General features: G+C 58.6%; 46 protein-coding genes and 1 pseudogene (2 of these 47 running past the window's edge). 26 read left to right on the top strand and 21 right to left on the bottom strand.

All coding sequences use genetic code 11. The features are described from left to right. Nucleotides 1-735, bottom strand: partial view of a hypothetical protein gene (locus ACZ5C3_RS19160; protein ID WP_464044217.1) — the 5' portion only. It extends 264 nt beyond the left edge of the window; only the first 735 of its 999 coding nucleotides appear in the window; it begins with the start codon at nucleotides 733-735; the stop codon falls past the left edge of the window. Between the two features lie 326 nt (nucleotides 736-1,061). Here ACZ5C3_RS19160 and ACZ5C3_RS19165 point away from each other — a divergent pair, with 326 nt between their 5' ends. Both ACZ5C3_RS19165 and ACZ5C3_RS19170 read left to right on the top strand, forming a co-directional pair. Then, the gene (locus ACZ5C3_RS19165) at nucleotides 1,062-2,711 is read left to right on the top strand and encodes a glycosyltransferase family 39 protein (RefSeq protein WP_464044218.1); all 1,650 of its coding nucleotides are present in this window, start codon (nucleotides 1,062-1,064) and stop codon (nucleotides 2,709-2,711) included. A gap of 124 nt (nucleotides 2,712-2,835) precedes the next feature. Then, entirely contained in the window at nucleotides 2,836-3,618 is a 783-nt protein-coding gene (locus tag ACZ5C3_RS19170) for a class II aldolase/adducin family protein (protein ID WP_464032154.1), read from the top strand. Between the two features lie 77 nt (nucleotides 3,619-3,695). Here ACZ5C3_RS19170 and ACZ5C3_RS19175 read toward each other — a convergent pair whose 3' ends face one another. After that, nucleotides 3,696-5,096, bottom strand: a complete 1,401-nt coding sequence (locus ACZ5C3_RS19175) for a M20/M25/M40 family metallo-hydrolase (RefSeq protein WP_464032156.1) — start codon at nucleotides 5,094-5,096, stop codon at nucleotides 3,696-3,698. A gap of 27 nt (nucleotides 5,097-5,123) precedes the next feature. Continuing rightward, entirely contained in the window at nucleotides 5,124-6,755 is a 1,632-nt protein-coding gene (locus tag ACZ5C3_RS19180; protein WP_464032157.1) for a helicase HerA-like C-terminal domain-containing protein, read from the bottom strand. Between the two features lie 473 nt (nucleotides 6,756-7,228). On the opposite strand from ACZ5C3_RS19180, the gene ACZ5C3_RS19185 reads away from it, so the two are divergent. From ACZ5C3_RS19185 to ACZ5C3_RS19245, 13 genes are all read left to right on the top strand, one after another. Continuing rightward, entirely contained in the window at nucleotides 7,229-7,408 is a 180-nt protein-coding gene (locus ACZ5C3_RS19185) for a hypothetical protein (protein WP_464032159.1), read from the top strand. A 21-nt stretch (nucleotides 7,409-7,429) separates the two neighbouring features. Next, a complete protein-coding gene (locus ACZ5C3_RS19190; RefSeq protein WP_464032161.1) occupies nucleotides 7,430-7,837 on the top strand; it encodes a DUF4332 domain-containing protein in 408 nt (135 codons plus the stop codon). A gap of 82 nt (nucleotides 7,838-7,919) precedes the next feature. Next, complete coding sequence (gene folP / locus ACZ5C3_RS19195) at nucleotides 7,920-8,777, top strand: dihydropteroate synthase (protein ID WP_464032162.1); 858 nt, start codon at nucleotides 7,920-7,922, stop codon at nucleotides 8,775-8,777. Continuing rightward, entirely contained in the window at nucleotides 8,774-9,139 is a 366-nt protein-coding gene (gene folB / locus ACZ5C3_RS19200) for a dihydroneopterin aldolase (RefSeq protein WP_464032163.1), read from the top strand. Before folP ends, folB begins: the two co-directional genes overlap by 4 nt. 6 nt (nucleotides 9,140-9,145) lie before the next feature. Continuing rightward, nucleotides 9,146-9,637 (top strand): 2-amino-4-hydroxy-6-hydroxymethyldihydropteridine diphosphokinase, encoded by a 492-nt coding sequence (gene folK / locus ACZ5C3_RS19205; RefSeq protein ID WP_464032164.1) that lies wholly within the window; start codon nucleotides 9,146-9,148, stop codon nucleotides 9,635-9,637. 87 nt (nucleotides 9,638-9,724) lie between these two features. Next, complete coding sequence (locus ACZ5C3_RS19210; RefSeq protein WP_464044219.1) at nucleotides 9,725-11,602, top strand: methylmalonyl-CoA mutase family protein; 1,878 nt, start codon at nucleotides 9,725-9,727, stop codon at nucleotides 11,600-11,602. Between the two features lie 10 nt (nucleotides 11,603-11,612). Then, nucleotides 11,613-12,053, top strand: coding sequence for a hypothetical protein (locus ACZ5C3_RS19215; protein WP_464032165.1), 441 nt, complete (start codon nucleotides 11,613-11,615; stop codon nucleotides 12,051-12,053). Beyond that, a complete protein-coding gene (scpA, locus tag ACZ5C3_RS19220) occupies nucleotides 12,053-14,206 on the top strand; it encodes a methylmalonyl-CoA mutase (RefSeq protein ID WP_464032166.1) in 2,154 nt (717 codons plus the stop codon). Before ACZ5C3_RS19215 ends, scpA begins: the two co-directional genes overlap by 1 nt. Before the next feature lie 108 nt (nucleotides 14,207-14,314). Then, a complete protein-coding gene (locus tag ACZ5C3_RS19225; protein ID WP_464032167.1) occupies nucleotides 14,315-15,076 on the top strand; it encodes a DUF3298 and DUF4163 domain-containing protein in 762 nt (253 codons plus the stop codon). Next, nucleotides 15,073-16,056 (top strand): methylmalonyl Co-A mutase-associated GTPase MeaB, encoded by a 984-nt coding sequence (gene meaB / locus ACZ5C3_RS19230; protein WP_464032169.1) that lies wholly within the window; start codon nucleotides 15,073-15,075, stop codon nucleotides 16,054-16,056. Before ACZ5C3_RS19225 ends, meaB begins: the two co-directional genes overlap by 4 nt. After that, entirely contained in the window at nucleotides 16,056-16,715 is a 660-nt protein-coding gene (locus ACZ5C3_RS19235) for a pyroglutamyl-peptidase I (protein ID WP_464032170.1), read from the top strand. Before meaB ends, ACZ5C3_RS19235 begins: the two co-directional genes overlap by 1 nt. Before the next feature lie 109 nt (nucleotides 16,716-16,824). Beyond that, nucleotides 16,825-18,072 (top strand): multidrug effflux MFS transporter, encoded by a 1,248-nt coding sequence (locus ACZ5C3_RS19240; RefSeq protein WP_464032171.1) that lies wholly within the window; start codon nucleotides 16,825-16,827, stop codon nucleotides 18,070-18,072. Nucleotides 18,073-18,193: 121 nt separating this feature from the next. Next, nucleotides 18,194-19,567, top strand: coding sequence for a TIGR03808 family TAT-translocated repetitive protein (locus tag ACZ5C3_RS19245; protein WP_464032172.1), 1,374 nt, complete (start codon nucleotides 18,194-18,196; stop codon nucleotides 19,565-19,567). Here the strand turns inward: ACZ5C3_RS19245 and ACZ5C3_RS19250 are convergent. The 6 genes from ACZ5C3_RS19250 to ACZ5C3_RS19275 form a co-directional block, all read right to left on the bottom strand. Continuing rightward, nucleotides 19,544-19,969, bottom strand: a complete 426-nt coding sequence (locus ACZ5C3_RS19250) for a TIGR03809 family protein (RefSeq protein WP_464032173.1) — start codon at nucleotides 19,967-19,969, stop codon at nucleotides 19,544-19,546. The two genes, ACZ5C3_RS19245 and ACZ5C3_RS19250, sit on opposite strands and share 24 nt — an antisense overlap. Nucleotides 19,970-20,167: 198 nt before the next feature. Further along, nucleotides 20,168-22,471, bottom strand: coding sequence for a DUF4384 domain-containing protein (locus ACZ5C3_RS19255; protein WP_464032174.1), 2,304 nt, complete (start codon nucleotides 22,469-22,471; stop codon nucleotides 20,168-20,170). A gap of 83 nt (nucleotides 22,472-22,554) precedes the next feature. Continuing rightward, on the bottom strand, nucleotides 22,555-23,202 hold the full coding sequence (locus ACZ5C3_RS19260) for an OmpA family protein (RefSeq protein WP_464032175.1): 648 nt from the start codon (nucleotides 23,200-23,202) through the stop codon (nucleotides 22,555-22,557). Between the two features lie 348 nt (nucleotides 23,203-23,550). Further along, the gene (locus tag ACZ5C3_RS19265; protein WP_464044220.1) at nucleotides 23,551-25,038 is read right to left on the bottom strand and encodes a S8 family serine peptidase; all 1,488 of its coding nucleotides are present in this window, start codon (nucleotides 25,036-25,038) and stop codon (nucleotides 23,551-23,553) included. Between the two features lie 65 nt (nucleotides 25,039-25,103). Beyond that, on the bottom strand, nucleotides 25,104-25,778 hold the full coding sequence (locus tag ACZ5C3_RS19270; RefSeq protein ID WP_464032177.1) for a hypothetical protein: 675 nt from the start codon (nucleotides 25,776-25,778) through the stop codon (nucleotides 25,104-25,106). Next, nucleotides 25,775-26,344, bottom strand: a complete 570-nt coding sequence (locus ACZ5C3_RS19275) for a sigma-70 family RNA polymerase sigma factor (protein ID WP_464032178.1) — start codon at nucleotides 26,342-26,344, stop codon at nucleotides 25,775-25,777. The genes ACZ5C3_RS19270 and ACZ5C3_RS19275 overlap by 4 nt, the downstream gene beginning before the upstream one ends. Nucleotides 26,345-26,885: 541 nt before the next feature. On the opposite strand from ACZ5C3_RS19275, the gene ACZ5C3_RS19280 reads away from it, so the two are divergent. Continuing rightward, on the top strand, nucleotides 26,886-28,046 hold the full coding sequence (locus ACZ5C3_RS19280) for a sensor domain-containing diguanylate cyclase (RefSeq protein ID WP_464032180.1): 1,161 nt from the start codon (nucleotides 26,886-26,888) through the stop codon (nucleotides 28,044-28,046). Between the two features lie 59 nt (nucleotides 28,047-28,105). Beyond that, nucleotides 28,106-29,221, top strand: a complete 1,116-nt coding sequence (locus tag ACZ5C3_RS19285; RefSeq protein WP_464032181.1) for a DUF2336 domain-containing protein — start codon at nucleotides 28,106-28,108, stop codon at nucleotides 29,219-29,221. Between the two features lie 19 nt (nucleotides 29,222-29,240). Here the strand turns inward: ACZ5C3_RS19285 and ACZ5C3_RS19290 are convergent, their stop codons facing one another. Both ACZ5C3_RS19290 and ACZ5C3_RS19295 read right to left on the bottom strand, forming a co-directional pair. Beyond that, nucleotides 29,241-29,879 carry an NrsF family protein gene (locus tag ACZ5C3_RS19290; RefSeq protein ID WP_464044221.1) on the bottom strand — a complete coding sequence of 213 codons (639 nt, stop codon included), beginning with the start codon at nucleotides 29,877-29,879 and terminating at the stop codon, nucleotides 29,241-29,243. 5 nt (nucleotides 29,880-29,884) lie between these two features. Further along, nucleotides 29,885-30,428: pseudogene (locus tag ACZ5C3_RS19295) on the bottom strand (sigma-70 family RNA polymerase sigma factor). Nucleotides 30,429-30,634: 206 nt separating this feature from the next. Here ACZ5C3_RS19295 and ACZ5C3_RS19300 point away from each other — a divergent pair. Together ACZ5C3_RS19300 and ACZ5C3_RS19305 are read left to right on the top strand one after the other, a co-directional pair. Further along, nucleotides 30,635-31,297 (top strand): hypothetical protein, encoded by a 663-nt coding sequence (locus tag ACZ5C3_RS19300; RefSeq protein ID WP_464032183.1) that lies wholly within the window; start codon nucleotides 30,635-30,637, stop codon nucleotides 31,295-31,297. A gap of 177 nt (nucleotides 31,298-31,474) precedes the next feature. Then, entirely contained in the window at nucleotides 31,475-32,254 is a 780-nt protein-coding gene (locus ACZ5C3_RS19305) for an enoyl-CoA hydratase (RefSeq protein ID WP_464038379.1), read from the top strand. On the opposite strand, the gene ACZ5C3_RS19310 is transcribed toward ACZ5C3_RS19305, so the two are convergent. Then, entirely contained in the window at nucleotides 32,241-34,106 is a 1,866-nt protein-coding gene (locus tag ACZ5C3_RS19310) for an acetyl-CoA hydrolase/transferase C-terminal domain-containing protein (RefSeq protein WP_464032185.1), read from the bottom strand. The two genes, ACZ5C3_RS19305 and ACZ5C3_RS19310, sit on opposite strands and share 14 nt — an antisense overlap. Nucleotides 34,107-34,368: 262 nt before the next feature. Here ACZ5C3_RS19310 and ACZ5C3_RS19315 point away from each other — a divergent pair, with 262 nt between their 5' ends. Beyond that, a complete protein-coding gene (locus ACZ5C3_RS19315; RefSeq protein ID WP_464032187.1) occupies nucleotides 34,369-35,772 on the top strand; it encodes a TolC family outer membrane protein in 1,404 nt (467 codons plus the stop codon). Between the two features lie 5 nt (nucleotides 35,773-35,777). On the opposite strand, the gene ACZ5C3_RS19320 is transcribed toward ACZ5C3_RS19315, so the two are convergent. The 6 genes from ACZ5C3_RS19320 to ACZ5C3_RS19345 all read right to left on the bottom strand — a co-directional run bounded on the left by ACZ5C3_RS19320 (nucleotide 35,778) and on the right by ACZ5C3_RS19345 (nucleotide 47,403). Then, nucleotides 35,778-38,897 carry an efflux RND transporter permease subunit gene (locus tag ACZ5C3_RS19320; protein WP_464044223.1) on the bottom strand — a complete coding sequence of 1,040 codons (3,120 nt, stop codon included), beginning with the start codon at nucleotides 38,895-38,897 and terminating at the stop codon, nucleotides 35,778-35,780. Nucleotides 38,898-38,952: 55 nt separating this feature from the next. Beyond that, nucleotides 38,953-40,218, bottom strand: coding sequence for an efflux RND transporter periplasmic adaptor subunit (locus ACZ5C3_RS19325; protein WP_464032189.1), 1,266 nt, complete (start codon nucleotides 40,216-40,218; stop codon nucleotides 38,953-38,955). 96 nt (nucleotides 40,219-40,314) lie between these two features. Further along, nucleotides 40,315-41,718 carry a CoA transferase gene (locus tag ACZ5C3_RS19330; protein WP_464032190.1) on the bottom strand — a complete coding sequence of 468 codons (1,404 nt, stop codon included), beginning with the start codon at nucleotides 41,716-41,718 and terminating at the stop codon, nucleotides 40,315-40,317. A 60-nt stretch (nucleotides 41,719-41,778) separates the two neighbouring features. Next, the gene (locus tag ACZ5C3_RS19335) at nucleotides 41,779-45,117 is read right to left on the bottom strand and encodes an error-prone DNA polymerase (RefSeq protein WP_464032192.1); all 3,339 of its coding nucleotides are present in this window, start codon (nucleotides 45,115-45,117) and stop codon (nucleotides 41,779-41,781) included. Continuing rightward, the gene (locus ACZ5C3_RS19340) at nucleotides 45,114-46,727 is read right to left on the bottom strand and encodes a DUF6504 family protein (protein WP_464032194.1); all 1,614 of its coding nucleotides are present in this window, start codon (nucleotides 46,725-46,727) and stop codon (nucleotides 45,114-45,116) included. Before ACZ5C3_RS19340 ends, ACZ5C3_RS19335 begins: the two co-directional genes overlap by 4 nt. Further along, nucleotides 46,627-47,403: an ImuA family protein gene (locus ACZ5C3_RS19345; protein WP_464032195.1), complete on the bottom strand. Its 777-nt coding sequence runs from the start codon at nucleotides 47,401-47,403 to the stop codon at nucleotides 46,627-46,629. Before ACZ5C3_RS19345 ends, ACZ5C3_RS19340 begins: the two co-directional genes overlap by 101 nt. A 144-nt stretch (nucleotides 47,404-47,547) precedes the next feature. On the opposite strand from ACZ5C3_RS19345, the gene ACZ5C3_RS19350 reads away from it, so the two are divergent. Both ACZ5C3_RS19350 and ACZ5C3_RS19355 read left to right on the top strand, forming a co-directional pair. Next, nucleotides 47,548-48,780 carry a putative DNA modification/repair radical SAM protein gene (locus ACZ5C3_RS19350; protein WP_464032197.1) on the top strand — a complete coding sequence of 411 codons (1,233 nt, stop codon included), beginning with the start codon at nucleotides 47,548-47,550 and terminating at the stop codon, nucleotides 48,778-48,780. A gap of 2 nt (nucleotides 48,781-48,782) precedes the next feature. Continuing rightward, complete coding sequence (locus ACZ5C3_RS19355; RefSeq protein ID WP_464032199.1) at nucleotides 48,783-50,216, top strand: UdgX family uracil-DNA binding protein; 1,434 nt, start codon at nucleotides 48,783-48,785, stop codon at nucleotides 50,214-50,216. Nucleotides 50,217-50,279: 63 nt separating this feature from the next. On the opposite strand, the gene ACZ5C3_RS19360 is transcribed toward ACZ5C3_RS19355, so the two are convergent. Then, complete coding sequence (locus tag ACZ5C3_RS19360) at nucleotides 50,280-50,783, bottom strand: YciE/YciF ferroxidase family protein (protein ID WP_464032201.1); 504 nt, start codon at nucleotides 50,781-50,783, stop codon at nucleotides 50,280-50,282. Between the two features lie 109 nt (nucleotides 50,784-50,892). Next, nucleotides 50,893-52,065 carry a M20 aminoacylase family protein gene (locus ACZ5C3_RS19365; protein WP_464032202.1) on the bottom strand — a complete coding sequence of 391 codons (1,173 nt, stop codon included), beginning with the start codon at nucleotides 52,063-52,065 and terminating at the stop codon, nucleotides 50,893-50,895. Nucleotides 52,066-52,224: 159 nt separating this feature from the next. Here ACZ5C3_RS19365 and ACZ5C3_RS19370 point away from each other — a divergent pair, with 159 nt between their 5' ends. After that, nucleotides 52,225-53,847: a GMC family oxidoreductase gene (locus tag ACZ5C3_RS19370; RefSeq protein ID WP_464032204.1), complete on the top strand. Its 1,623-nt coding sequence runs from the start codon at nucleotides 52,225-52,227 to the stop codon at nucleotides 53,845-53,847. A gap of 2 nt (nucleotides 53,848-53,849) precedes the next feature. Here the strand turns inward: ACZ5C3_RS19370 and ACZ5C3_RS19375 are convergent, their stop codons facing one another. After that, complete coding sequence (locus ACZ5C3_RS19375) at nucleotides 53,850-55,406, bottom strand: acyl-CoA carboxylase subunit beta (RefSeq protein WP_464032206.1); 1,557 nt, start codon at nucleotides 55,404-55,406, stop codon at nucleotides 53,850-53,852. Between the two features lie 155 nt (nucleotides 55,407-55,561). On the opposite strand from ACZ5C3_RS19375, the gene ACZ5C3_RS19380 reads away from it, so the two are divergent. The 3 genes from ACZ5C3_RS19380 to ACZ5C3_RS19390 all read left to right on the top strand — a co-directional run. Then, nucleotides 55,562-55,780: an acyl-CoA carboxylase biotin carboxyl carrier protein subunit gene (locus tag ACZ5C3_RS19380; protein WP_464032208.1), complete on the top strand. Its 219-nt coding sequence runs from the start codon at nucleotides 55,562-55,564 to the stop codon at nucleotides 55,778-55,780. 155 nt (nucleotides 55,781-55,935) lie between these two features. Then, nucleotides 55,936-57,096 (top strand): TAXI family TRAP transporter solute-binding subunit, encoded by a 1,161-nt coding sequence (locus ACZ5C3_RS19385; protein ID WP_464032209.1) that lies wholly within the window; start codon nucleotides 55,936-55,938, stop codon nucleotides 57,094-57,096. A gap of 57 nt (nucleotides 57,097-57,153) precedes the next feature. After that, nucleotides 57,154-57,671 carry the beginning of a TRAP transporter permease gene (locus ACZ5C3_RS19390; protein WP_464044225.1) on the top strand. Its footprint extends 1,714 nt past the window's final position, so 518 of the gene's 2,232 nt are visible here — the first part of the coding sequence; it begins with the start codon at nucleotides 57,154-57,156; its stop codon lies beyond the right edge, outside the window.

The raw sequence follows: 57,671 nt of genomic DNA on the forward strand, positions 1-57,671 counted from the left end.
CGGCCGCTCGCGCTGTGGCCAGGCGGTCTCAAACAGGTTTCCTGGCTCAGGATTGGTGTGTTGCGAACCAGCTTCTTGCCCTGACGAGTCCTCGGCTGATTCCTGATGGGTGGAGGCCTCTTCGGCAAACGATTCCTCTCGGACCTCCACTTCGCGCGGGGTCTGCTCCCGTCGTTTGGACGAAAACAACAGGTTGCGGCGCTGTCGTTGTGCGGAAGATGAACCAGCTTCGGATGTTTCCGCCGCAGCGGCTGAACTGCGTGAGCGATTCTGATCGTCCTGCCACGGTGCTGCGGTATCGCCCGCGGGCTCGGATTCCGCCGAGCGTGACGCCTGCAACGGCTCCTGAGACAAACGATCTGCGAAGTCTGGGGCATTTCGAGACCGATCCCGAGAAAACAGCATATCGTCCCGGTTTGCGCGTCCAGTCGGCACAGGCGGCACTGCCTCCGGAGTATTTCTCCCAGACCGGATGACATCCACCAGGTCTGTGGCCTCACGGCTTCCCGCCAAGGGCGAAGCAGCCGGAATGCCACTCTCGAGCCGCCGGGTGAGTGCTTTCAGCTCCCGGCCCACGAAATAGAGCCCGATCAACAGCAGACCTGTGCAAGACGTAACCGTTCCGGCAACGATCATGGTGTTGCCGAAGCTGAATTCTTTGATCGGAACTCCGAAGAGGATCGTCAGAAGGCCAATACATAGAACGACCGTTCCGCCGATCAACAGCGCAATCATTACAAACTCCCAAAGCTGCGGGAACTCGCGCCGCAGTGCATTATAATACTTTCATATTATTCCGATTACCAATTGGTAACTTTATGCCCCTCCGCGGATAATTCCTCGCGGCGCTCAGATGTGTCAAAAAAAGCCCGGCAACCGTCTGGTTCAACGGTACGATCTACAGGTCATGGAAAAGATTTTACCTTGCCGTAAATGCTGCATCGCATCAGGAAAAAATGCGCCACAATTGGCAATTACTTCAACATCTATCTGAGATACATTGTTCCCGGGGAATGGCCTTTGGTCAACAAGGCACGGGACACCGGGTTTACTAACTGATCATGTCATCCATCACGACATCAGCGTTCGATACGCCTGCGCGGCGCTCGATCGAACAGGTATGTGACGATCTCGCCATTGCCGTTCTGGCCGTGGTTAGCATTGTTGCAGGCCTGACGTTCCGTGACTACGGCCTCGGCTGGGACGATTATACTCACGCAGAGTACGCCGATCTGCTGCTGAAAATGTTCAGCAGCGGTTTCACGGACACCAGCGCGCTGTCGTTCGCCAACCTGTACATGTATGGCGGCGGCTTCGACATGGTCGCGGCCTTGCTTCACAAGGTCATTCCGCTCGAACTCTTCGAAACCCGGCGACTGCTCGGTGCAATCGTAGGCGTCATTGGCCTTGGCGTCACATGGCGATTGGCGCGGCGGATCAGCGGACCGATCGCTGGTCTCGCGGCATTGGTGCTGCTCGCGCTTTGCCCAATCTTTTACGGGCACATGTTCATGAACCCGAAGGATGCGCCGTTCGCTGTCGCGATGGTGATCCTGATGCTCGGTCTTGTCAGGCTGGCACAGGAATATCCAGCACCATCGCCGCATACGGTCCTGATCATCGGACTGGGCGCCGGTCTCTCTATCGGCTCGCGTATTTTGGGCGGCCTGGCTCTGGTTTACGCCGTGGCAGGATTCCTGCCGATCTGGATTTCCGATATCCGCGAACAGGGCGTGCGTGAAGCGGCACACAGGCTTGGACATGTTCTGTACGTGCTGCTGCCGGCTGTCTTGCTTGGCTATCTGATCATGGGGCTCATCTGGCCATGGTCAATTATCGAGCCGGCCAATCCGTTTCGCGCGTTGACCTATTTCTCTCACTTCTTTGAGAAGCCATGGAAGGAATTGTTCGACGGCGCGATTGTTTCTGTGCCGGACATGCCGTGGTCGTATCTGCCGACGCTATTCGCGCTGCAGCTCCCTGAGGTCATGCTCGCCCTGCTCGGGGCCGGAGTGGTCGGTACGCTTGTGTCGCTCACGCGCGGCAATGTCGATGCCAAGCGCAAAGCCATTCTTTCGATGCTGACGCTCGCCGCGATGCTTCCTCTGCTTATCGCGATGGTGAAGCGCCCCGCCCTTTACAACGGCATTCGCCACTTCATCTTCGTTATTCCGCCAATGGCGGTTTTGGGGGGCGTGGCGTTCGCCACCGTTTTCGACTGGCTGCGAGAGCGAGGCTGGAAAGTTCAGGCTGCTTTTATCGCGGTTTTTATTTTCGGCTTGGGGCTGCCGTTCAATGAGATGATCCGCCTGCACCCCTATCAATACACACACTTCAACCAGATCGCTGGAACGGTTCGCGAAGCAGACAGCCGTTATATGCTCGACTACTGGGGACTTGCGCTCAAGCAAGCATCGGAAGGCCTGCGACAGGAGATCATCGACCGGCAGGAAGTTCCGCCGCGCAATCGCAAATGGCGGGTCGCGGTCTGTGGACCTCAGCGCCCTGCGCAGGTGGCACTCGGCCCCGACTTCACCATCGGGTGGGATAGCCATGCGGCCGATTTCGCCATGACGCTCGGGGAGTTCTACTGCAAGGGATTGAATGCTCCCGTGGTCGTCGAGATTAAGCGCGACGACGTAGTTTTCGCCCGCGTCTACGATATCCGCGGCAAGAGCATCGCAAGCTTGCTGGCTATTCCCGCACCTTAGTCGCGATCAGTCTCGGCATAGCCGCCGTGCAACGAGCGCGTGTTGCTGGGACGACCTCCCGGCGCTAGCCTGCATCAAAGCTCATGACAATCTGGGCTCAATCAAACTGCGGGAGAAACGTTCCATGTCGCCAGCCGAAGCCGCTCGCCTGAAAGAAGTCCAATCCACGATGTCTGAGGCCGAGTGGTCCCAGCGCGTCAACTTGGCTGCCGCCTATCGGTTGGTTGCGCTGTATGGATGGGACGATCTGGTCGACACTCATATCTCGGCGCGAGTCCCGGGCCCCGAGCATCATTTCCTGATCAACCCATACGGCCTGATGTTTGATGAGATCACCGCATCAAGCCTCGTGAAGGTTGACCTCGACGGCAACCAGCTGACGCCGAGCGAGTACAAGATCAATCCTGCAGGCTTTACAATTCATTCCGCGATCCATGAAGTTCGTGAAGACGCGGGCTGCGTGATGCATCTGCACACCCCGGACGGCACTGCTGTTGCAAGCTGCATGGAAGGCCTGTTGCCGCTCAACCAGACCGCTCAGCTCGTCACCGGCGACCTCGCCTACCATGACTATGAAGGCATCGCGCTCGATCACGACGAGCGCCCACGCATTCAGAAAGACCTCGGCGAAAAGAACATCCTGTTGCTGCGCAATCACGGCACGCTGACCGTCGGCCGCTCGGTCGCATCGGCATTCGAACGCATGTATCACCTGGAACGCGCATGCACGATGCAGGTTCGCACCCGCATGCTGGGACCAACGGCCTATCCGGTCGACAAATTGGTGATCGAAAAGAATGAGGCGCTGGTGAGCGATCCAGATCGTTCCGACCTGCGTTCAACGAAGCTTGTCTGGCCCCCGCTGCTGCGCAAGCTTGACAGGATCGATCCCAGCTACAAGAATTAATTCGTCAGCCTCTACACTGACCGGACTGCGAACGCCGCCCAATTCCGGGCGGCGTTTTTACTTTTGCAAGTCAAAGGTCAGCTACGGGCGTCTGCGAAGGCAGCCAGAATGCGCGCCCACGAACGGATGCCCTTGTGGAAGCTCTGGAGGTCGTACTTCTCGTTCGGCGAGTGGATGTTGTCATCCTCAAGCCCGAACCCGATCAGTACGGTGTCGAGGCCAAGCGTACGCTTGAAGTCAGCGACGATTGGAATGGATGCGCCGGAGCCAATCAGCAGCGCCTCCTTACCCCATTCATCAGTCAGAGCGCGCTTCGCCGCCGCGAGCGGCTTCATCCCCCAATCGAGAGCGATGGCCGGCGCGCCCGCATGATCGATAAATTCAGCAGAGCAATCCCCAGGCAATCGAGCCGTGACAAAATCGCGGAAGGCCTTGCGGATCTTCTCGGGGTCCTGTCCCTCCACGAGGCGGAATGACACCTTGGCTGAAGCTTCCGCCGGAATAACGGTCTTCGACCCCTCACCTGTGTAGCCACCCACGATCCCGTTGATGTCACATGTTGGCCGGGACGATATCTGTTCGATCAGCAGACGATCCTTCTCACCGGCTGGGACGGAAAGACCGATGGGCTTGAGGAAGGATTCGGACGTGAGATTCAATGCCTTCCACTGCGCCAAAATGTCCGGCGGCAAATCCTTTACGCCATCATAGAAGCCGGGAATGGTGATGCGTCCATTCTCGTCGAACAGGCCACCGAGTATCCGCGTCAGCACGCGGATCGGATTCTGCGCTCCGCCACCGAAAATGCCGGAATGAAGATCGCGGTTTGCCGCCTTGATCTTGACCTCGTCGTACACGAGGCCACGCAGCGACGTGGTGATCGCCGGCGTGTTGGGATCCCACATGCCGGTGTCGCACACCAGCACGAAGTCAGCGGCAAAGTCTTTCTTGTGCTTGTCGAGAAACGGCCCGAAGTTCTTCGATCCAATTTCTTCCTCGCCTTCAATCAGGATCGTCACGTCCAGCGGCAAAGACCCAGTGACATTCTTCCAGGCGCGGCAAGCTTCGACAAATGTCATGAGCTGACCTTTGTCATCCTCAGCACCGCGCGCCACGATGATCTTGCGGCCATCCTTATGATTGGTCACCACCGGCTCAAACGGCGGACGATGCCAGAGATCCAGCGGATCGACCGGCTGCACATCGTAATGTCCATAGAATAGCACGTGAGCACCACCTGCGCCGTTGCTTGTCCCCACGATCGCCGGATGACCTGCGGTTGGGCGAACCTCGGTCGAAAAACCGATGCTGGCAATATCAGCCGCAAGATGATCCGCCGCCTTGCGGCAGTCCTCGGCGAAGGCAGGGTCGGCTGAAATCGACTTAATCCGCAACAGCGCGAACAAACGTTCAAGGCTCTTGTCGAAATCAGCATCGATGCGCGCAAGCACATCGGGAAGCGCGGCAGTCTTTGTCATCATCGGACTCCAGATTCTAGAAAGAGATTATCGGCGCAGCAGTCCGCCAAGCGCGCCACGCACCAGGGCGCGGCCGACCGACCCGCCAAGTGAGCCGCCCACGGACTTGCCGAGATCGGACACCACGCCCCCGAGCACTTTGTTGGTCACGGTGCGCGTCACGTCCCGGGCGATGACTTGCGTCGTCGATAGCCTTTTACCGCGCGGGGTATCGGTGCCGAAGATCGATCCGACAATCGAACCGAGCTGCCCGAGCACCCCGCCCTCCGAAGCTTCTGTTGTCGCTGCGCGACCTGCAACGCGCTTCTGAAGCACCTCATAGGCAGATTCGGAATCGACGGTGGTGTCGTATTTCCCCTTCACGGGGCTCGCAGCCATGATCGTCTTGCGCTCGTCCGGGGTGATCGGCCCGATCCGAGCGGTCGGCGGGCGAACCATCACACGCTCAACCATAGCGGGTGTGCCGTTCCCCTCAAGGAAAGACACAAGTGCCTCGCCCTTGCCGAGCTCGGTAATGACCTGGGCCGTATCGAGTGCCGGGTTGGGCCTGAAGGTATCGGCAGCAGCCTGAACCGCCTTCTGATCACGCGGCGTGAAGGCACGCAGAGCATGCTGAACACGGTTGCCAAGCTGGGCAAGGACTTTATCGGGCACGTCGATGGGGTTTTGCGTCACGAAATAGACGCCGACGCCCTTGGAGCGGATCAGGCGCACCACCTGCTCGATCTTATCCATCAGGGCTTTTGGCGCATCATTGAATAACAGGTGCGCCTCATCAAAGAAGAAGACGAGCTTCGGCAGCGGCACGTCGCCGACTTCGGGAAGCTCCTCAAACAATTCCGACAACATCCAGAGCAAGAACGTCGCATAGAGCTTCGGATTCTGCATCAGCTTGTCTGCGACAAGGATGTTCACCATCCCCCGGCGATTGGAGTCGGTCCGCATGAAATCCTTCAGTTGCAACGCCGGCTCGCCGAAGAACTTGTCAGCCCCCTGGTTCTCAAGCACAAGCAACTGACGCTGGATGGTACCAACCGTCTGTTTGGAGACGTTGCCGTACTGCGTGGTCAATTCGTCAGCATGCTCGGCAACGAAGGCGAGGATTGCGCGCAAGTCCTTCATATCAAGCAGCAGCAAGCTTTGTTCATCTGCCACACGAAACGCAATGTTGAGGACGCCCTCCTGAACATCGTTAAGGTCCATCATCCGCGACAGCAAAAGCGGTCCCATTTCAGAAACTGTCGCTCGAACAGGATGGCCCTGCTCGCCAAACACATCCCAGAAGACCGTCGAGAATTGGTCGGGCTGAAAGGCAAGCCCCATTTCCTTGGCACGGCTTAAGATAAAGTCCTTGGCCTCTCCCATCTCGGAGATACCGGACAGATCGCCCTTGATGTCGGCGGCAAAGACCGGCACCCCGGCACGCGCAAAGCCTTCCGCCATGACCTGAAGAGTAACCGTTTTGCCGGTCCCTGTCGCACCGGTCACAAGGCCGTGCCGATTGGCAAGCGCCAGTGTCAGGAAGGCAGGCTGCTCACCTTTGCCGATGAACATCATCGTGTCGGTATCGGCCGATACCGCACTCGTAGCGGCAGCAGGCGGCGTGGTCGCTGTCGCGGATTTCGACGTTGAAGCGGTCTTGGAGGTTTTCTTTGCCATTGCCTTGTCTCTCGCAGGCCATCGATACCATCGGTCAGGCCGACGCATCATAACGCGTTGGAACTCATCTTGCAGGCGGCAATTGAGCGGTCAACCCGCGACGATGGAATGACCAAGCATAAAGTATTATCGCTTCTGCACGTTATTCAGTTCCGGATCAGCCAATAATACAATCCGATAGCGCCTTCCTCGTCGCCAAATCGCGTGCTGTTGGTTGCGACACACCATTTTTTGAAACGATCGCATCCGCTTCGCGTACCTTGATGCATTTCTAAATCGGAAATGCAGGCATCGAAGCCTGAGAAATGCAACAAATCGGCAGGCACTCTTGCATCGCGGCAACACTCCACGGGCGATCGAACTCAAATAAGCGAGTCAAGCGCAGGCATTGCTTGATATTCATATCGCAGGCGCTCAAGATAAAATCATAAGCAAAACATCCGGACACGTAACCGGAACCGACGGGGCATCTGATGGACGGGCTGACTGATCAGCTGGCTGGTAAAGCTGGCCTGCATGGCTATGTGTCGATACGGAACGTCGATATCGGCGATCTTCAGAACTTATCCTTCAATCTCCACACCAATCGGCAGGGTCATTCCGGAAGAAGCCTGAGCGCTGCCGGAGCGCGGCATCTTTTTCATTTTGCTTGAAATCATTTTCAGTACGAGTCCATGACATATTCCATTTCAAAGATCGACGGACTGGGCCCTCAGGCCCAGGCCAAACTCAAAGCGGAAGGCATCCGCACAACGGCTGCCCTGCTCGAGCAGGCGAGTACTGTAAAGGCTCGCAAAGCTCTTTCCGCAAAAACCGGCATCGGCGAGCAGCAACTGCTGGCTTGGGCCAACATCGCGGACTGCATGCGCATCAAGGGCATGGGCAAGGCCAAGGCGGAGTTACTTCGTGCCGCCGGCGTCAATACCGTCCGCGAGTTTGCACTCCGCAATCCCGAGCGCCTCGCTCAGGCGATGAAAGACGCCAACGACAAGCGTAAACTTGTCCGGGTGCTGCCCTCGGAGAAATCCGTCGCACGACTGATCCAGACTGCACGCAAACTGCCTCTGAAAATCAGCTATTGAGGTCACGGGATCGTAATTCCCGCTTCCCGTTCAGCTAACGCGACGGCTTGACTCCGTGTAACGGACCGCGCAAAGCCACCCCATGATGGCGGCACCGTCCAAATCATCCGAGACGCCTGCATCGCGGCAACACGCGCTGTTGCAGCCCCTGCTCGCGCGCACCTTTCCGGCCGTCATGGGTGTGCTCAATGTCACACCTGATTCATTCTCGGATGGTGGGCAGTTTACAACACTCGATCAGGCTCTGGCTCAGGCGAAGCGTATGATCGCCGAGGGGGCGGATATTCTCGACATCGGAGCGGAATCCACCCGCCCCTATGGCTCGGAGCCGGTCTCGGCAGAGGATGAACGACAGAGACTGCAGAACATCCTGCCGCAAGTGGTCGCCTTGGGACTTCCTGTTTCCATCGACACCATGAAGGCGGCGGTCGCGGCATGGGCGCTCGGCCAGGGTGCCCGGATTGCCAATGACGTGTGGGGCTTGCAACGCGATCCTGAGATGGCGCACGTGGTCGCAGACCATAACGTGCCGATCGTCGTGATGCACAACCGCGACACAGTCGATGCCAATATCGACATCATGCAGGATCTAAGCGCCTTCTTCGGCCGCTCACTCGATATCGCGGCGAAAGCCGGCATTTCGCAGAAAAATATCGTGCTCGACCCAGGTATCGGCTTCGGCAAAACGCCCGAGCAGAGTATGACGGCGCTGGCCCGGCTCGATGAACTGAAGCAGTTCGGACTTCCGCTGCTTGCTGGGGCTTCACGCAAACGATTTATCGCCACTGTTATACCGTCGGAGCCACATCAGCGACTTGGCGGCTCTATTGCGGCACATCTGATCGCTGCTCAGCGCGGAGCCCGCATCATTCGCGCGCATGACGTGGCCGAAACTGTCCAGGCGCTGCGGGTGGCGGCGGCAATCGAGGAAAAAAGATGAGCGACACGATCTTCATTAAGGGGCTTCTGATCCACGCGCGCCATGGCCTGCTGGAGCATGAAGCGGAGGTCGGTCAACGCTTCGTCATCGATCTCGAACTCTCCATCGATCTCGCGGAATCTTCGTTGACCGACAAACTCGCCGATACGGTTTCTTATTCAGATGTGGTGGCAAGTGCCAGCGCGGCATTCAAAGGCCACAATTATTACTTGCTGGAGCGGGCCGCGGGTGCCGTTGCGGAGGCTATCCTCTCGACGTTCGATCGGATCAGCGCCGTCAAGGTCACCGTGCACAAGCCCCACGCCCCGATACCCGCAATCTTCGACGACGTCGGCGTGATCATCACGCGCAGCCGGTCCTGATTTTCAATGGCCAGCGTCCTGATCGCACTCGGTGGTAATGTCGGCGATGTCCGCAGCACATTCCGCAAGGCCATCGCCAATATCTGCGGAATGGCACAGGCCGCTCTGATCGCGCGATCGGCTGATTACATCACGCTACCGTGGGGCGACGAACAGCAGGACCGTTTCGTCAATGCCTGCATCGAGATCGAAACTGATCTCGATCCGCACGCCCTCCTCTTCACGCTGCACAAGATCGAAAAGAAGTTCGGTCGCGACCGGGCGAATGAACGGCACTGGGGGCCGCGCACGCTGGATCTGGACATGATCGCTTATGATGATGTTCGCCTCGACAAGCCGGACCTGACATTGCCTCATCCGCGCCTGTTCGAACGTGCGTTCGTACTGGTTCCGCTGGCGGAGATCGTCCCGGATCGCGTGATCGCGGAGCAGACACCCCGTCAGGCGCTCTCCCGGCTCGCGGTCGAAGGCATCGAACGCTTGCCAGACCTGCCCTGAAAAGCCCAAACAATCATTTGGCTTACGTCCCTCCTCGTGGCATTTTCCGGCTAATCAACAACAGGCTGCCGGGAGTTAACCTGCTGAATGTCCACGGAAACTGACGATCTGCGGCTTGCCGCCGACTTCGCGCCAGCGTCGCACGACGACTGGCGCAAGCTGGTCGATGGCGTGCTCAAGGGAGCCCCTTTCGAAAAGCTGGTCGGTAAAACCTACGACGGTTTGCGGATCGACCCGATCTATGAGCGGGCAAAGAATGCAACCGTTGTCCCCGGCCGTACCCCAGCAGCACCGTGGCAGATCATGCAACGCGTCGATCATCCCGACGCTGCAACCGCAAATGCACAGGCCCTGCACGATCTCGAAAACGGTGCGACAGGTCTGACGCTCGTGTTCGCCGGCGCCAAAGGCGCCCATGGGACCGGCCTTGAACCGACGGCTGCGGCGCTGGCCCGCGTGCTCGACGGCATCTACCTTGATGCCGGTATCGGCATCGAGTTTCAGATCGGTCCGCAAACCCGCGACATGCCGGTGCATTTCGCAGCACTGCTGCAACAGAAAGGGATTTCACCCGACAGCGTAGACGTGCGCTTCGGACTTGATCCGATCGGTGCGACGGCTACGTGGGGCAACAGCCCCTATCCATGGTCGGATATCGCCAAGGTCTTTGGTGCTGGGATCGCCAAGTTCGCAGCTCAAGGATTTCATGGACCATTTGCTGTTGCAGATGGTCGCGTGGTTCACGATGCGGGCGGGACCGAGGTTCAAGAACTTGCCTTCGTGCTTGCAGTGGCTGTGGCCTATTTGCGTTCGATTGAAGCAGCCGGCGTGCCCCTGGATGCGGCCCGGCGGATGATCTATGCCCGCCTCAGCGCCGACGCGGATCAATTCCTGACCATGGCAAAATTCCGCGCGCTGCGATTGCTGTGGGCGCGGGTCGAAGAAAGCTGCGGGCTTACACCGGAGCCAATGTTTATTGCAGCAGAGACCGCATGGCGGATGCTGACGCAGCGCGATCCCGACGTGAACATGCTGCGCGCAACCATCGCAACGTTTTCGGCCGCGCTCGGCGGCGCCAACAGCATTACCGTGTTGCCTCACACCTTGGCGCTTGGACTGCCCGATGCCTTCGCGCGGCGCATTGCGCGCAACACGCAACTCGTACTGCTGGAAGAATCCAACCTGGAGAAAGTTGCTGATCCCGCCGCCGGTGCGGGCGGCATCGAGGCGCTGACCCGGCAGCTTTGCGAAGCGGCATGGGCACAGTTTCAAGAGATAGAAAAGGCCGGCAGCGCATTCGCTGCTCTCGAACAGAATATCATCCAGAAGAAAATCGCCACCGCCCGTGCCGCGCGCGACGCAAACATTGCGAAGCGCCGCGACGTCCTGACCGGCGCGAGCGAATTTCCGAACCTTCACGAGAGAATACCGGCAGTGCTGGATGCCAAGCCGGTCGAACTTCCCTCCTATGGCGAAGCCAAGACCACGTTCGACGCGCTGTCCCCTATCCGCCTTGCGGCGCCGTTTGAAGCCTTGCGCGACGCGTCCGATGCGGTGCTGAAAGCGTCAGGATCGCGCCCCAAGGTGTTTCTTGCCAATCTGGGGACGCCTGCGGACTTCACTGCGCGTGCGACCTTCGCCAAGAGTTTCTTCGAGGCAGGTGGCATCGAGGCCGTCGATACCAATGGTTTTTCCGAACCGGAGAAGCTCGCAGCTGCATTCAAAGAGGCAAATGCGTCCCTGGTGTGCCTGTGCTCCTCCGATAAGACTTACGCTGACCAGGCCGTGGCGGCGGCGCAGACGCTGCAGACTGCGGGCGCCAAGCACATCTATCTGGCCGGACGCCCGGGCGATCTGGAGGCCGATCTGCGGACCGCCGGGGTGAACGACTTTATTTTCGCCGGGGCGGATGCGCTTGCGACATTGCGGGCGGCTCACGATATTCTGGTTAGACGGCAAAACTGACAGTGGGCACATGACGGACATCACCGGCCCAAAGATGGTTGTCGCGGACAAGGCCACCCGGAAGCGCCGGCGGCTGGAACGTCAATTGCGTGCGCTGCACGCGATGCAGTCCCATTTGAACGTCAAGGACATCGCCTGCGCGGTACTGGCGATTCCTGCCCTGACGCTACTGTGTCTGGCCGTAGCCCTGAAACTGCATATGGCCTCGGACTCGATCGTGCTTGCCGCACTGGGAGCAACTGCTGCCGGAACGCTGATCTGGTGGATCGGGCGCCACTGGTTCATCCTGGCGCTTTTGATTGTGTATGCGTTGCTGCTGATCCTTTTTGAGTCAGCGGACTTCGATCTGCCAGACCTAGGCTCGAACCCAAAAAGGTCGCGCCGCGACAAACTCACCGCAGCCATTGCTAAACGCGAAGCCATGCTGCGCGAATTGAACAGGACCACGTGATGATCCCCGACTTTACAAAAATCGAGTTTGACGCAACTCAGGTCGCCTCGGAAGTCGGTACGAAGGAGCCATGGCTTACGCCTGAAGGCATTCCGGTCAAGTCGAGCTACAGCGAAGCGGATCTCAAGGGCATCGATTTTCTTGAGACGTGGCCGGGCATCGCGCCCTATCTGCGCGGTCCGTATCCGACCATGTACGTCAATCAGCCGTGGACCGTGCGCCAGTACGCGGGTTTCTCGACGGCTGAGGATTCCAACGCGTTCTATCGCCGCAACCTTGCTGCCGGCCAGAAAGGTCTGTCGGTTGCCTTCGATCTCGCCACTCACCGCGGTTATGACTCCGATCATCCGCGCGTCTCCGGCGACGTCGGCATGGCTGGCGTTGCGATCGACTCGATCTACGATATGCGCACGCTCTTTGCAGGCATTCCGCTCGACCAGATGAGCGTATCTATGACCATGAACGGCGCGGTGCTGCCGATCCTCGCACTGTTCGTTGTCGCGGCTGAAGAACAGGGCGTACCGCCGGAAAAGCTGTCGGGCACCATTCAGAACGACATTCTGAAAGAGTTCATGGTGCGCAACACCTACATCTATCCGCCCACGCCTTCGATGCGGATCATCTCGGATATCTTCGGCTTTACGTCACAGAAAATGCCGAAGTTCAATTCGATCTCTATTTCCGGCTACCACATGCAGGAAGCCGGCGCGACGCAGGATCTCGAATTGGCTTATACGCTGGCCGATGGCGTGGAATACGTCCGCGCCGGCATGGCCGCGGGCCTCGACATTGATCGCTTCGCGCCGCGGCTGTCGTTCTTCTGGGCAATCGGCATGAATTTCTTCATGGAAGTCGCCAAGATGCGCGCGGCCCGCCTGCTCTGGGCCAAGTTGATGAAGGAATTCGATCCAAAGGATGCGCGCTCGCTGTCGCTACGGACTCATTGCCAGACCTCGGGCTGGTCGTTGACCGCGCAGGACGTCTTCAACAACGTCGTGCGCACCAACATCGAAGCGATGGCAGCCACCCAGGGCCACACCCAATCGCTCCACACCAATGCACTTGATGAGGCGCTCGCGCTGCCAACGGACTTCTCGGCCCGCATCGCGCGCAACACACAGCTCTTCCTCCAGCAGGAGAGCGGCACCACGCGCATCGTCGATCCGTGGGGTGGCTCGTTCTATGTCGAGCGGCTAACCCAGGACCTGGCCGCAAAGGCATGGGGTCATATCCAGGAAGTCGAAGCACTGGGCGGCATGGCCAAGGCGATCGAAGCCGGCGTTCCGAAACTGCGCATCGAGGAAGCCTCCGCCAAGACCCAGGCCCGGATCGATGCCGGAAAGCAGTCTGTGATCGGCGTCAACAAGTTCAAGCCGGAGAATGAAGCAGCGATCGACGTGCTGAAGGTCGAGAACTCCACCGTGCGCCGGCTGCAGATCGACAAGTTGTCGCGCCTCAAGAATGAACGCAATCAGGCGGACGTCGACGCCGCTCTGGCCGCCCTCACCCGGTCTGCGTCCGAGGGCAACGGCAACCTGCTGGCACTCGCCATTGATGCCGCGCGGGCCAAGGCGACCGTGGGTGAAATTTCAGACGCGATGGAGAAGGTGTTCGGCCGCCATCGTGCCGAGATCAAATCGATTAGCGGCGTCTACAAACGCGAGGCTGCCACCATGTCTAACCGGGTTCAGAAGGTCCAGGAATTGATCGATGCCTTCGAGGAAGCCGAAGGCCGAAGGCCGCGCATCCTCGTCGCCAAGATCGGACAGGACGGCCACGATCGCGGCCAGAAGGTGATCGCGTCCGCCTTCGCCGATGTCGGCTTCGACGTCGATATCGGACCGCTGTTCGCCACCGCCGATGAAGCCGCCCGACAGGCCGTGGAAAATGACGTGCACATGCTGGGGCTTTCATCGCTCGCAGCCGCGCACCTCACCGCAGTCCCCGAAGTCAAAGCCGCGCTCGCAAAGCGTGGCCGCGACGACATCATGATCGTGATCGGCGGTGTCATTCCGCCGCAAGATTATGATGCTCTTTACAAGGCCGGCGCCGAAGCGATTTTCCCGCCCGGCACAGTTATCGCGGATGCGGCGGAAGAATTGATCAACAAACTCAACGTACGCCTTGGACACTCAAGCGCGGCGGCCGAGTAACGACGGACGCCAATTTTCCTTCAACAGTCGATGAGGACTGTCTTGCCGAAAACATTTTTTGAAAAGTCCGCGCGTATCGGTTGGATCGCTGCGGGAGCGATATTGTTTATGACCGCCGTTGCAGGACCGCTTCACGCGGCACCTACGGATGATCCGAAGCCGGATTTCACGCTCAAAAGCAAAGCGGCAGAAATTACGGTGACGCTCGATGCCGATCTTAAGGCCAATCAGTCGCTCGCAGAGGATCTGCTCACTGAGGGCAAGCGGTGGGCGGAGAAAAATCTCGCTGACGCCAATAAGGAATTCAAGAAATCGCCGGAGCTCTTTCGTGACGGTCAGGCGTGGAGTCTCGATCGCAACTATGAGAGCAGATCGGTTGTTGCGAGCCGCTATGTCAGCATCGCACGAAACGATTACATGACCACCGGCGGCGCGCATCCCAATACAGATACCAACACCATCATTTGGGACAACACGACCAAGAAACGCATCAGCATCCGTCCATTCTTCAAGGAAACCGCAGATAACGGCCCGACCATGAAGGCGATATTCGAGGCGGTCGTTGCGTCACTCCGGGTCGAGAAAAAAGGAAACGACGCCTACACGACAGATAAGGACATCAAGAGCTATCTCCAACCCACGCTTCTCAAGATTGGCGCGGTTACATTCGCACCATCTACCGAGGCGGGAAAAAGCTCCGGGTTGATTTTCGACTATCCGCCCTACGCCGTCGGAGCCTACGCCGAAGGCGCGTATGACGCGTTTGTGCCGTGGGACGTGCTCAAACCCTATCTGTCGCCCGAGGGAATTGCGATCTTCGGCGGCAACCGCCCGGCCGACCCAGCAGACACGAGCAAATCCGAAAAATGATCAAAGCCGCGTCAGCCTCCCAGCTTGCTGACGATATCCGGCGCAGCGATCGCGCAGCGCTGGCCCGTGCCATCACCCTGGTCGAGAGCCGCCGTGCCGATCATCAGGCGCAGGCGCGTGACCTCGTCCAGGCGCTTCTGCCACACACCGGCAAGGCGGTTCGGGTCGGCATCACCGGCTCTCCCGGGGTCGGAAAATCCACGACCATCGATGCCCTGGGAATGGCGTTGATCGCCAAAGGCAACAAGGTCGCGGTGCTGGCCGTCGACCCTTCGTCGGCACGCACCGGTGGCTCGATCCTCGGCGACAAGACCCGCATGGCCCGGCTCTCCGCCGAGGACAATGCCTTCATCAGGCCCTCGCCGTCATCCGGCACTCTGGGAGGCGTGGCGGCAAAGAGCCGCGAGGCCATGCTGTTGTGTGAAGCTGCCGGCTTCGACGTGGTGCTGGTGGAGACGGTCGGCATCGGACAGTCTGAGACCGCCGTGTGCGACATGACGGATTTTTTCCTCGCCTTGATGCTGCCCGGTGCCGGCGACGAACTGCAGGGCATCAAGAAAGGCCTGGTCGAGTTGGCCGACATGATCGCGGTCAATAAAGCCGACGGCGACAATCTCAAGCGCGCACAGGCCGCCGCAGCGGAATACAATGCCGCACTGCATATTCTGGCGCCTCGATCCGAGCACTGGTTTCCTCCCGTCGTCACCTACTCCGCGCTCACCGGAAACGGCATCGATGCACTCTGGGACAAGGTTCTTGCCCACCGGACCGCGATGCAAGCATCCGGGGACTTCGAAGCCCGCCGCCGCGAGCAGCAGGTGAAATGGATGTGGGCCATGCTGGAAGATCGATTGAAAGCGCGCCTACGCTCCGATCCGTCTGTCCGCAGCAAGGTCAAACAGGCCGAGGCTGCGGTCGCGGACGGCCGCATGACACCGGCTGTGGGGGCAGACACGGTCGTGGCATTGCTGGAACGATGATGGGCGACAAACCGCGCATCCTGATCACCGGCTTTCGGCCCTTTCCGGGCGCCCCCTACAATCCGACAGAGAAACTCGTTGAGCGGCTGGTGCGGCTACGCCGCCCGGCCTTCGCTAACATCGAGCGTATCGGGCATATCTTCCCGGTGACCTACGGCGCGGTCGACCGCGAGCTGCCTGCGCTGATCGAAAGCCACCATCCTCACGCCCTGCTCATGTTCGGCCTGGCATCGCGAACACCGCACATGCGGGTCGAGACCCGTGCGCGCAATACCGTCACCCAGATCTGGCCGGACGCCGATCATACGCGTGTTCAGGGTCGGGCAATCGTGAGCGGCGCAAATGATGCAACACGGCGTTTTGGGCCGCATACGACACGCCTTCTGCGCGTCGCCGACGAAACGGGTGTCGCCGTCAAAAGCTCGCTCAGCGCGGGCTACTACCTCTGCAACTATCTGAGCTGGCGCGGCATCGAAGCAACGCGAGCGAAAAACGGCCCGCGTCTCGCGGCTTTCATCCACGTGCCGCTGGTCCCGCGCGGGACCGTATCCAAACGAGCCTCGCTACGCCAACGCGTCACGTTCGAGGAAATGGTCGATGCCGGCGAGGCTATGCTGATGGAAATGGCACGGTTGGTGCGCCAGTGTGCAAACAACTGAAATAAGAAAGTTAGCTGGCCGATTTCGTCTGGCAGCCATACGGGAAGAGGAGTTGTGCGCCGCAGCATGCAAGGCCTAAACACAAGTCCAACTTCGCGAGTCGTCCTTTATGACCGATACCAGTGCTAATGGATGGGTGTCATCCGCCCACCGTCCGATGGGTTTTCCCGAATTCGTCGCCATCGTTGCGGCCATCATGGCGCTGAATCCGCTGGCGATGGACTTGATGCTTCCGGCGCTGCCCGATGTCGGCTCCACCTTCCATATCAGCAATGCAAACAGGCTTCAGACGGTGCTGTCGGTCTTTCTGACCGGCTTCGGCGCCGGCCAGTTTGTCATGGGGCCGCTCTCCGACCGTTTCGGCCGGCGGCCGATCCTGCTGTTCGGGATGCTCATCTATGGCGCTGCCAGCATCCTCGCGATTGCCGCGCCGTCGTTTGAAATGTTGCTTCTTGCACGCGCGTTGCAGGGGCTCGGAACATCGGCAACCCGCGTGATCGCCACCTCGGTTGTGCGCGATTGCTACACCGGCCGCCGGATGGCGAGCGTCATGTCGCTGGCAATGATGATTTTCATCGCGGTTCCTGTCATCGCTCCGTCCTTCGGACAGGCCATCATGCTTGCCACCCAGTGGCGCGGCATTTTCGTCGTGCTGTTGGTGTACGGCGTATTTGCGTTGACCTGGAGCGTGCTGCGACTGCCTGAGACGTTGCCTGTGACTGAGCGCAAGTCACTCGCGCTCAATGTGGTCGCCGCTAACTTTTGGCAGACGGTATCGAACCGTCAGACCCTCGGTTATGCCATCGCTGCAGGCAGCATCCAGGGCATCCTGTTCGGTTACGTCTTTTCGTCGCAGCAAGTTTTCACCGAGATCTACGGGCTCGGTCACTACTTCCCGATCGCTTTCGCTGCTGTTGCCGTGGGCATCGCCATTGCCGGTTTCCTGAATTCTCGAATCGTCGGCCGCTTCGGTATGCGCGTGATTTCGCACATCGCGCTCGTAGCCCAGCTCATCGTTGCGGTTCTGATGCTCGCAGCAGCTATCAAGGGATGGCTCCCGCTTCCGGTCTATATGATCCTGTCATCGATCAGCACATTCTCGTTCGGACTGATGTTCTCGAACTTTACTGCGCTGGCCATGGAGCCGCAGGGGCACATCGCCGGCACCGCGTCATCGCTGTTCGGCTCGATCACCACACTGCTCGGCATCCTGATCGGTTCTTGGATCGGCCAGCACTACAACGGCACGCTGGTACCGTTCGCGACGGGCGCTTTTCTGGCGGCACTGTTGGCGCTCGCGGTCGTGCTTGTGGTCGAAAAAGGCCGGCTGTTTACGCCGCACAACAAGTCGATCTGATGCGCAGTGGTGGATGGATCGTTCCGGTCCATTAACCCTACCCTCGACAAACGCACAGATTACCGCGGTCGAAAGCCTCGGTTGACGGTTTCCTGCATTAGCTCCTGTGCAGGAGATCCTGATGAGCATCAGCCGTCGCAAATTGATCAATGCATCTGCAACCGCCGCTGCTGCAGCGGGAGCGCTGGCCATACCGGCCGATCCAGCACGTACCGCACCGCTGACGTCTGTACTCGGACGTGATGCCACGCAGTTCGGTGTGCGCCCCAACAGCCCGGATGATCAGACCAGGGCACTCCAGCGTGCCATCAACGAAGCAGCCAACGCGCAAATGCCGTTGGCGCTGCCTCCAGGAATCTATCGCACCGGACAACTCCGTTTGCCGAACGGAGCGCAACTCGTTGGCGTGCGCGGTGCGACCGTTTTGAAATTCGCTGGCGGCGCCTCACTCGTCACAGGTGAAGGATCAAACGGCATTGATCTGTCCAACCTCACCTTCGATGGCGGCGGCATCAAGCTCGCCGACCGGCGCGGACTGTTGCACTTTGTGAGCGGCCTCAATGTACGCGTCCACGATTGCGAAATCGTCAGCAGCGGTGGCTACGGCATCTGGTTTGAAAACATCGCCGGTGAAGTTCGCGGCAACATCATCCGCAAGACCGCCAACACGGCATTCACATCTTTCGATGCGCTCGGCCTGCTGGTGGCGCAAAACACCATCCAGGATGCATCCGACAACGGCATCGAGATCCTGCGCTACGCCATCGGCGACGACGGCACGCTGGTGATCAACAATCGTATCGAGGACATCAAGGCAGGTCCGGGCGGATCCGGCCAACATGGCAATGCCATCAACGCATTCCGCGCCGGAAACGTGGTCATCAGCGGCAACCGGATCCGTAATTGCGACTATTCCGGCGTGCGCGGCAATTCAGCGTCGAACATTCACATCACGGACAATAGCATCAGTGACGTGCGTGAAGTCGCGCTCTATTCGGAATTCAGTTTTGAAGGCGCCGTGATCGCCAATAACACCGTCGATATCTGTGCCCTAGGAGTTTCCGTCGCCAACTTCAACGAGGGCGGCCGGATCGCAACCGTTCACGGCAACATCATCCGCAATATCCTGCCCAAGCGCCCTATTGGCACGGCGCCAGACGATGATGGTGGCGTCGGGATCGTCATCGAGGCGGATGCCGCCGTCACCGGTAATGTGATCGAGAACGCGCCAGCTTTTGGCATCATGGCCGGTTGGGGGAAATATTTACGCGATGTCACGATTACGGGAAATGTCGTCCGCAATGCCTACATCGGCATCGGCGTCTCTGTCGTGCCTGGTGCGGGCACTGCCCTGGTCAACGGCAATCTCATTTCTGGAGCCGCGCGCGCATCGATTGTCGGGCTGGACCACGCCAAAGTCGTTACCGACGACCTCGGCAAGGAGAACGCGTCACGATTTGCCCAGATCGTACTAGGTACCAACGCCGTACGTTGACGACCGCAGCGCCTGCATCGCCAAGGATGGCCTAGCGAACGACGGAGTAGCCAAGGACGGAGCAGCTAAGGGCGGCAGCGTCATGAGAGGAGCAGCCGCGGGCGCCGCAGCCATAGGCGGAGCGATGACTGGCCTCGGCTCAACGGGCGGTCGTTCGGCTGGGAGAGCCGCCTCAACCTCGACCGGTCTATCCCTGCCAGGCTCGGGCGGCGCGAGCGTTTCCCAGGCCTTCAGCCCGGCGTGAGCTTCGCGAACGATCTTCAAGAATTCCGGTTCGCTGTAGTAGAGCTTCCATCGACCGCTCTCATAAAGCTCGATCAGATATTTGAGCCTACGTTCAGCGAGCATTCGCCAGCGCACGACAACACTTCGACCCGAGTCAGAAGCAGAGAGCTTGGTCATCAGAAATTCCGTTGTGAGGTAATCAAACTGAGCCAGCACTGAAATCGTATTGCGACAGATTCGCTCTGAAGGCTCAAGGCCTGCGCGCCCCCACACGGCCCGGAAAGAGAAAATAGCTATAAAAAGCGAAGGCCCTGTGACGCAGTTCGTTAACGATTATGGCGACACCGGCAGGTCCGCCGGCATCATGCACCAAACTCAACGGACCTGGAGCTGGATCGCTGCTCGGAAAGAGACGCGCGACCCTTGAGGCGGCGGCTGCCGAGCCGATACCGCAGCGGCGCCGGTATTGGTCACCCCTGATATGGCAGGCGTACCCGAATTGGCAGGGATGACAGCAATCGAACGGGCGACGGCCGTGGTGTAGTTCGGCACCGGCGTAAACTGATCCTTGTTGAAGTCGTGCTGGATTCGATCACCGCCGCCGGCCTGCGTGGCACAGACAGCCGTGACGGTCTCGCGCCCCTTGTCCTTCATCCTGAACTGGAAAGGCGCCCCCGCTCCGGGAAACTGGATCGGGACGCCCGCCTTGATGAAGTTCTCCTGCTGGAAGCGGTTCGGCATCAGCACCGTGCCTTCACCCTTCTCGTCGATGTCCATCAGCGTCAGGAAACAGTCCCGGGACGTCACGATCGTGAACACTGGGCCGTCACCGACCCGGTAGCTGTCCTGGTCCGAGGTCAGCGAAAGATCTATGCCGCCTCCAACCGGTCGAACTACAGGCTGGACAGCGGGACGTGCGCCGCTCATCCGAACGACCTTGAGATCGGTCATGTCCGGAGCAATCTCGCGGAAGGCCAACTCGAAAGCATCGCGTGGAACCGATCCTTGCGAGAGCCGGCGCAGCAGCGGACGATACTTCTTGGCGACATCTGAGCCGCCTTCCTTAAATTCAGCCTTGGTGAGCCCAAGTTCGGCTGCTGCCAGTGTCAGATCGAGATCGTCCTCATAGCGCTTGGCCAACGCATTGATCATCTCAATGCCATTGAGCTTGAGTGCCGGATCAAGACCTGCACGCTTCATGGCTTCCGCAAAGCGCTTTCCGTCGCCCTCGATAAGGGCATCCATCTTGTCATGCGGCGGATAAAGACCCTCGACCTGCTCGCGCACATCACGTGGGAACGTGCGGCCGTTCAGGATCAAATCACGGACGTCGTCCTTGGCCTTCCGCATGCCCTGATCATGACAGCCCATGCAGGAGATGCCGTTGGTGACCGTGAAATCTTTGCGCGAGGGATCACGCACGATTGCGGTCGGCCCCTTGTCGAGCCGTTCACCGGTGGCCTTGTTCAGATAGTAGGCCTGGAACCCATTGGGCAGGCTGAAAATGGTTTCGCCGCCGTCGTGATGGAAAGCATTCTGTCCTGACGGGCCAAGCGGGTAGTCAAACAGATTTTGATGATCTTTGTTTCCGGCGAAGTCATATGACGTCCAGAAATAGCCGCTCCGCGATGGATGACGTTCGATCAGGCGATTATTCTGGCTGACACCGGACTTCTGAAATGCAGCGCGTTGCGCGACGAAATTGCGGATGTTGCCTTCGATGTCGATCCCCTGCTCGCGCACGAGTTGTTGAAATGTGTTGGGCAGCTGGAGCAACACGTCATAAAGCGGCGGCTGCGAGGCCGCGAACGCAAACCAGTCCGCGCGAACATAAGCCATCGGGGTGCGCGTGCTGGTGGCCAAGGCACGGCTGGTCTCGGTATCCGGATCGACCATGTAGGGATATGCCGCAATGACGTTCTCCCAATCGCCTGCGTTCCAACCAAGATCGGCCAGATTGAAGCGAATGATTGTGCCTTCGGGATCAACCCTCTCCAGCTTGATCACATCCGAAGAACGGCTGAGCGAATTGAGGAATTTTACGGCGCCCTGCCGATAGACGTTCATTGCGGCCGGATCAGCGCAGATGTTGGCGAGATGTGTGAGCGTCAGATAGCGCGTGGTCTGGCGTCGCGCCGGCAACTGCTTGTCCAGGTCATCCGCCATCAACGCCATCATGTCGTTCGAGGTGATGAACTTGTGCGCTTCGCATGTTGCAGTCGCCTTGGTCCCGAGCGCGGAAATCCAATCCTCAAGCGCTTTGATGTCCGCTTCCGACACGTTCGGATATCTGGTCTCACCTTCGTAATTGATGTCGTACGGCATCTCCTTGTCGGCAATCTGCCTGAACAACTTCGAGCCAAGCGGATTTCCGGGAAGCACGTAGTGCGGGTTTGACGCAATCTCGTCGAGCTTCAGAATGTTGCCGAAGTTCTTCGCCGGCCGCTCACGCTCGATAAGCTTGCCCTGCTGGTGGCACCGCGAGCAGTGCTTTTCAAGTACATCGAATGCGGCCTTTGCGACCGGATCCGAGGGTGGCGCGATGGCCTCTGATGTAGCGACGGCGGCCTCGCCGGATTTACTGTCCTGAGCAGATGCAATTCCGCAGACGCCAAAAGCCAATCCCGCAGCGATCGTAAATCCGATCGCTCTCAAGCGAAATTCCGGCAATCCGCTCATCACATCTTCCCCTTCAGACACATGTGTCTCGACGACAAACCATTGGCCGTTAGTCGCCTCGTTCCATGGGCGCGTTCAAGAACCTATCGTCCTGTCGCGGCTTCAACTGTGGTGTTGACGACCTGAACGCGGCGATTTTCCGCGCTCAACGGGTTGCTCGAATTCTTCAGCTGCTCTGCGCCGAATCCGGTCGCGATCAGGGTATCCGGTGCAAGCTTGTATTGTTCAATCAGCATCCGTCGCACGGCATTGGCACGACGCTGGGAGAGCGCCTGATTGTAGTCTACTCGGCCAGTTGCATCGGTATGGCCGTTGATCAGGATGACGGAGCCTTTCAGATCCTGACGTGACAATGCTGTGCCGAGTGCCAGCAATACTGGTGCGGCTTTCGGTGTGATTTCAGCGGAGTCATAGTCGAACAGGATGTCCAGATCGATCGCGGGCTTGTCGCGCACGATATTCGCAATCTGCGCCCGTTCATCGGCATTTGGAGCTTCGGCAGGATCGACACTGATCGAACGGGTCCTAAGCCGGTCGATGACCTGTTTTTCCGCGGCAGATCTGGGGTCAACAGCGAGGCTTCGCGTCAGCGGCGCACTCGATTTTAAAGCCGCTCCAATTTTGTCTTCGAGCGACTGCGCGCGCAGAGGATCGGCCAGCGTCATTGCACCAACCGCAAGGAAAAACAGGTGTCCGATGATTGGCGGGTAACGCAGAAATCCGAATTGCATGAGAGGTACTTTAACAACGTCCTTCGCGGCCAATCAGCCTGCCGCTCCAGCATCCTCATCTGCTTCGATCAAAGCGGTCAAGGCTTGAGGCAAGCTATAACTTCATCGATAGACACTGAATGACAGTCGAAGACCCGTCCGGGGGACAACCGGACGGGTCAAGCCGTGACGGCGCGCGGGTGGATGGGCACACGCGCCGCTAAGCTACGAAGGCGGGAAACTCGCCTTCGCGCGCATTGGTCGACCGACAGAGGAACAAGGTTCACAGAAAATGGCGACGGAATGTACAAAATCAGCGGGATGACCTGATCGATGGCAGCCGACGAGGTAAGCGAGCTTTGCGAGCAGCTACCGCGCGGTACCCTTGCCCGATGCGGAAGCCATAGGCGCTGGTGCCACCGCCGAGACCGCGCCGAAGGCGTCTGCCTGTCCGGCCCCGAACTGGTCATCGCGTCCCTTTGGTCCAAGGTCGCGCGCGGTCGAAGCCAAGGTTGTGCGGATGTCGGCAGCGGAGATGTCGGGATTGCGCGCAATCAGTAGCGCAACCACTCCACTGATGAACGCCGACGACAACGATGTACCGGACGCCATCTGGTATTTGCCATCAGGCGCTGGAGACAGAATATCCACGCCAGGAGCAGCAATGGCGACATAGCTGCCGCGATTGGACTGTGCAAACAGCCGGTCGGACTGATCGGTTGCCGAGACCGCGATCACGTTCGGATCAGCGGCAGGATAAAGCGGCGGAGATTTCGGTCCGGCATTGCCGGCGGCTGCAACGAGAACGACGCCTTTGGCTGCGGCGGCAGCCAGGGCACGTTGCATGACCGCATCTTGGGGACCTGCGAAACTCATATTAACGACCTGCGCGCCGTTGGCCACTGCGTAGTTCAGACTCTTGAGGAGAATGAACGACGAGCTTTCCGCGCCGCTGCTCTTCGCACCAAAGGCACGAATGGCGAGCAGGTGTGCCGAAGGTGCCGTTCCCATCAGCCGCCCGTGAGCGGCGATGACACCGGCAATAGCGGTGCCGTGAGGGTGCGGTCCCTCCTCGCTGTTCAAGGCATCGAATGTCCCTACGATCACGCCCGCCAGCTCCGGATGGGTAACATCCACGCCGGAATCGATGACAGCGACCGTGACGTCCGCACCAACCGACAGGGCGTGCGCTTCCGGCAATCGCATCTTCGCGAGCGCATATTGCGCAGGATCACCTTCGCTGACAGCGGACGTCGACTGCTGCTGGAGCTTGAAGATATTATTGCGCTGTGCCGACCGGACATCTCCACTGGCCATCAGCTCGCGAACGACAGTATCGACCGAACGCCCATCGTTGATCCGCCAGCGAAAAAAGGTGCTGTTCGTCATCTCGAAATTTTGCGACTGCACGCGCGTCAGACGATGGCGGCGCGTAATTCCGTCAACCTGTTCATCGGACGGCGTCCCATCGATTTCAATCAGCACTTCCTTGGCGATGTATGAGTTATCGGCCACAGTCGCCGCACTCTTTTTCGCCGGACGCGTTGATGAAACGTCGCGCGTGCTATTCGATTGCCCCTGCCCAGGGTCTCTTGGAGCACGTGCGCGCGCCTTCGGCTGGGGCTGATCACTTCCATCGTATTGAACGTTCGGCGAGTACCGTACATTAGGATTGATGGAGATACGCGGTCCAACGTTGAGACTGGGGCTCCGCACACTGAAACTGCTGCTCTGTGCAAATGCCGCTGCGGGGATGGCAAAATTAGAAATGACGGACATCACGGCAGCCGCGCAGGCGTAACGCAAGATCGTGCCACCACGTCCGGCATGTCGTTCGGCGTTTCCCGCTCTGATCATCTCGCGTCCTCGCCACTTCCCTATGTGCGCACGGCTCGCACAGTTCTGCTGCAGCTAAACGAACGTTACTCCGCGGCAACAACCAGGCTGATGATCTTCTCGCCCTGGACCTTTGCGAGCAACTGCGCGGCTTCCTGCTTCGGCAACGGCGCATCGCCGAACCGGACACGGAACATTCCTGCCTGAGGTCCCGAAGCGATCGACGCCTTGTAGGTTTCGAGCAGCTTGGTGATGTCAGCCGCGCTTGCATCCGGCGCAAAGCGGATCAGCGCATACGTTCCAGCGGCCTGCGCCTGGAAGGACGCGGTTTCAAATTTACTGCCGGAACGATCCTTGACCAGCACGGTGCCGATGACACCCGCCTGCAACAGCAGTGCGACAGCACCAGCAATAGCCGAATAGGCCAATGTCCGAGGGGCGAGACTCGAGAAGAAGTCTGAGATCCGCTGTAATGGACTGAACGAAGATGCCGGCTTGCGCACAGGTTCAGCATCGATGGCATCAAACAGCTTCTGCATCGCGCGGGTCGACGGCGCTCCAAGACTTTCGTTCAACAAGATCGTCTCTGCATATTCATCCTGGATCGTGGCATACTGACGGGCAAGGTCGGGATCGTTGGCCAACGCTTCCTCAACACGGCGCGCATCACGCAAATTGAGCGTTCCGGCAGCATGGAAGGGCAGCAGAGCCTCGATCTCCGTAGGTTCACGATCCTCGATCTGTTTGCTCGCTGCAGTCATGGCCAACCTCGCTCTACGCCGGCTGCTTTCAGCAGTTCGGCTAATTTCTTTCGCGCATAAAACAGACGCGTCTTCACCGTATTTTCCGGGATCCCCACGATCTCGGCCACCTCTTCCACGGATTTCTCGTGGTAGTAGACAAGATCGACGATCTCTCGATGCTCTGGCGAAAGTGCGGTCAGGCAATTCCGCAACGCGTTACCGGTATCCTTCTTCGCAACAGCGGTTTCCGGATTGTCGGACGTATCCTCGATCGCGGCAGCCGTCTCGTCATCCAATTCCGCGTCCTTCCTCTTGCGGAGGGCGGACAGGGCCTTGAACCGGGTGATCGCCAAAAGCCACGTAGAGACAGCAGACCGGCCCTCAAATTTGCCGGCCTGACGCCACACGTCGAGAAAAACCTCACTAATGAGGTCCTCCGCGACGGACTCGTTGCGAACGAGCCGCAGCGCAAAGCGGAACACCCGTACATGGTGCCTTCCATAAAGCACCTGCATGGCGAGCCGGTCACCGTTGGCTATACGACCGATCAGAGCTTCGTCTGTGGCCGCCTGTGTTGCACTCAATGGCCGTCTCGCAAGGTTGGTCTCTGAGGACTGGGAAAGGGTTCAATCAAATCCGCGAAAATCTTCCAGAATTTCTGGAAGACGCTAGTGTGGTGGTTCGGAAGTTCGCTCCATCTTTGCCGCGAGTCTTTCCAGCGAACTTTTGAACCTAAACCACACTAGAATCATAAATTTACTAGTGTCTTCCGTATCCAAAGTTCGCCACGGAGCGCGCTGCACAATGAGGCGAACTTTGGATACGGGACACTAGGTGTCTTAATCTGGACGGGCCGCAAAATGCCCTTGAATCAACAACAAGAGCAAGTCACTGCGCCAGACATCGTAAAAAAGTATTATAATACCTCCATTGCATGGTTAACATCGGGTGCACCGGGTGTCCCCGTGCGGGCCTCTCGCCTGCGGGTTGCTTTACACACCTAAAATTCTCTTGGTCTGGTCGACGGTTAGGAGGCGCGACGATTTCAAATCGGCCCCCAAAAGATACCAAACCTAAAGGCTTTCCGACCTAGACTTTCCGCATTGCATCCCAGTCGGCGAGTTCATGCGTAGCGCAGCGTCCCCAGTTCCTGAATCACTGCTTGGTGCTGTTGGCGGCAAGCCAGCGCCTGCCGTTGCTGACCTCACAACAGAGCTTCTGACCCGACGCGTCCAAAATCGGCGGAAAATGCTGGGCATGGTCGGCACCAGTTATGTCGTCGACGCCTTGGTTCTGCTGGTCTACGCCTATGCCGGAGTAACAACGTTCACGATAGCACTGGCTTATCTGACATGCGGTCTACTGTCGGTGGCGTTTTTTCTGGCGTTGTCCGAAGCGAAGATCAATGACCGCTTCAAAGAACATCACCTTGTTATACAGCAGACGAGCGTTGGGCTCGCCATCATGCTGCTCTTTCTTTACATCGCGCCCGAAGTCGGCTGCGTATTCCTGTGCTCCACCTTCCTGGTTTTCACTTTCGCGGCATTAAGGTCCTCCGCTCGTCAGACGATGATTGGATGGACTGTGGCCGCGGCTGGGCTCGCCGCATTGTTTCTTTTTACGGACAAGCCCATCGCAATGCCGACCGAAACACCACTGGAGCGTTTCGCGAGCATGCTCGTTTTCGTGCTGGTTCTCGGTCGCGGGATGGTTGTCGGGCTGTACAGCAGCTCGCTGCATGACTCGCTCTACAAGAGAGGCCTGGAGCTCAAGGAAGCCTACAAGCGCATTGAAGAACTGGCTGAGCTTGATGAACTCACCGGCCTGCTCAACCGCCGCAGCATCATGCAATCGCTGGACGAAGAAATGGTTCGCGCCCGGCGCAGCGGTGCCCCTTTCACGGTTGCGCTGATCGACCTCGACTGGTTCAAGCGGATCAACGACCAGTATGGCCACCCGACCGGTGATGAAGTGCTGCGGACTTTTGCGATCACGATGTTCGCGAATATCCGCAGCATCGATAAATTTGGCCGCTATGGCGGAGAAGAATTCCTGCTCGTACTTCCTGAGACGAGCAACGATACGGCAAAGCGCACCCTCGACAGACTGCGGGCCATTATCGCAGACCTCGACTGGAGCGCTATCTCACCAGGTATGATGGTTACGATTTCAGCCGGCATTGCGACTCTGCGTCCTGACGATGCGCCGGACAGCTTGCTCGCTCGCGCGGATTCCGCTCTCTACAAAGCCAAGGATCTCGGACGGAACAGAGTTATCGTCTCATAATTGATTGAGCCAGCCGAGAAGCGTGACTGGCTTTTATTTTTGTTTCCAGGACAGAAGTCATGCCTCCGAAGTCGGCAGTTGTTCCAGCAAATCTTCTCGACGAACTGCAGAACGCACTCTCACATGGGCCTGTAGCCCGTCGTGTGGAAACGCTCCACCGCATCACCGATCTCTTTATTCAAGGTGAGGTGGATTACTCCGACGAGCAGATCAGCTTCTTCGACGATGTCTTCCACTGCCTGATCGAGAAAATCGAAACCTCCGCCAAAGCCCTGCTTGCGAGCCGCCTTGCTCCGATCCCAAAGGCGCCTCCCCAACTCATCCAAACGCTTGCTTTCGATGATCTGATCGAAGTCGCGGCACCCGTGCTGGCGCAATCGGACCGGCTCGATGACGACATGCTCATCAAGAATGCACGTAACAAAAGCCAGGGCCACCTTCTCGCGATCTCGAAACGAAAGGTTTTGAGCGGCGCCGTGACGGACGTTCTGGTCGAACGCGGCAACGACGAAGTCGTCGAGAGCACCGTCAACAACCCCGGAGCGGAGTTCTCCGAGAACGGATTTAGCCTGCTTGTTTCGCGCGCTGAGGGGGATGACAACCTCACAACCTGCATAGCGATGAGGCCGTCGATCCCAAGGCATCACTATCTCAAGCTGGTCGCGAAAGCGTCTGATTCCGTGCGAGCGCGGCTCGAGGCAACCAATCCACACGCGTCAGGTGAGATTTCCTCGGCGATCAAGGAAGTCGCGCGCCGCGCCAGCAGAGACGCATCCGCAATCACGGAGCAAACTGTTATTGCACATGAACTCGTCAAATCGCTGTTTGACGATGGCCGTCTCGACGAGCGTCAGATTGCGACATTCGCGAAAGCCGGCCAGTTCGACGAAACCAATGCGGCACTCGCCGCAATGGCAAACGTGCCGGTATCGACAGTCGAAAACATGATGATCGAGTCTCGTTCCGAGGGCCTGATGATTCTGGCCAAAGTGACAGGGTTGTCCTGGTCGACATTGAAAGCGGTTATGGACATGCGCGGATCCCTGTCCGGGTCCACGATCGATGAGGTCGATGAATTCAAGCGGAGCTATGAGACCTTGCGCGCGTCAACCGCACAACAAGTCTTGCGCTTCCACCGGATGCGGCAAAACACGATGCAGGCCGAGCCAATATAAAAGATAAAACCCGCGTTACTTAGTACTTCAGCATTTTGGAGCCCGCGAACGCACCAAGCGCAGCGACCGCGCCAATAGCAAGCGTGTACCAGGTCGCGACGAATAACGGCGAATCGTCCGTGCAATGCGACGCGTAAATCGCCGCAGCAAGACCAGCTGCCAATAAGCCCGCAAAGGCACCGGCAAGCGCCGGCCGAGACGGCGCGCCGTGGCGCAGCGCCAGCAATGCCGCTGCTAGAACTGGCAGAGACAACAGCGGGATAGCCATGACGCATGCGCGCGAATTGTTTCCGATCAACCGTGCAGACCACGTGGTGCGCTGGGGCGTCATTATGTCACCCATAATACCAATGCCGAGCAAACCGACTGGAATCGCCAGCAGCCAGCCCCAGCGGCCGACAGTCTGCTCCGGTCGCGATAGGTGCAGGCTGATGGCTATTGATGCACCCGCCAAGGCAATGGTGACAGCGAACTTCAGATCAAAAAACGGATTTCCCAGAGCACTCATGAAATCCTTACGCATGCCGAGCGTCGCCAGCAACATTGCAGCCGATACAGGCACGGCGAGCAAAAGCGCAACAAGCAGCAAATTACTCACCGGACGTTCTTGGGTGACGTTGTCGGCGGCGAGCGTGCGAATAAGATCATCGGTCTTCATGGTGATCAGTCTTTCCGCAATTTGTTTGCAAGGCCGGTCAACCCGCGATGCAATGCCACCCGAACCGCACCTTCAGTCATCGCGAGCTTCGTCGCCGTCTCCTTGATTGACGCACTGTCGACCGCGATCGACTGCAACACATCGCGCTGACGCTTCGGCAAGGTTTCGAGCTGAGCGGCAACCGTACCTGCCGGAACAGTTTCTTCAGCCGGCTCTCCAGGCAGCGTTTCCGAAAAGTCATCGATATTGACAAAGATGCGCCTGCCTCGACGGCGCAAGGCATCGATCAACTTATTGCGGGCAATGGCGAACACCCACGGCGCAAACGGGGCATTGGGATCCCACGTATGTCGTTTCAAATGCAGCGAATAAAATGTCCTGCACAATGTCCTCGGCTTGATCCCCAGGCTGCCCTGCCCGCGCCAACCCACGGCGCGTGGCTGCCCTTAGAACCGGTGCCACGGCCCTCAGAAGACGATCATATGCGGCATTGTCGCCCGCATTGGCCGCCTTCATCAGGTCGGTCCATTCGTTTTCCCGTCCGCCCACGCGGTCTCCTGTGAAGACATTTCGCTCCCGTTCCTAAAGTGTTACGGCGCAAAGCTGCAATCACGCGATCGTGAGGTCCAAAAATAGGAAAATAATCTCTGTCATTTTCAGGGCATAGGTCCAAAAATTCCCCTTTTTTGCCGTTCTGTGGCCACGGGGTCCCGTTCCTTTGTTAACCGGATGGGGGCAGGCAAGGGAGATTTGCCATGCCGATGAAGGATGTCCGGCTGGTGGCAACGATCGCTGCCGTCGGAATACTGGTTTGTTTTGCAACGCCCGAACAAACAGCCGCGGCACCCGCCAAATCAACGGCAAGCGCGGAAAAGCCGGTTGTGCTGTCGAAATTCAGTAAGCGCCGCGCGTACAGCGCGAAGAAATCGCGTTCGGCCCGTTACGCCAGAAAATCCTCATCCAAGTCAGTCGCCAAGACATCTGATGAGAACAAACCTGTCGTGCAAACAGCAGCAGCGGCCAAGACGGAACTACCGGCAGCAATAGCGAACGCCCATGCGGAAGCACTGAAACCACGAACGTTGGCGGAAGATGAGGCGAGAAACCTCGCCGCTCTCGATAGCACGGACAAGATTTCGACCGTCGACGGCGTGCAGATTGCAGCCGCGGATCAGCTGAACGATGTCGATCGAGCGTTGACGGAAGAAAGTACGCCTGCCCTCGTCGCTACGCCCGCCGCGGCGGAGCCCCTTCCCGCGAACAAGATTATTCGCGCGGTCCCGTCTGGGGAAATCCCGGTCGCCAAAAAAGCCGACGATAACGATCCGTGGAGCAAATCATCTCTCCTCGGCAAGCTTTTCATCGCCTTTGGCAGCCTCCTGACACTGGCCTCGGCCGCACGAATATTTATCGCCTGAAATCTCCCACACTCCCTGCTTGACTGACGCCGGCCGCTTCAGACCGGCGTTTTCTTTTGCCCGACAATGCTGATATTCGGGCCGGCCTGTGAACCGATCTTGCGGAGCTCTGCCTGAGCAGGCACAGTGAATGCAATGGATGATCAGACGTTACTTCAAAAATATACAGGGCAGACCATGGCGGCATTCGAGCACATCATCGTAGAGAACAAAGGCGCGGTTGGAATCATCCAGATCAATCGTCCGAAAATGCTCAATGCTTTGTCCTTTGGCGTCTTTGGCGAGATCGCCGCTGCAGTTGATGACTTAGAGGCCGATGACGCCATTGGCTGCATCATCGTCACCGGTAATGAAAAGGCGTTTGCTGCCGGAGCCGACATCAAGGAAATGCAGCCCAAGAAATTCATCGACATGTACAGTCAGGATTTCATGGACATTGGCGGCGATCGCGTCGCCACCTGCAAGAAGCCGACCATTGCAGCCGTCAGTGGTTACGCACTGGGCGGCGGCTGCGAACTTGCAATGATGTGCGACATCATCATTGCATCTGATACCGCCAAGTTCGGCCAACCGGAAATCACCCTGGGCACCATTCCGGGGCTCGGCGGGACCCAGCGCCTGACCCGCGCGGTCGGAAAATCCAAGGCGATGGACCTGTGTCTGACCGGCCGCATGATGGATGCCGCGGAAGCCGAGCGCTCCGGTTTGGTGAGTCGCATTTTTCCAGTCGACAAGCTGATGGAAGAAGCCCTGGCGATCGCGGAGAAGATCGCCGGAATGTCACAACCGGTCGCAGCGATGGCCAAGAATGCCGTCAACCGCGCGCTTGAAACGTCGTTGGCCGAGGGCATGAATCTGGAAGGCGACCTCTTCCACGCAACCTTTGCCCTTGAAGATCGCTCGGAAGGCATGGCCGCCTTCATTGAGAAGCGGAAACCGAACTTCAAGCACCGCTAAGTTTACTGCTGCGTTCAAGCGACGCGATGATGAGCGCACGATAGAGCCGGTCGGATAATGATTTCGGCCGGCCAAGTTGCAAACGCGACAAGCAATTCATCGTATTCAAATCCGGTTGGCCTGCAAGGACGCCCTTAACCGCCAGCCGGATCACATCCAGTGGATTGGCTGAGGCTTGTGCAAGAATTTGCAGAGCGGGAATCAGCCGCTGCTCGACATCGGTGAAATCGCTTCCGAAAGGAAATGCCGGCAACAATCCTGCGTCCCGCGCAGGCTTCAAGGCCTTGGCAATCCGGTCGGGATAATTCTCACGATGAGCGGACGGAATCTCATAGGCGTTGGAAAGTTTTCCAGCGTCTTTCGCCTGCCTCATCAATTCATCCTGAAAATGTGAGTCTGCGATCGAAAGCATTGCAGCGATCACGTCCGCATCGGAACGTCCCCGCAGATCGGCGACGCCGTACTCCGTAATCACAACATCGCGTAGATGGCGCGGGATTGTCGTGTGGCCGTACGACCAGCGGATATTCGACACGAGTTTTTTGCCCGAGCCGCGTGTGGCTTCGAGTGTCAATATCGACCGGGCATCTTCCAGCGCGAACGCCTGCGCCACAAAATTATATTGTCCGCCGACACCACTGACCACCTGACCATTGTCGAGACCGTCGGAGATCGCAGCGCCCAATAACGTCACCATCATCGCGTTGTTCACAAAGCGTGCATCAACGCGTGCGCGCCGCTTTTCGCTCTCGCTGCCGTAGATCTCGTTGGTGAACGACACCGGCATCATCTGGATGCGATCGAGCAGCTCAGGCGCCATCTCGCGCAATGCGCGGTAAAAGGATTTCGGACCGAGGAAGAACGCGGCGTGAAGCAGGACGCCGTCGACCTCCCGCTTGATAATGTCCGCATCAATCAAGGCGAGAAACGCCTCGAAGAACATTTCACTGACGCCGTAGAGACCAAACACAAACGGGCCGCGTTCCAACAAGGGACGATCCGGTGCAAGCCGCGACATGACATCTCGAAACGCCGCGTTGTTACGGTGACGAACGATCAGCCCCTGCGCTAGCGCGTCGCCGACCTGACCGATACCAATCTGTAACGTGCCACCATCCCGGATGAGACCAGCCGCATGGAGACCGATTGCATATTTTGCATCAGCGATCGGCTCGGACGGCGGTGCGAACAACGGAAAATCCGTCTCGGGACTATCGAGAACCGCGTGGAATTCATCAGCGGACAGATCACCCTCGCCGGGCATAAAAGGCAGTTCAGAATTCACCTGCCCTACGATCTTGAAGGTTGTACGGCCCTCCCCGCGGGCCTTCATGAAGTCCAGGGTGGTGTCGGTGTTTCCGCTGAGACTGTAACGCGTCTCGCCGTTGACGACGCGTTTGGCGACGAGCTGGGCGATCACATTGACGCCGCGTGTCAGCAGATAGGACGCCGCATGAGTGTAGTTCGCGGCGATGTAATGCTCTTGCGCATAGGAATTGCCGAGCCATTTGCCGGCAAGGAAGAAGAACTCGATGACCTCGATATTGGGCGGTAAAACCTTGGCGTGAAGCGCCTTGGCATAGTCGAGATCGGGATAGCCGCCGAACAAGCGCTCGATCACGGGCCCGATAAACCGCCGTTCCAAGTCGGTTGATGGGGTGGGCTTTTCCAGCGTCAGCGCCGTGAAGATCGAGAGGTGGATCGACGGGTCAGCGACCGCGCGTCTGAACAATGCATTGATGATGTGATTCGCCTTGCCCAGTCCAAGCGGCAGCCCGACCACCAATTTCGTCCCAACTTCGCGAATAATGTCATCCGCGATCGCTTCTAGATCGGAAAAAACTCTCGGCATACAGTTTCTGCTGAGTTATCGACACCGGCGGACGCCGAGGGAAAGCGCCTATCCCTGACATAGCGATAGGTGGCCCGCAATCCCATCACAGACCGTTGATCAGGCGGCCAAATGTAGCTTTTCAGGGGACAAAGGCGATCACATTGTCACAGCTTCGGAATTTCTTTGCCGGACGGTTTGCCCGGCGCACCGGCGCCCTCTAAACAGTGTACGGATGAGGACGGCACCCAAGCGGTGGCGCTCAAGGTTGTTGCAGGAAACGATGGTTCGGCGTGGTTCAGGGATCGGTCGCTTGCGGTGGCGCGTGCTGTGGTCCAGCGTCGCCTTTGGCGTTAGTTTTGCCGGTTCCGCCGAGGCCGAAAGCCTCAACGAGGCTCTCGTCAAAGCCTACCAATCCAATCCTCAGCTCAATGCTGCGCGGGCCCAGCAGCGCGCAACCGATGAAAATGTCCCGCAGGCGCTCGCTGGGTATCGGCCGCAAATCGTTGCAAGTCTCAGCGCCGGGTTACAGCCGGTCCGTAATCTGCTCGTCGACAACACGATCCAGACCGCCTCCCTGAAGCCTTGGACGATCGGCGTGACCGTCACGCAGAACCTCTTTAACGGCTTCAAGACCGCCAGCAGCGTCCGTGTTGCCGAGCTTCAGGTGCGCTCAGGCCGAGAGGCTTTGCGTAATACCGGCCAAGGCGTGCTGCTGGACGCCGTCACGGCCTATATGAACGTCATCGCCAATCAGGCCCTGGTCGAAGCCCAGCGCGGCAACGTCGCGTTCCTGCGCGAGACTGTCGGTATTACAAAAAAGCGCCTCGATGCCGGGGACGTCACGCCAACCGACACGGCACAGGCCGAAGCCCGGCTGAGCCGCGGTCTGGCCGATCTCAACGCCGCTGAAGTCGCGCTTGAGACCAGCCGTGCCGTCTACGCACAGGTGATCGGCAATATGCCCGGCAGCCTCGCGCCGGCTCAGACCGTCGACCGTTTCGTCCCGCGCGGCCAACAGGACGCCGTCGAGGCCTCGATCAAAGAAAATCCCGCGGTGATGGGCGCGACGTATGACGTCGATGTTGCGACCACGAACATTAGTGTTGCCGAAAGCAGCCTGCTGCCGCAGGTCAATGTGCAGGGCAACGTCAATCGCAGCTCCGACAGCGATCCTAACCTCGGTACCAAGCGGGCCGATCAGGCCTCCGTAATCGGCGCCCTCACCGTGCCGATCTATGACGGCGGCACGGCTGCCTCACAGACACGACAGGCAAAGGAAACAGCCGCCCAAAGCCGCCAGGTGCTGGAACAGGTCAGGAGTCAGACCCGAACGGCCGCGATCAGCGCCTGGATCAGCAGCGAAGGTACAAAGGTTGCGCTTTCCGCCGCCGAGGCCGAAGTGAAATCCGCGAACATTGCGCTTCAGGGCGTCCAGCGTGAAGCGCAGGCCGGTCAACGCACCACCATCGACGTCCTGAACTCACAACAGGATCTGACTTCCGCACGGACCCGCCAGATCGTGGCGCAGCGCGACCGTGTCATTGCATCTTATACATTGTTGAGCGCTATTGGCCGCCTCGACGTCCGCACCCTTGGCCTCAATACGCCGGATTATCTGCCTGAGGTTCACTATCACCAGGTGCGTGACGCCTGGCATGGTTTGCGAACACCGTCAGGCCAATAGGCCGTTCACCGCGTCCGGCGGGAGAAGACCGAGATCAGCACCGGCAGCGTGATCAAGATCACAAGCGGCGCTAGCGCCATGCCGGTCACCACAACTACAGCGAGCGGCTTCTGAACCTGCGATCCAATGCCGGTCGACATCGCGGCTGGCAGCAGGCCAATGCCGGCGACGGCGCAGGTCATCAACACCGGACGCAACTGCAATTCACCGGTGCGAATGGCCGCCCTCACACGATCCATCCCCTCGTCGATCAACTGATTGTACTGTGACAGGATGATGATGCCGTCCATCACGGCAATGCCGAACAGCGCGATAAATCCGATTGCCGCAGAGACGCTGAACGGGATGCCGCTGAACAGCAATCCGAGCACGCCGCCGAACACCGCCATTGGAATCACGCTCATTGCCAGCAGCGTGTCGACCATCGAACCGAAATTGAACCACAGCAACATGGCGATAAGGGCAAGGCTGATCGGAACGACAATCGACAAACGCCGGATCGCATCCTGCAGATTGCCGAACTCGCCCACCCACTCCATGTGCGAGCCCGGCGGAAGCTGCACCTGCTCCGCGACCTTGTCTTGCGCTTCCTGGATGGCGCTGCCGAGGTCTCGTTCACGCACCGAGAACTTGATCGGTAAGTAGCGCTCCTGCTGTTCGCGATAGATATACGCGGCACCGGAGACAAGATTGATCGACGCCACTTCGCTCAGCGGAATTTGCGTAATTCCGTTCGGCCCCTGCACGCCGATTCTGAGATTTTGGATCGCTTCCGCGCTCTTGCGATACTCCGGGGCTAGACGAACGATGATCGGAAAATGCCGGTCACTGCCTGGTTCATACAGGTCGCCTGCGGTATCCCCGCCGATCGCCACGCGGATCGTCGCATTAATGTCGCCTGGCGAAAGCCCATACCGCGCCGCCCGTGCCCGGTCGATGTCGATCTGGATCGTCGGCTGGCCCAGAGAGGTGAACACCGAAAGGTCAGTGATACCTTTCACCGTTGAAAGTACCGATTTGATTTTGTTCGCCGTATTCGTGAGTTCAACGAGATCGTTGCCGTAGAGCTTGATCGAGTTCTCACCCTTCACGCCCGAGACGGCTTCGGCGACGTTATCCTGCAGGTATTGCGAGAAGTTGAACTCAACACCGGGGAATTTGCTCTGCAACTGCGCCAGCAGCTCACTTGTCACCTCGTCTTTGTCATGAGAGCCAGGCCACTGGCTGACGGGCTTCAATGGCGCAAAGAATTCCGCATTGAACAAGCCAGCTGCATCAGTGCCGTCGTCCGGCCGGCCATGTTGCGACACCACCGATTCGACTTCCGGCCGTGAGCGGATGAGCTTTCGCATCTCGTTGACGTAGGAGTTGCCCTCCTCCAGCGAAATCGTCGGCGGCAAGGTCGCGCGAATCCAGAGATTGCCCTCTTCGAGCTTCGGCAGAAACTCAAGGCCCAGGAAACGGACCGCGATAAATGTGAGTACGACGAGGCCCACGGCCAGCGACATCACGACCCTGCGGCTGCCAACGGCCCAATTCAGTATCGGCATATAGATGCGATGCAGCCATTGCACGATCCGCGTCTCGGTTTCCTCCATATGGGCAGGAAGAATGATCGCGCTCAGCGCGGGCGTGACTGTAAATGTCGCCAGGAGACCACCAGCCAGGGCGTAAGCGTACGTCTTGGCCATCGGCCCAAAGATATGACCTTCCACGCCGCTCAGGGTGAACAGCGGCAGAAACGCCGCGATGATGATCGCCGCCGCAAAGAAGATCGACCGCGAAACGTCCGCTGCGGCGCTCAAAATCGCATGCTTCTTAATGCCCATGATGGTTTCGGGCGAGATTGCGGTCCGCTCTTCCAGCGACAACTCTGTTGTATGCGACAGGCGGCGGAAGATCGCCTCCACCATAATGACTGTGCCGTCCACGATCAGGCCGAAGTCGATGGCGCCGACGGAGAGCAGGTTTGCCGACTCTCCCCGCAACACCAGGATGATGACGGCAAAGAACAGCGCAAACGGAATTGTGGCGCCGACGATAACGGCGCTGCGCAGATCGCCGAGGAACAACCATTGCAGCAGCACGATCAACAGAATGCCGACAACCATGTTGTGCAGCACTGTGTGCGTGGTGGTGTCGATCAGGTCCTTGCGGTCATAGATGCGTTCAATCCGGACGCCGGGCGGCAGGATGGTCGACTTGTTGATCGATTTGACGAGTTCTTCCACGCGCGAAATCGTCGGTGCGCTCTGCTCGCCGCGGCGCATCAGCACGATGCCCTGCACGATGTCGTCGTCACTGTCCATGCCGGCAATGCCAAGGCGCGGCTTGGCGCCGATGGTGACATCGGCCACGTCTCTCACGAGAACGGGATTGCCCCCGCTCTGGGCGATCATGGTGGTCGCCAGATCGTCGACGGAACGGATCGACCCAACACCGCGCACCACCGCCGACTGCGCGCCGATGTTTACGGTGTTGCCACCGACATTGATATTCGAATTGCTGACCGCCTGAAGCAGTTGCGGCAGGGTCAAGCCGTAGGCAATCAGCTTGTTGAAATCGACCTGAAGCTCATAAGTCTTGGTCTTGCCGCCCCAACTGGTGACGTCGATGACGCCTGGTACGGCGCGGAATCGCCGCTGCAGCACCCAGTCCTGCAGTGTCTTGAGATCAAGGACGCTGTAGTTCGGCGGACCGACCAAGCGATAGCGATAAATTTCACCGATCGGGCTCAGCGGCGAAATCTGCGGTTGTACATTGCCTGGTAGGGGCGAGAGCTGCGACAGCCGATTGAGCACCTGCTGCAAAGCTTCTTCGTAGGTATAATCGAACGAGAACTGCAGTTTGACGTCGGAAAGGCCGTAGAGCGAAATCGTTCGGATGGTGCGCAGGTTCTTAAGACCCGCCACCTGAGTCTCGATCGGAATCGTGATGTAACGCTCGACTTCCTCCGCCGACAGGCCCGCGCTTTGCGTGACGATGTCGACCATCGGTGGCGTGGGATCAGGGTAAGCTTCGATGTTAAGCTGCTGGAAGGCAAAAACGCCACCAATCAGGACAACCACGAAGAGCGCCACCATGAGATAGCGGCGGTTGACGGCAAGAGCAACAAGGCGATCCATCGAGACCGGGTCTTTCAAAAAGAGCGAAATCTTTCAGGGAAAGACACGACTCGAACTAGGTTCCTGATGATGCGGCACGATCGATGAATAGACTACCCTTGGTCACGATCCGATCCCCAGGAGACAGATTGCCCTTCACTTCCACGAGATCGCCATTGGCCAAGCCGACCTTGATCTGGCGCAACTCAATGGATTTGTCGTCACGCGCAATCCAGACCCGCACTTGATCGCCTTCATAGATCAATGCCTGCTTCGGCACGCCAACGGCTGGACGATCACCGGCGGAGTAGATCGTAACGTTGGCAAACATCTCCGGCTTGAGCACTCCGCCGGGATTATCGATCGTGGCACGAACCATCAACCGGCGCGTCGAGGGGTCGATTGCAGCCGAGACGTAATTGATTCGCGCCGTCATGGTTTTGCCCGGGAGCGCGAGAACGCTGAAGCTCATCTCCTGCCCCACTTCGATAGCCGGAGCTTCGGTCTCCCGAACGAATGCGGTCAGCCACACGGTCGAGAGATCACCGATCACGAACACGGGATCGCTTGCGCCGGAATTCACGTATTGGCCGGGTCCAATCTTGCGTTGAACCACAGTGCCGGTAATCGGCGAATAGATCGTCGTTTCCGGATTGATCCGCCCTTTTTCCTGAAAGGCGGCAATAGCTTCATCAGTGAGACCGAGGAAGCGCAGGCGGTTGCGCGCAGCTTCGAGTGCGGTCTCCGATGAACGCATGTCGTTCTGGGCTGACACAAGCGCCGCCTGCGATTGCTGGTAATCCTTGAGCGGCGCGGCCTTGCCCTCGTAGAGGTCGTGCGCCCGCTTGTCCTGGATTTGCGCCAGCTCAAGCTGCGACTTTGCCTTGTTGAGGGCTGTCACCGCCGTGATGAAGTCGTTCTGAGCCTGTACAGTGTCAGCGGCCTCAATGACGAACAGAGGCTGCCCCTGCGTCACCCGATCGCCTGGCCGCGCCAACAGCTTCGTGACCCGGCCTGCGTACGGCGAAAACACCGGGGTCGAGCGGTCCTCATCGACCGCGATCTTGCCCTCGGTGGTGTGCTCGGCGCGGAATACATGCTCGCTGACCGGCTGGATGGTTAGGCTGGCGAGCTCAGTTGGCGTTGGGGTGTAGCGAAAAACACTTTTTCGCGACTGGCTCGAAATCTCGGAACTATCCTTCTCCGGAGCTTCCCCGCGCGTCAGACCAAAGGCGGCCACAGCGGCGAGCACCAGCAGCCCTGCACCAACAGCTAAACGCCGCCGGGCAAGGCCCTGAAATACGGCGGAAAAGCCGCTCAATCGGGAGTTGTCTTTGGTCATGCGAAATGTTTCCTGCGGCGGGCTGACGCAGCCAATGCGCTAATAGTGCTACTTTGTAGTTTAGGACAATCAAAAACGGCGAGATGGATATTATTTTCAGTTAATGTCGGCTTCTGGCCACGCCGTCGGGCTGGATCCTAGTTGCACTGCGGGACGGACCCATCTTGAAGGGGTCACCGAAAGCATTGCCGAATGACGAATGGCCCGTAGTTTCCCAAAGCCTGACGGGTTGTCTTCGAGAAATGGTTCAACCGCCTCGCTCCGGATATCGGCGTGGCCAAGTCCATCATCCAAACGGCCGAAATCCCAGAGCCATCGTCCCGTCTGGGCCAACGAGACCCTGACGTGCCAACTGCCGCCTTCGCGCGCCTGTCGCAGCCGCGCCATCATTGCCCCGAACGCCATCAGATAACCGGTCGCATGATCGAGAATCTGCATCGGCAACTCTTTGGGCCCCTCAATCCCGGCCGCCTGCCCTTCGGCATGATTGAAGCCGGTCGATGTCTGCACGAGTGAATCGAAGCCTCGGCGCCCCGCCCATGGACCGACATGACCATAGGCCGACAGCGACACATAGATAATGCCGGGGCTTATTCGCGCAGCCTCCTCTGGCGAAAACCCGAGGGCTGCGATCGATTGTGGTCGATAGCCTTGTGAGAAGATATCGGCTTTCGCCAACAGTTCGCGCAGCGTGTTGCGCCCCTCTTCCGTCTTGAGATCGGCGAAGCTGGACAGCTTGCCACGCCCGGTATCGATCACCAGCCACGGAATCGACGGGAGATTGGGCGAAGACATCAGCATGACGTCCGCGCCATGCGCCGCCCAGGTGCGGCCCGCAACAGGTCCCGCGATCACACGCGACAGATCAAGAAGGCGTAGTCCTGCCAGCGGGCGGTCTCCCGCCGACCAAGGTTTCGGCACCGCTTCCCCGATCTTCTCGATCGTGAGCAGCGGCAATTGCTCCAGCGCTTTGGCCTGCGGATGCGCGAGCCACTCGTCATGCGAACGCATCATCGAGACCACGCAGCCACCTGCATAGGCCTGCATTTCGAAGTCCCCGGCCTTCCACTGCATCAACGCGCGCTGCACGTCGTCGCGCTCCGGCTTGCAAGCAAGCACCTTGCAAATGTTGTCGCGATGATGGGGGAAATTTGTGTGGAGGCGCACGTAGCGGCCATCACCGGTTCTGTAGATGCCAGCGGTCGGGTCCCAGGCAGGCGGAGGCGGCTTGTCATCGACACGGAGATAACGCTCGCTGCGGCACTCCACAGCAGCATGCAGCATATCAACCGAGACTGCCTGCGCCTGACCGCTGCGGGCCTTCCAGATCTCGGCGGCAGCAAGGCCGGCTGCAGCAATCGTCACCTGCGCCGCCGCACCGACGCGAAATGATGATGGGAGTACAGGCTCCTGTCCGGTCAACGTGACGGCATCGAGTGCGGATCGATCACCTCCACCAAGCGTCCAAAGATCGGACAGAATATCGCGGGTCGATTGCATCGGCGTCTCCGGGAATAGACGCCGAAACATCGCGCCGAACATTCAGCACATCAAGCGACCTCAGTGGAAATCTCTCGACCGTGGGAGAATACGTACATTGCGCGGATGGCGCATCTTGTGCGCCGGCATGTCTGAGCGCAATTCGCTCTCCAGTGGCTCGATCACATCGGCACCATTGGGCACGACAGGTTTGCGGCTGAGCGCATCATTGGCGAGTTGTTGCAGATCATAGGATCGATCGATCAATCGTTCCGCCACCAGATGCACGACCTTCTCGGGGCTGCTTTGAATAACGCCTTCGATTTCGATCAGCCGTGAACCCATGACTTCCTTGCGGAAGATCTCCATGATCTTCGGCCAGACCACAACATTGGCGATGCCGGTCTCATCCTCCAACGTCATGAACACGACACCCTTGGAGCTGCCTGGACGCTGCCGCACCAGCACCACGCCAGCACAGCGCACACGGCGCTTATCATTGGCATGGTTCACGCCTTGGCAGGAGATCATGCCTTCCTTCGTGAACATCGGCCGCAGGAATTCCATCGGGTGACCTTTGAGTGAAAGACGGATGGTCTGATAGTCCGCCACCACCTGTTCCGGCAACGGCATGACGGGCAGCGGCTTTGCGCCTTCGTCCGGCTGCTCGCGCGCCGCAGCCGCCGAGAACAATGGTAGCTGGACATCATCCGGGAGCCGCCGCACCGTCCACAAAGCTTCGCGGCGATCGAGACCCAACGAGCGAAATGCGTCGGCATCCGCAAGCAGGATCAGGGCCCGCTTCGGCAATCCAGTTTCCCGAGCAAAATCCTCCAGTGACGTGAACTTCTTTCGCGCACGCGCATCGACAATGCGCTGATCCCAGTATTTCTCGCGGGGCTTCCCTGGATCCGTGCCGAATTTCTCAGGAAGCCTGTCATCGACATCAAAGATCTCAAACCCGTCAATCTGGCGAAAACCAAGGCGCACCGCGTTATGCTGGCCGCTTTTCTCCTCCAGCGTATTTTGGCCAAAGCTGTTGGACACATCGATCTCGCGGACTTCAACACCATTCTTGCGCGCATCGCCGACGATCTGTGCCGGCGCGTAAAATCCCATCGGCTGTGAATTCAACAACCCGCAGCAGAACGCATCGGGGTGAAAGCATTTGAGCCATGAGGACACATATACAAGCTGCGCAAAGCTCGCCGCATGGCTTTCAGGAAACCCATAGCTACCGAAGCCTTTGATCTGATCGAAACAGCTTTGAGCGAATGCAGGATCATAACCGCGTGCGATCATCCTGCTAACCATCCGCTTCTCGAACTTCGGCATGGTTCCGACATTCCGGAACGTTGCCATAGCACGACGCAAGCCATTGGCTTCTTCAGACGTAAATTCAGCGGCCACCATAGCGATACGCATGGCCTGCTCTTGAAATAAAGGCACGCCCAATGTTTTCTGCAAAACATCCTTCAGTTCATTTTTATTCCCACCCTTTGGATAAGGATATTCAATCTCTTCCGGCTTCATTTTTCGCCGCTTCAAATAGGGATGAACCATATCTCCCTGGATTGGCCCCGGCCGAACGATGGCGACTTCAATCACCAAGTCATAAAAATTGCGCGGCTTGAGGCGCGGCAACATATTCATCTGCGCCCGGCTCTCGACTTGGAACACGCCCAAAGACTCACCTCTTTGCAGCATTTGATAAACTTCGTTGTCGTCTTCCGATTTAATATCGGCAAGCACGTAACGTGTTCCCTTATGATCCGCGATCAGATCAAAGCACTTGCGAATGCAGGTCAGCATGCCGAGCGCCAACACATCGACCTTCATCATCTTCAGCGTATCGATGTCATCCTTGTCCCACTCAATGAAAGTGCGATCGTCCATCGCGGCATTGCCGATCGGTACATAACTATCGAGCCGATCCTGCGTCAGCACATAACCGCCCACATGCTGGGAGAGATGCCGGGGAAATTCGATCAATTCAGTCGCCAGTTCGACGGCGCGGAAGATCATTGGATTGTTGGGATCGAATCCGGCCTGCTTGACCTGCATCTCGCTAAGGCCTGCGCCCCAGCTTCCCCACACGGTATCAGCCAATGCGGCAGTGACATCTTCCGTCAACCCGAGTGCCTTGCCGACATCACGAATGGCGCTACGCGGCCGGTAATGAATGACGGTCGCCACAATCGCCGCGCGATGGCGGCCATAACGCTTGTAGACATACTGCATCACCTCCTCGCGGCGTGAATGCTCGAAATCGACATCGATATCGGGAGGCTCTCTGCGCTCTTGAGAGAGAAAGCGTTCGAACAACAAATCGGTACTCGTCGGATCGACTGAGGTGATCCCAAGCACGTAGCACACAGCCGAATTTGCTGCCGATCCCCGCCCCTGACACAGAATGCCTTCGTTGCGCGCGTGACGCACAATGTCATGCACCGTAAGAAAATAATGCGCGTAGTCGAAGCTCCGGATCAGCGCGAGTTCCCTCTCCAAGGTTTTCCTGACATCGGGCCTTGGCCCTTCCGGATAATAGGTTCGGACACCCTCCCAGGTCAGATCTTCGAGATGCTGTTGCGCTGTCTTTCCGGGAGGCACGGGCTCGTCTGGATACTGATATTCTAATTCTTTGAGCGTGAAGTTGATGCGATCGGAGAAACGCATCGTCTCCTCAATCGCCTCCGGGACATCCCGAAACAATCGCGCCATCTCTGTGCCTGACTTCAGATGACGTTCGGCATTGGCCTGAAGCTTTTTGCCGATGGCGTGAATAGTCGTCTTTTCCAGAATGCACGTCAGTACATCCTGCAAGGACCTACGGGCAGGATGATGATAAAGCACCTCGTTGGTCGCGAGCAGAGGCACACGCCCCGTAGCGGCGATACGTTGCAGCCTTGCCAGACGCCGCTTGTCATCACCGCGATAAAGCAGGCTCGCCGCCAGCCAAACTCCATTCGCACCACTGCGTTTCAACCGATCGAGCGTTTTCAGCACCAGCACCACATCAAAGCGATGCGGGAGTGTCAAAACCAGTAATTGGCCTTCGGAATACTCCAGCAAATCACCGATCTCGAGGTTGCACTCGCCCTTATCCGCCCTTCGTTTCCCAACCGTCAGGAGTTGACAAAGGCGACCATAGGCAGCGCGATCGCGCGGATAGACAAGGATGTCCGGCGTCCCGTCCATGAACACGAGACGCGAACCGATGAGCAGTTTTGGCTTGTGCGTGACATCCGGATTCTCCAACTCGCTGTAAGCACGCACGACACCTGCCAGCGTATTGCGATCAGCAAGACCGATAGCGGGAAGCCGAAGCTCGCTGGCCGCGTGGACATACTCCTGAGGATGAGAACCACCGCGCAGGAAGGAGAAATTCGTCGTGACGCCGATTTCCGCATAAGCCGTCATGCGAACAATCCGTGCATGAACCACTTCGGTGAAACGGGCTTATCCTCTTCCGGAGCAGCCTGGCCATCCGGAGCGGCCATCTCATGATAAAGGCCATCGCGATAGATCCAGAAGCGCAGCCCCTCCTCGTCTTCGACCCGGAAGTAATCGCGCGTCAAAGCTTCATCCTCTTCCCCCTTATGATGCCACCATTCCATGGCGATGCGCTCGGGTCCTTCCACCCGGACGACAGAATGAGTTGCCCGTCGCCATGTGAAGCGACGCGGCGGACCATCTGGCACGGTCGCAAAAGGCACATCGATTATTTCCGGCTTTTCGAAGAGGCGCAGCGGACGCAGCGGAGGCTCGCCTTCCACACGGGCAGGCCATTCTGCAACGGAAGCCGCTGTCAGGTGCCGCTGCGCTGGCAAAGCCATCTCAGTATGTTCAGGGATATGTGTGTCCTGCGGCAGATGAACTACAACACGCTGGCTGCCGATGCGCGCGGAGATGCGGTCGATCAGGGCCGCAACTTCGTCGTTCTCTTGAACACGCGTGTCGAAATCACGCTGCTCTTGCACGACGATTTCGACGTGGCTTGCAGATAGGCGGATGAGATCGAAACCGAAACCAGGGTCGAGCGGATCCGCCAAAGCATCCAGTCGTTCGCGGAACAGGCGATTCACCACCGCTGCTTTCGTCACGGGACGCCCTGCGTCCACCGCGATAACACGCACCACGCCATCCGTGCGGAAGAAGCTCGCCTCCAATCGGCGCGCGCCCTTGCCCTGCTTGTCCATCGCCTCAACCAGCATCTGCGCGAGGCTTGATAAGATGGATGTAATCACTCCATCGGTCGCAACGGGCTCCGCAAAGCGCCTCTCCACCATAAAATCCGGCAACGGCTTACGCGGCGAGATCGGCGCATCGCCCTGCCCCAAGGCCTGCTGCAGGAGATCCGTGAAAGCCGCACCGAAACGTGCGGTCAGTTCATGCGGTGCGCGTGAAGCCACGTCACCAATGGTCTTCAATCCGGCACGGCGCAGCCCTCGCGTGATCGCATCATCGGCGCAGAGGGCAAACACCGGCAACCTGCTGACCGCCTCAGCTTCTTTTCCATCCTGAACAATGCAGGTTCGTGAAGCACGTGTCAGCGTACGCGCGCAGACTGCCGTCCCGGCAATTGCTGCATTGACGATGAAGCGTTGCTGGTTGAACGACGTGCAGATGGTGCGCAGCATTGCGGCTTCGCCGCCGAACAGATGCGCGCACCCGCTGATATCGAGAAACAAGCCATATGGCGGATCGAGCGCCACCAGCGGCGTGAAACGATCACACCAATCGGCAATGTCCTCCAGCAGTTTGGTATCCGCGGCCTCGTCCAGATCAAAGACCTGCACGTCAGGATCAATCGCGCGCGCATTGGCAAGCGGCAGACCCTCTTCAAGCCCAATGCGCGCGGCTGCGTCGTTCAGTGCTCTGACCTGCAATGCGTTGTTAAGCTTGCCAACAACGACGCAGGGACGCTCGTTATCCAGCGCGACGCCTGGCAGCCGGTTCAATCTGTCGGTAGGCAGGCGCGACAGCCACAGGCTGAGAATACGACGCCTGTTCACGGAAGAGGCCCTCATCACATTTCCACTCCATGATCCATCGCCCGGTCTGACCGTGACGATTGCGAACGAGTTCGGCATCGAGCATCGGGGCGCCCCATGCTTCGGTTGCCACGGGTGATGGCGCACTGCGCACCATCCAGCGTGTTTCCGCCGTGCTGGTCGCAGGTATGGCCGACGTGCGCAGCACCAAACATGTGACGTTGGACGTCCGCGCAGTGAGTGTCAGCTTGCGGCTCGCCACCAGATCGAGCTGGCGCACCTCACCCCAGACATCGAGTACCACCGCGCCAAGCGCATCGCATGCCAGAGCATCGGCGCTCACACGCAACGCCTCTTCGGCATCCGCGGCTCTGACAACGACCAGCAAGCGCGGGTCCAGACCCAATTCAGCCAAGCCTCCGAGCGACAACGCACCGGATTCAACTTCCGCAAAATCCTGCCGCACCCAGAGCAATGGCCGTCGTCCAGACAGGCGATGAGCAAGCCCTGCGGTGAAACCGGTCGCCGCTGCGGCGTTGCGCCCGCCTTCGGCGAACACTTCATGCAGCGCGCCACGCACCAAGCCGCCATGAAGCGTTGCATCCGCATCGACATGACCCAACGCAACGCGCACCAGCCCATTCGTCTCGCCTTCGAGACGGCCGATGGTCTTTCGCAAAGACGCAAGTGTGTTCATGCGCGCGCCGGTCATGCGCCGCTCCTACATTTAGAAAATCGTCACCGCCGATTGAACGAATGACGCGCTTATTTGTTCATGATATGTTCTAATATAAAGCTAAGAGCGGCTGAAGAGTCAACCGGCTCGTTTTCATCAATCAGAACAAAGAGATCGAAGATGGATGTGCAAGAGAAACTGGCCATTTTGGCGGATGCCGCCAAGTACGACGCCTCCTGCGCCTCCAGTGGAACCGAAACGCGGGACAGCCGCGACGGCAAAGGCATGGGCTCGACCGATGCCGGGATGGGAATCTGTCATTCTTACGCTCCAGACGGCCGATGTATTTCGCTCCTGAAAATCCTGCTCACCAATGCCTGCAACTACGATTGTCTCTACTGCATCAATCGCGCCTCTTCGAACGTGCAACGGGCGCGCTTCACGGTCGAGGAAGCCGTCAAACTGACGCTCGATTTCTATCGCCGCAACTATATCGAAGGTCTCTTTCTCTCGTCCGGCATCATCCGCAGTCCCAACTACACCATGGAACAGGTCGTGCGGGTGGCGAAGAGCCTGCGCGAGGATCATCACTTCCGCGGCTACATCCATCTCAAGACGATCCCGGAAGCAGATGACGCGTTGATCGCGGAAGCGGGAAAGTACGCTGACCGTCTCAGCATCAATATTGAAGTGCCGACTGAAAGCAGCCTGACAAAGCTCGCTCCGGAGAAAGACGTCCGCGCGATCCGCCGCACCATGGGGCGGCTGCGTCTGAAATTAGATGAGGCGAAAGAAAGCAAGTCGACCAAGCATGCCCAGCGTTTTGCGCCGGCAGGCCAGAGCACGCAGATGATCATCGGCGCCGACAGCTCGAACGACCAGACCATTCTCGAGACCAGCGCCAATCTCTACAGCTCCTACCAGCTCAAGCGCGTCTACTATTCGGCTTTCAGTCCGATCCCTGATGCAAGCCGTGGTCTGCCGCTGCAGGCTCCGCCGCTGGTTCGTGAACACCGGCTCTATCAGGCTGACTGGCTCATGCGGTTTTACGGCTTCGAGATCGGTGAGATCACCAATCCGTTGGAAGGTGGCATGCTGCCGCTCGATATCGATCCGAAACTCGCATGGGCGTTACGCCACCGCGACCGCTTCCCGCTCGACGTCAATCGCGCAAGCCGCGAAGACCTGCTGCGGGTGCCAGGATTTGGCATCAAAACCGTCGATCGCATCATCGGCGCGCGCCGCATCATGCACATCCGCGCGGGCGATCTCGCGCGGCTGAACGTCCCGCGGAACAAAGCCCTTCCCTTCATCATTCTCGCCGATCACAGGCCTGCAGCTTCGCTGCTCGACAGCCGGCGCCTAGTTGAAATGTTTCGACCGCGGGCAACACAACTTGGATTTGGATTCTGAACTTGCACGTTATCGTTCTCGACCATGACATCGACTTCCCTGGCTGGCGTGAAGCCGCACGGGCATTCGCACTGAACAACGTGGCTCCCGAAGACATCGGCTGGAGCGTTGCAGGCCAGGACCTCAGCCTGTTTCAAGCCACGCGCCTCCCGGAGATCGAGCCAGGCGTAACATTCAACGTGCCTGCCGCCTTCGTCGATCTCGCACAGATCGCGATCCTCAACCGCACAGCCGACCGGTTTGGCCTGCTGTACCGAATGCTCTGGCGGCTACGACAATGTCCCGATCTTCTCGATCTGTCGACGGATGCTGATGTCGCCCACGTGCGAGCGCTTGTGAAAGATGTTCGCCGTGACGAACACAAGATGCATGCGTTTGTCCGCTTCCGGGAATTCGGCAACGGCCGCGATAGCCGTTTCGTCGCATGGTTCGAGCCCATACACCATATTGTCGAACTCTCTGCCCCATTCTTTGAACGGCGTTTCGCTGATGTTCCTTGGTCGATCCTGACACCTGATCGCTGTGCCCACTGGGACGGCCACCGGACCATCTTTACCGAAGGCGCGCGAAAGGCCGATGCGCCGTCGAGCGATCCACTCGAAGAGGTTTGGCTCACTTATTACGCCAGCATTTTCAATCCCGCGCGGTTGAAGATCAAAGCCATGCAAACAGAAATGCCCCGGAAATACTGGCGGAACCTTCCCGAGGCCTCACTGATTGATCCGTTGATCGAGAAGGCTTCACGCACGACGCAGGCGATGATCGCACGTGACGCTCCCGAGCCGCGAGCGTCGCAGCAGCGGAAGGAAGAAGTCCCAATGGCGAAGCATTCCGCGTCGGACAATCTGACAGCGTTGCGGGCGGACGCCGCCGATTGCCGTGCCTGCCCTCTATGGAAAGATGCCACCCAGACCGTATTCGGCGAAGGACCTCGCCACGCGCCAATCATGCTCGTCGGCGAGCAGCCGGGTGACAAGGAAGACCTGGCGGGCAAACCATTTGTTGGGCCCGCGGGCCAGGTTCTCAATCGCGCATTGGAAGATGCGGGTATCGACCGCGAGAAAGTCTACGTCACCAACGCGGTGAAACATTTCAAGTTTGTGCCACGCGGTAAAATCCGGTTGCACCAGAAGCCGAACACGCCCGAAATCAAAGCATGCCGTCAATGGTACGAGCGCGAACGCGCCGTGATCAAACCGCTTCTCGTTGTAGCCATGGGAGCAACCGCCGCGCAAAGCGTGTTCGGCAAGATCACGCCCATCGGCAAGAACCGCGGTCATTTGATCGATCTGGAAGACGCGAAGGCACTGGTGACGGTTCACCCGTCCTATCTGTTACGTTTGCCCGATGAAGACGCCAAGGAGCGCGAATACAAAGCGTTCGTGCAGGATTTAAAGATTGCGGCATCATTCCTGCGCAGGCGCGATGCCGCCTGACCAATTCTCGAGCCCTAACCACCGGAGAGCATATGTCGCCGGTGGTTCATTCGTGGCGCAATATCAGGCCGCGAGCGCTTCGGAATTCACCGCAGCAAGCGCGATGCTGGTCAGCGCTTCGTCAGTTTTGTGCTCTTCTTGAAGAGTTTCATTCAGCAGGCGCGCGGCCTCTGCCATACCCAGCTTTGTGGCCCACGCCTTGAGGGTTCCATAGCGCGATATCTCGTAATGCTCGACCGCCTGCGCAGCAGCGAGGAGGCCCGCATCGAGCGCCTCAGTGCCCTTGTACTCGTCCATAATCTCCTTGCCTTCGTCGAGGATACCTTGAATGGCTTCGCAGGTTTTGCCTCTCGCCGGCTTATCGAGCATGTCGAAAATCTTCTCCAGCCGATCCACCTGTCCCTCGGTCTCACCGTAATGCTTTTCGAACGCCGCGCGCAGCTTGTCCGAATGCACAGCCTTCGCCATTTTCGGCAGAGCTTTCAGGATATGCTTTTCAGCGAAATAAATGTCCTTGAGGGTATCGAAGAACAGATCGTGGAGGTCCTTATCCTTCATGGCCGTCATCTCCCATGTCATCGTTGGTAAACGCGGTGCGCATTCCGCCTTTCAAACGCGAATGGAATGACAGAGTTCCGAAGGCGACAGAACAGGACGAAGTTCCGGGATTATCGACTCAGCCTGCGAGCTGAGTCTCGACTAGCCTGATCCAATAGGACGAGCCATAGACGATGGCATCGTCGTCAAAATTGTAGGCGGGGTGATGCAGGCCCGCGCTATCCCCGTTCCCAATGAAGATGAAGGCACCCGGTCGAGCTTCCACCATGTAGGCGAAGTCTTCGGCCCCCATCACCGGCGGAATATCGGTGCTGACATTGTCTCTACCGACGATCTCGGCGGCTACGCGCGCCGCGATATCGGTCTCAGCGGCATGGTTGACCAGAACCGGATAGCTTCGCTCATATTCAAGAGCGATCTTGGCGCCCGAGAGCTGCGCGACACCGGCGACCACTTCACGGATGCGCTGTTCCATCAGATCCCTGACTTCAGGTGTCAATGACCGCACCGTTCCTTTGAGCTCTGCAGTCTGCGGAATCACATTGCGTGCATTACCGGCGTGAAACTCGCAAATCGACAGCACCGCGGCATCGAGCGGATCGACGCTGCGTGAGATCACTGATTGCAGCGCCGTGATGAGCTGAGCCCCCACCAGGACCGAATCGATGCTCTTGTGTGGTCGCGCAGCATGCCCACCAACACCTTCGATATGGATGTTGACGTGATCGGTCGCCGCCATGGCGGGACCCACGCGCGTCGCAAACGTCCCAATCGGCATGCCGGGACTGTTGTGCATGCCGTAGACCTGCTCGACATTGAAACGGTCCATCAGACCGTCCTTGATCATTGCGGCAGCACCGGCACCGCCCTCTTCCGCAGGCTGAAAAATCACGACCGCATTGCCGGAAAAATTCCGCGTCTCAGCGAGATAACGTGCCGCGCCGAGCAGCATCGCCGTGTGTCCATCGTGACCACAGGCGTGCATTTTTCCGGGCACAGTCGACTTGTATTCGAGGCCGGTTTCTTCCTCGATCGGCAGCGCATCCATATCCGCGCGCAGGCCGATCGCCTTCAGGCCGCCATTGGCAGGCTTACGTCCCTTGATCACGCCGACCACGCCGGTGCGCCCCAGTCCGGTTGCAACTTCGTCGCAGCCGAACTCGCGCAGGCGGTCGGCAACAAAGGTGGCCGTGCGATGCACGTCGTACATGAGCTCGGGATGCGCGTGCAGATCACGGCGCCAACCCATGATATCGGGGTGCAAATCGGCGACGCGGTTGACGATGGGCACGATGGAAACCTCTTGAACGGATCAGGAAGCGCAAGCTAGCACGGGCCTGCGACAGACCCAATATCCGCGCAAACGGGAATTGCACAGGTTCGGACTGTACAGCGAGGGTGAGCTGAGGCCATAAACGGCACCGTACGGAAAAGAAACGCAGGACGGGATATGGCGAAACGCCTCGAGGGAGATTTCGATTACATTGTTGTCGGCGCCGGTACGGCCGGCTGCATCGTCGCCAACCGCCTTTCGGCTGACGCCAGCAAGCGTGTGCTGATCCTCGAGGCCGGCGGCAAGGACAACTGGATCTGGTTTCACATCCCGGTTGGCTATCTGTTCGCCATCGGCAATCCGCGCTCCGACTGGATGTTCAAGACGGAGCCTGAGCCCGGTCTAAACGGGCGCGCGCTGGCATATCCGCGCGGCAAGGTGATCGGCGGTTCATCCGCGATCAACGCGATGATCTCGATGCGCGGCCAAGCCGCCGACTACGATCACTGGCGGCAGCTTGGCCTGACCGGCTGGGGCTGGGACGACGTGCTACCCGCTTTCAAGAAGCTCGAAGATCATTTTCTCGGCGAGAGCGAGCATCACGGTGTCGGCGGCGGCTGGCGCATTGAAGCACCGCGTCTCTCATGGAAGGTCCTCGATGCGGTGGCCGATGCCGCCAGCGAAATGGGGATCCGCAAAATTCCTGATTTCAACACCGGCAACAATGAAGGGATCGGATATTTTCACGTCAACCAGAAGCGCGGGCGACGCTGGTCATCGGCGCGCGGCTTTCTCAAGCCTGCTCTGTCGCGCACCAATCTGCGTTTGGAAACCGACGTCCTTGTCGACCGACTGATCATCGAGAACGGCCGCGCTGTTGGTGTTAAATTCAGTCAAGGCGGCGAGACAGTCGAAGCACGCACAAAGGGGGAAGTCATTCTTTGCTCAGGCTCGATCGGATCGGTGCAAGTGCTGCATCGTTCGGGTATCGGCCCGCAGGAGTGGCTGTCTCCGCTTGGCATCGAAACCGTCCTCGACCGTCAGGGCGTTGGCCGTAACCTGCAAGACCATTTGCAGCAACGCGCCATTTACAAGGTTGAGGGCGTGCAAACCCTGAACGAGACTTACTACAATCTGTTCAAGCGCGGCTGGATGGGTGTTGATTACCTGTTGCGGCGCCGCGGTCCATTGACCATGGCGCCATCGCAACTCGGCATCTTCACGCGCTCCGACGAACGCCAGGAGCGCGCCAACATCCAGTTTCACATCCAACCGTTGTCGCTCGACAAATTCGGCGAGCCGCTGCATCGCTTTCCGGCGATCACGGTTGCGGCCTGCAATCTGCGTCCGACCTCGCGCGGCACCATCCGCATCAAATCAGATGCGCCTGACCAGGCACCGCAGATCGCACCAAATTATCTGGCGACCGATCAAGACCGGCAGGTTGCGGCCGATGCCATTCGCGTCACCCGCAAACTGATGAAGCAGCACGCGCTTGCTGCGTATCATCCCCAGGAATACCTCCCCGGCCCCACCGTTGGCGATGACGATGCGTCGCTGGCTAAGGCTGCCGGTAATATCGGCACCACGATTTTCCATCCCGTCGGAACGGCGAAGATGGGTTCGTCCACGGACCCAATGGCGGTCGTCGACGAGCGTCTGCGCTTTCACGGCATCGCAGGTCTGCGCGTGGTAGATGCATCGGTGATGCCGACGATCACGTCGGGCAATACCAACACGCCCACCGCGATGATTGCTTCGAAAGGCGCTGCGATGATCCTTGAGGATGCCCGTCGCTAACCTTACGGCCGCATCCCCATCGAGACAGGTCCCGGCGTCCGCAGCGGCTCTGCAAGACGCGCGAACTCGCACAACAGCGAGCGCGTCTTACGCGGATCGATGATCTCTTCGACCCAGAACTTCTCTGCCGATCTGAACGGCGAACGCAATTTATTCAGCCGATCTTCGATTTCGAGAAGCTTTGCCTTCGGGTCTTCGGCGGCATCGATGTCGGCGCGATAAGCCGCTTCGATGCCACCTTCCAGCGGCAACGAGCCCCAATACCCTGATGGCCATGCATAACGCATCGAGAACCGACCAGCCGGTTGGTGCACGACGCCCGCTACGCCGAACGAGTTACGAACGATGATCGTGCACCAAGGCACAGTCGTCTGGTTCACGGCGGCCATTGCACGAACGCCATGACGGATCGTCGCTGACTTTTCCGCATCAAGCCCGATCATAAAACCAGGGCAATCCATCAGATATACGACAGGCAGATGAAACGTTTCGGCAAGGTCGACATAGCGCACGACCTTCTGACAGGCATCGGCGGTCCATGATCCACCGTAAATATAAGGATCACTGGCCAGGATCAGCACCGCCCGCCCCTGCAGCCGCGCAAGGCCCGCGATAATCGAGCGGCCGAAGTTCTGACTCATCTCAAAAAATGAGCCTCGATCCACCACGGACTCGATGATGGGACGCATTTTGTAAATCTGCCGGCGATTGCGCGGCACGACGCTCAGCAGGGCCTCATCCTCACGCTCGGGATCATCGTTGCACGTGGTTGTCGGCGGCAGATCGTAGACCGAGGACGGCAAGTACGACAGAAACCGCCGTGCACACTCGAATGCTTCTTCTTCCGTGTCGACAGCATGGTCAACACCACCGGCCTTGGTCTGAATTTGCCAGCCACCAAGCTCCTGCTTTTCGAGCGACTGGCCAAGGCGCGCTACAACCGGAGGGCCGGCAACAAACATTGCCGATGATTTCGTCATCACAGAGTAATGACTGGCCGCGAGGCGCGCGGCACCAAGGCCGGCAACCGATCCGAGCCCAAGTCCCACAACAGGCACGTGGGCCATATTCGCAGTCGTATACCAATACCACTCCGTTCCACCGACACCGCCGGGCAGATTGGCCGCGCCCTTGGTCTCAATGGTCTTGACCGAGCCGCCGCCACCGGATCCTTCAATGACACGGATGATGGGAAGCCGAAAATCATGCGCCATCTGTTCGGCCATGATCGGTTTGGCTGAAATCGAAGCATCGGCCGAACCACCGCGAACGGTAAAGTCATCGCCGACAACGACAACTGGACGGCCGTCCACCTTGCCGCGACCGAAAACACAATTTGCCGGTGTCAGAGATTTCAGCTCGCCATTCGGCTCATATTCCGCGATGCCGGAAATAGCGCCGACTTCATGGAAGCTTTTCTGATCGATGAGTTTGTCGATTCGCTCGCGTACTGTCAGCCTGCCCTGATCGTGCTGCCGTTTGACCTTGTCGGCACCACCCATCTCGCGCGCAAACGCTTCACGCCGTGCGAGTTCGTCAAGTTCAGGCTTCCAACTCATATCAACTCCTTGTCGCGGTGCATTGCGTGCACCTTGTTTGTGAATGCAATTTCCTCTTGCGGAACAGGCTACCCCGGGCAATCCTGCCTCACAATAAAGAAGCCGCACGCGCAGACCGAACATGTCCCACGCGCAACGGACAATTGGGGAGCGATATGGACATCAAGATCACGACTGAAGTTGCAGGGCGAATCTGCGCTATCGCCGTTTCTGTCGGTGGAAGCGTCGAAAACGGCGACGACATTGCGATCGTCGAAGCTATGAAGATGGAAATTCCAGTGCCCTCACCGACGGCAGGACACATCAAATCGATTCTCGTGAACATCGATGATGTTGTGGCTGAAGACCAGACCATCGCCGTGATCGAGGCCTGACTCCGTAAATGTATCGTGGCGCGGCAAACTGTCCGACCTAAACCAATAGTCTTGTGGGCGGGCGTTGCGCTCGTCCAAACCCAGTGACATGATCCGGCAAAATCAAAAATGCATTTCGCACAGCGAAAGCAATTGGGAACGCGAGGGATACCTACATGAAACGATACGTCACCACAGTTGCGACCATTTTTCTGGCGGGCGCAGCGGCGACGCCGCTCGCATACGCGCAGGATCTCAAGCTGCCGCCGTCGATGGCTTTCACCGCCTATGACACCGGCAGCTCCGGTTTCAATATTGCCGTCGGCGTCGGCAAGATGATGAAGGACAAGTTCAGTACGGATGTGCGCGTGCTTCCTGCAGGCAATGACGTTGCTCGTCTTGCACCGCTACGCGCCAAGCGCGCAGTGGTCGCCTGGATGGGAACAGGCAGTTACTTCGCTCAGGAAGGCGTATTCGAATTCGGCGCCAAGGAATGGGGGCCTCAGGCCATCCAGATGATGCTATCGACGGTCGACTGCAACGGCTTGTCGGTCGCAGTCGCCAAGGACGCCAACGTTAAAGAGTGGAAGGACTTCCGCGGCAAGCGCCTCGGCTTCGTCGTCGGCTCGCCCGCTCTTAATCAGAATGCACTGGCCATCATTGCCTATGCAGGCCTCACAAAGAACGACGTGAAGGTCGTCGAGTTCGCTAGCTACAACGCCATGTGGAAGGGCGTCATCAATAACGATGCCGACGCTGCATTCGGCTCCACGGTGACAGGCCCGGGCAAGGAGCTCGAGACCTCGCCGCGCGGCATTGCATGGCCTGAGCTTCCAGCTGACGATAAGGAAGCCTGGACCCGCGTCAGACGTGTTGGCGCGTTCTTCAATCCGTACAATGTAACCTGCGGCGCCGGAATTGAGGCATCAAAGCCCCTGCGACTGGCAACCTACCCCTACCCGATCGCTACCGCTTACGCGACGCAATCTGAGGACGACATCTACAAGATCACCAAGGCGATGATCCTTGGCTATGACAGCTACAAGGACTCTGCTCCTGGAGCGACCGGTCTGGAGATCAAGCGCCAGACCATGAAGTGGGTGATCCCCTATCATCCCGGCGCGGTGAAGGCGTTCAAGGAATCCAATCAATGGACAGCCGAGGACGAGGCCCACAACAACAACCTCATCAAGCGGCAAGAGATTCTTAAAGCCGCGTGGGCCGACTACGGAAAGTCCAATCCACCATCAGATGATGCCGCATTCCTGAAAGGCTGGATGGAAGCGCGCAAGGCTGCTTTGGCAAAAGCCAACATGCCTAACGGATTTGACGACTGATCGCATTCAACTGCCTCACATCGGACGACGTTCTAACTACGAGAGAGATTACGATCAATGTCAGCTTCGTCCGGTCCTTCCAATGGGCCGGCAATCGCAAATGCGGTTGCCGGCACTGCCGTTCCTGAAGGTAAAATCGAATTCGGCGATCCTCATGCGGCGAGCGCGACCGACTTGCAGGAATCCGAGGTTACGCGTATTCGCGCGCTTCGCGGTGTATGGCGCTGGGGTCTCATCGTTGCGACAACGGCGACGATTCTGCTCTGCATCAATCAGCAGTTTTCCCTGCGCTTCTTCATCGGATACACACAGCTCAACACCGAGTATTTTTATCTGCTGATCGCGCTGATGCTGCCGTTCACGTTCCTGATCTTTCCGGCATCGGACAGCGCACCTCTCAACCACATTCCCTGGTACGATCTTCTCCTGTTTTTGGCGACGCTTGGCTCTGCGATCTGGCTGATGATGAACATCCGCAAGGCCGCTGAGGCAGGATGGGAATCCGATGGCGCCCCCACCAATGTCATCGCTGCTGGCCTTGTGATGTGGTTCGTGCTGATGGAAGCACTGCGTCG

This window comes from Afipia dichlorophenoxyacetatis (genome assembly GCF_055386385.1).

Excerpts from the sequence above, each read along its gene's own strand:
- ACZ5C3_RS19300 (WP_464032183.1), top strand. The coding sequence starts at position 30,635 with ATGCCGATGAAGGATGTCCGGCTGGTGGCAACGATCGCTGCCGTCGGA.
- ACZ5C3_RS19315 (WP_464032187.1), top strand. The coding sequence starts at position 34,369 with ATGGTTCGGCGTGGTTCAGGGATCGGTCGCTTGCGGTGGCGCGTGCTG.
- ACZ5C3_RS19170 (WP_464032154.1), top strand. The coding sequence starts at position 2,836 with ATGTCGCCAGCCGAAGCCGCTCGCCTGAAAGAAGTCCAATCCACGATG.
- ACZ5C3_RS19340 (WP_464032194.1), bottom strand. The coding sequence starts at position 46,727 with ATGAGGGCCTCTTCCGTGAACAGGCGTCGTATTCTCAGCCTGTGGCTG.
- folP (WP_464032162.1), top strand. The coding sequence starts at position 7,920 with ATGATGGCGGCACCGTCCAAATCATCCGAGACGCCTGCATCGCGGCAA.
- meaB (WP_464032169.1), top strand. The coding sequence starts at position 15,073 with ATGATCAAAGCCGCGTCAGCCTCCCAGCTTGCTGACGATATCCGGCGC.
- ACZ5C3_RS19250 (WP_464032173.1), bottom strand. The coding sequence starts at position 19,969 with ATGACCAAGCTCTCTGCTTCTGACTCGGGTCGAAGTGTTGTCGTGCGC.
- ACZ5C3_RS19335 (WP_464032192.1), bottom strand. The coding sequence starts at position 45,117 with ATGACGGCTTATGCGGAAATCGGCGTCACGACGAATTTCTCCTTCCTG.
- ACZ5C3_RS19350 (WP_464032197.1), top strand. The coding sequence starts at position 47,548 with ATGGATGTGCAAGAGAAACTGGCCATTTTGGCGGATGCCGCCAAGTAC.
- ACZ5C3_RS19240 (WP_464032171.1), top strand. The coding sequence starts at position 16,825 with ATGACCGATACCAGTGCTAATGGATGGGTGTCATCCGCCCACCGTCCG.
- ACZ5C3_RS19375 (WP_464032206.1), bottom strand. The coding sequence starts at position 55,406 with ATGAGTTGGAAGCCTGAACTTGACGAACTCGCACGGCGTGAAGCGTTT.
- folK (WP_464032164.1), top strand. The coding sequence starts at position 9,146 with ATGGCCAGCGTCCTGATCGCACTCGGTGGTAATGTCGGCGATGTCCGC.
- ACZ5C3_RS19290 (WP_464044221.1), bottom strand. The coding sequence starts at position 29,879 with ATGAAGACCGATGATCTTATTCGCACGCTCGCCGCCGACAACGTCACC.
- ACZ5C3_RS19370 (WP_464032204.1), top strand. The coding sequence starts at position 52,225 with ATGGCGAAACGCCTCGAGGGAGATTTCGATTACATTGTTGTCGGCGCC.
- ACZ5C3_RS19385 (WP_464032209.1), top strand. The coding sequence starts at position 55,936 with ATGAAACGATACGTCACCACAGTTGCGACCATTTTTCTGGCGGGCGCA.
- ACZ5C3_RS19175 (WP_464032156.1), bottom strand. The coding sequence starts at position 5,096 with ATGACAAAGACTGCCGCGCTTCCCGATGTGCTTGCGCGCATCGATGCT.
- ACZ5C3_RS19190 (WP_464032161.1), top strand. The coding sequence starts at position 7,430 with ATGACATATTCCATTTCAAAGATCGACGGACTGGGCCCTCAGGCCCAG.
- ACZ5C3_RS19310 (WP_464032185.1), bottom strand. The coding sequence starts at position 34,106 with ATGCCGAGAGTTTTTTCCGATCTAGAAGCGATCGCGGATGACATTATT.
- ACZ5C3_RS19325 (WP_464032189.1), bottom strand. The coding sequence starts at position 40,218 with ATGACCAAAGACAACTCCCGATTGAGCGGCTTTTCCGCCGTATTTCAG.
- scpA (WP_464032166.1), top strand. The coding sequence starts at position 12,053 with ATGATCCCCGACTTTACAAAAATCGAGTTTGACGCAACTCAGGTCGCC.
- ACZ5C3_RS19215 (WP_464032165.1), top strand. The coding sequence starts at position 11,613 with ATGACGGACATCACCGGCCCAAAGATGGTTGTCGCGGACAAGGCCACC.
- ACZ5C3_RS19320 (WP_464044223.1), bottom strand. The coding sequence starts at position 38,897 with ATGGATCGCCTTGTTGCTCTTGCCGTCAACCGCCGCTATCTCATGGTG.
- ACZ5C3_RS19305 (WP_464038379.1), top strand. The coding sequence starts at position 31,475 with ATGGCGGCATTCGAGCACATCATCGTAGAGAACAAAGGCGCGGTTGGA.
- ACZ5C3_RS19260 (WP_464032175.1), bottom strand. The coding sequence starts at position 23,202 with ATGCAATTCGGATTTCTGCGTTACCCGCCAATCATCGGACACCTGTTT.
- ACZ5C3_RS19245 (WP_464032172.1), top strand. The coding sequence starts at position 18,194 with ATGAGCATCAGCCGTCGCAAATTGATCAATGCATCTGCAACCGCCGCT.
- ACZ5C3_RS19265 (WP_464044220.1), bottom strand. The coding sequence starts at position 25,038 with ATGATCAGAGCGGGAAACGCCGAACGACATGCCGGACGTGGTGGCACG.
- ACZ5C3_RS19270 (WP_464032177.1), bottom strand. The coding sequence starts at position 25,778 with ATGACTGCAGCGAGCAAACAGATCGAGGATCGTGAACCTACGGAGATC.
- ACZ5C3_RS19345 (WP_464032195.1), bottom strand. The coding sequence starts at position 47,403 with ATGACCGGCGCGCGCATGAACACACTTGCGTCTTTGCGAAAGACCATC.
- ACZ5C3_RS19255 (WP_464032174.1), bottom strand. The coding sequence starts at position 22,471 with ATGAGCGGATTGCCGGAATTTCGCTTGAGAGCGATCGGATTTACGATC.
- ACZ5C3_RS19285 (WP_464032181.1), top strand. The coding sequence starts at position 28,106 with ATGCCTCCGAAGTCGGCAGTTGTTCCAGCAAATCTTCTCGACGAACTG.
- ACZ5C3_RS19235 (WP_464032170.1), top strand. The coding sequence starts at position 16,056 with ATGGGCGACAAACCGCGCATCCTGATCACCGGCTTTCGGCCCTTTCCG.
- ACZ5C3_RS19280 (WP_464032180.1), top strand. The coding sequence starts at position 26,886 with ATGCGTAGCGCAGCGTCCCCAGTTCCTGAATCACTGCTTGGTGCTGTT.
- ACZ5C3_RS19165 (WP_464044218.1), top strand. The coding sequence starts at position 1,062 with ATGTCATCCATCACGACATCAGCGTTCGATACGCCTGCGCGGCGCTCG.
- ACZ5C3_RS19360 (WP_464032201.1), bottom strand. The coding sequence starts at position 50,783 with ATGACGGCCATGAAGGATAAGGACCTCCACGATCTGTTCTTCGATACC.
- ACZ5C3_RS19180 (WP_464032157.1), bottom strand. The coding sequence starts at position 6,755 with ATGGCAAAGAAAACCTCCAAGACCGCTTCAACGTCGAAATCCGCGACA.
- ACZ5C3_RS19380 (WP_464032208.1), top strand. The coding sequence starts at position 55,562 with ATGGACATCAAGATCACGACTGAAGTTGCAGGGCGAATCTGCGCTATC.
- ACZ5C3_RS19210 (WP_464044219.1), top strand. The coding sequence starts at position 9,725 with ATGTCCACGGAAACTGACGATCTGCGGCTTGCCGCCGACTTCGCGCCA.
- ACZ5C3_RS19330 (WP_464032190.1), bottom strand. The coding sequence starts at position 41,718 with ATGCAATCGACCCGCGATATTCTGTCCGATCTTTGGACGCTTGGTGGA.
- ACZ5C3_RS19185 (WP_464032159.1), top strand. The coding sequence starts at position 7,229 with ATGGACGGGCTGACTGATCAGCTGGCTGGTAAAGCTGGCCTGCATGGC.
- folB (WP_464032163.1), top strand. The coding sequence starts at position 8,774 with ATGAGCGACACGATCTTCATTAAGGGGCTTCTGATCCACGCGCGCCAT.
- ACZ5C3_RS19225 (WP_464032167.1), top strand. The coding sequence starts at position 14,315 with ATGACCGCCGTTGCAGGACCGCTTCACGCGGCACCTACGGATGATCCG.